Source organism: Haematobacter missouriensis (genome assembly GCF_000740775.1).
Lineage (GTDB): Bacteria > Pseudomonadota > Alphaproteobacteria > Rhodobacterales > Rhodobacteraceae > Haematobacter > Haematobacter missouriensis.
The window spans coordinates 1-56597 of record NZ_JFGS01000004.1; the positions used below are offsets into that span (position 1 = coordinate 1).

Sequence of the window (56597 nt, forward strand, 5' to 3'; positions counted from 1 at the left end):
GCCTGGCCGGATAACCTCGGAATCTGCACGCGATCACGTCGATCATCCTGCGGAAGCCATATGCGAGAACCGCTGACCACAGGCGCGGTTCTGTGAAAGCAGCATGGCAACGGGCGACTTTCATGGTCGCGCACCGGCTTATGGAACTGACCGCGACGGAGGCGACATATCAGCCGGCGCTTGGCGACGGTACCGTTCAGCGCAAGCTCGACAGGCCGCGCCTGGGGCAGGTTGGATGGAGGCTGTCGCTATCGATCCAGGGGGGTGCGGAAATCTTGCTGCCCGGCCCCTCCTCCCTCTCTCCCCGTACATACTGATTTACAGCCTGCCGATGTTCGGACTGTTCCTCAATGCGGGTGGCGTGATTCACGGATATCTCGCGACCAATATCCTGCCAGTGCGGAAGTTCCGCTCCCGGCGTCCGCCCTGTTGTTCGAGGGCGGCTAACAGTATTCCGGCGTCCGCTCCGGTGCCGCCTTGCCTGCGCGAACTGCCTTCCGCGGGTACCTATGTCGTCTCGGAGACTCCCGCAGAGTTGCCTTTGCCAGCGGCGGCCCTGTTGCTCGCCACACCGCTGGCTTTGCTCGCGGCCCGAAGCGGGCGGCGCTAACGGCGCCCTTCGCGAAGCCATGCCCCGACCGCAAGCAGCCCGGCGGCGAGCAGGAAAGCCCAAGGCGGCAGCAGGGCCGCAACCTGCACATCGGTGGTCACATAGGCCTGACGCGGCGTGATGGCGAGCCAGCCACGACCTGCGGCCAGACGCCCTTCCGAAACCTCGCGGATCGTGGGGATACCATCCTCGACCGGGAATATGCCGCCACGGGTCGCAGCGACCAGCGGCGCTAGTCTGTCGCCCGTGGCAATGGTTTGCTCAAACTCCTTGGGGGCGGAGGGGCCGAGCGCGACGACCGTCTCCAACTCCCCGTCGGTAAGCCGGTATAGCCCTATTGACGGTGCAATATAGGTGGCGGTGAACCTCCCCGGCTCCGTCTCCTCCAGCGGCACGACGGTGGTTGCGCCATCCGCGGCGGTGATCGTCACCTGACGCGGATCATCCTTGAGGGACCGCCGGGTGATGGTGATGGACTGACCATCAGCGGTGGCGATCAGTGCCTCCTCTTCCAGCTCCGGTTCCTTCATCGTCCAGTGGGCGAGGCGGCGGAGCAGTTCGAGCTGCGGCCCGCCGCCTTCGTAACCACGTCCCCAGAGCCACGCCTGATCAGAAGCCAGCAGCGCGACCCGTCCCTTCCCGACCCGGTCGAGAATGAGAAGCGGCTTATCCTCCGCGCCCGACATCACCACCTCTCCGCTACGAGGCAGAAGCTCCATCAGGCGGAACCAGCGGCCCCATCCCGGCTCCCCATCCTCTCCGGGAGGCGAGAACTTCTCCAATCCCTCCGTCACCGGATGCCGGTGGCCGACATCGGTGATCTCCGGACGGAACGGCTGCTGGATCACCCGCCCCGATGGCGTGGCAGGCAGCGCCGCTGCCAGAGGCGAGCGGTAAAGGCTGTCGGCAGAGGCGCTCTCCGGTCCGCCCGCGACCAGCACCGCGCCACCCTGCTCCACGTAATTTCGCACATTCTCCAGATAGGCGGCGGGCAGGATGCCGCGCAGCCGGTAGCGATCAAAGATGATGAGGTCGAACTCCTCGATCTTGTCGATGAAAAGCTCCCGCGTGGGAAAGGCGATGAGCGATAGTTCAGAAACCGGAACGCCGTCCTGCTTCTCTGGCGGGCGCAGGATGGTGAAGTGCACCAGATCGACCGACGCATCGGATTTCAGCAGGTTGCGCCACGTCCGCTCCCCCGCATGAGGCTCGCCGGAGACGAGCAGTACGCGGAGCCGGTCGCGGACCCCGTTGATCTGAACGACAGCGGAGTTGTTCCTGTCGGTCAGCTCACCCGGTGCGGCAGCAACGTCGAATTGCAAAACGTTCATACCGCCATGGGGCAGTCGCACGGGCAATTCCAGATCCTCGCCCACGGGAACCGTCACCACCGTCGGCTCGCCACCGTCGATGGCCAGCGTAAGCTGTGCCTGATCGCGGAGTTCCGGCGGAACCTCTCCCTGATCCTCAATGCGGAGTGTCAGGCGCACCTCTTCGCCCAAAATGGCGAAAGGTGGCGCATTCTTGATGATGAGCCTTCGGTCCCAGTCGTGGCTCTGGCCCGTCAGCAGCACGTGCAAGGGCGCGGGCAGATCGGGCGCGAGCTCCATGTCATGCACCTGACCATCCGTAACAAGGATCGCTCCTGCCACCCTGTCCCGCGGCTCGTTGGCGAGCGCATCGGAAAGCGCGGTCATCACGCGGGACCCGGTGTTGCCTTCTCCGTCGGGGACGTGAACGGTGCGAAGCTCCACATTCCGCAGACCTCCGAGCCGGTCGCTCAGGGCGCGGACGGCCTCCTCCACTTGGGCGGGCCGATCTGCAATACGGTTGCTGGAACTGTCGTCCACCACAAGCAGAACGATGTCGCTCAGCGGGTCGCGCGTCTCCCGCTGCAACGAAGGATTGGCAAGCGCGAGCATCAGCGCAACCCCCGCCAACGCCCTGAGCCACCAGCCAGGAGAGCCGCGCCAGAAGGACAGCCCCACCAACAGAACAAGCGCCACACCTAAGGCCCAGATCAGCGGCCAAGGTAGCAGCGGTGAAAGGAGTATGCTGTCTGTCATGAGATTGCTTCGCCGCTCGCCGCGGGCCCTTTACGGCAGGTCATTGACCCAGCCTGTCAAGCAACGCGGGCACGTGGACCTGATCGGATTTGTAGTTGCCGGTCAGCACATGCATGATGAGGTTGATGCCGAAACGCGCAGCGATCTCCCGTTGCCGCTCGCCCGAGGTGCCGCGTCCGATCGCCATGAGCGGCATGCCGTTGTCGCTCACCGCCCAGGCGGAGGCCCAGTCGTTGCCGCCGATGACTACTGGTGTCACCCCGTCGTTCAGGTTTCGGAACGGCATCCCCTCCACCTGTTCGGCATCCGGGGGCGCTGCTTCCCCCCAGATGTCGTGGCTGTTGAAACGACCGGGGAAGTCCTGAAGCAGGTAGAACGTCCGGGTCAGAACGTGGTCTGCCGGCAGCTTCTCCAGCGGTGGAATGTCGAGCGGCGCCGCGATGAGCGCGAGCCTCCGCCCCTCCGGCGTCTGCCCGCCCCCTGCGCTTGCCATATCGGCGTCGCGCGTGTCGAACAGGATCAGCCCGCCGGAGCGCAGATAGCGGTTCAGGTTGGCATATGCGTGATCCGAGGGGAGGCGTTCATCAGCGGTGATCGGCCAGTAGAGGAAAGGGAAGAACGCAAGTTCGTCCCGCTCAAGATCAACTCCGATCGGCTGTCCGGGCTCTACCGACGTGCGCTCGGACAGACGCTGCGACAGGCCCTGAAGCCCCGCCCGCGAAACGCGATCCACGGCGGCATCCCCCGTCTGGACATAGGCCAGAACCACTTCCGCCGTCGCCGCCATGGCAAAATCGTCGCCCGAGGCCGACTGTTCCTGCGCTCGCGCATCCGGCGCTGTCAGGAAGGCCGCGACGATCAGCACAGCCGCTGTGCCGAACCGCCGTCGCACCCCCCCGCCAAGGCGCCCGGCAAGCCAGAGCGACAACAGCAGATCGAGGAGCAGAAGCAGCAGCCCGATTGTCAGCACGCCCCCCTTCAGGTCGCGCTCCGTCTCGGCCACGAGCCCTTCGACACGCACGCCGGGCGGCCAGGTGGCCAGGGTCAATACCGCCTCCGGCCCGATCACATTCCGGGCGATGCGCCTGTCGTCGCCTGCGTAAAGCCCCGGAGGCGTAGCGGGCCCCGGTGGGGAACTCGCCAGCACCTCGCCCGCGATTCCGGGCAGGGCGCCCGCGCGATTGACCCGTCCGAAGGCGTCGATCACTTCCTCTGGCACCCATGTCGTTCCCGCCAGATCGTCAGCAGCGCCCCCCATGCCCATTCCCGCGCTGACCGACAGCCGTTCAAGCATCTGGACAAAAAGACCTGAGAGCGGAAGGCTCGACCATTCCGCATTCGCGGTGACGTGGAACAGAACGACCTGCCCCTGACCCACCGCCTTTCGTGTTACCAGCGGTGTGCCGTCCGAGAGCGAGGCGATCGTCCGCTCTGAAAGCTGCGGGTCCGGCTGGGCCATCACCTGCGCTGTAATGCTCACATCGGAGGGGATTGGCAGGCCGTAGAACGGGGAACCGGGCGCGAAGGCGCGAAGGGTCTTGGGCTCGCCCCAGCTCATCGCACCGCCTATGGAGCGGCCTCCCTCCCGCAGACGCACAGGCAGCAGCGGGTCCTCCGCAGTCCGGCTCACGTCGCTTGCTGCCAGTGCGGGTCCGGCGAAGCGGAGCAGCAGGCCCCCCTCCTCCATCCAGGCGACGAGACGGGCGCTCTCCTCCTCCGACACGCGGGCGATATCGGGCATGACTATGACGTCGGGAGAGGCGAGCAGCATGTCCTCCAACGGTCCCTCCATCAGATCGGCGGTGGGTTGCAGCGCTTCCCGGAGGAAATGGCTGGGTGAGAGGAGGGCCAGCCCCTCCCGGTCGCTCCGCGCCGCGACAATGGCGACCTTGCGGCGCTTCAGGGCATCGTCGGTAAGGCTCACCGCTGCGGCGGACCGCTGACCGGGCATCTCGAACCGGGTGATGCGGTTTCGCAGTTCGGGCGGCAGCGACAGCTCCGTTCCGGCCTCCGTCGCGGAGGCGGCGAAACCGGCGCTTCCTCGAACCAGTTCCCGTTCGATCCCCGCGGGATCGCGTCCGAAGGCCGCGATATCCACGGTTGTCGCCGGACCCCCGGGGGGACGAATCGCCTGAAGCGCGATCATTCCGTTACTATAGACAGGTGGTTTCAGGCCATAGATCAGGTGCGGCGTCTCATAGACAGTGACCGTTCCGCGGGATTGCAGGGCGGAAAGCAGCGGCTCGCGGCTTTCACGCGCCATACCGTCGGAGAGCCAGTAGCTCTCCATTCCCTCCCGGGGAAGCCGGTCGATGAAGGCGCGCACGGCCTCTGCATCCGGCTCCCATGGACGGGGTTGAACTGCAGGCAGGCGTGCGCGCCATGCCTCAGCCGCAAGGAAGTCGGGCGCGGCCCCCGCCTTCGGCAGATCCGCGAGCGCTACGACGGCAACCGGGCGACCAGCCCGAGCCGCCTCCGACAGCAGGCCGTCCATGCGCTCCACCCGACGCTGCCAGTCCCCCGCATCCGCCCAGGTGCCATCGGCGAGGATCAGCAACGGCCCGCTTTCAGGTCGCTGCGGCGTTGGGTTCAGCACAGGCCCCGCAAAGCCCAGGATGAGCAGCGCCACCGCCGCTGCGCGGAGCAGCAGCAGCCACCACGGTGTCTTGTCGGCAACCGTCTCCTCGTCCTTCAGGCCAAGAAGGAGCGCCACCCCCGGAAACCGGCGGCGGATGGGCGCGGGCGGCACGGCGCGGAGCAGGAGCCACAGAACAGGAAGCACGACCAGCGCCGCGAGAAGCAATGGCGCGGTGAACCCTACGGGGCCGATCATCCACATCAATGCCCCCTTTCCGTCGCGCCATAAAGCCACAGAAGCGCGCTCAGCGCGGTGTTCCCGGTGTGATGGGTGGAGAACTGCCAGCCCGCTGCCGTAGCGAGCGCGGAGAGCTTATCTTTCCGCTCCGCCAGACGGTCCAGATAGCGGCGGCGCAGATCCCCCGCCTTGCGGGTTTCAAAGCTCACCGCGCCAGTAACGCTCTCAAAGATCGTGCGCCCGTCGAAGGGGAAATCCTCCTCTACCGGGTCCAGCACCTGCAAAAGCGCGCCTCGCACGCCGCGGCCGGTCGCTTCGCCAATGGCGCGCTCCACACCTTCCAGGTCGCCTAGAAAGTCCGACAGGAACACCGCGCGGGAATGTGCGGCCAAGGCGCGTCCGTCGGGGTCGGCATGGTCGCCGCCGTCCTGCGTCCGGGTCAGCGCATCGGCCAGACGCAGAAGTTGCGCCTGGCCGGCGCGGGGCGGCGCATCGGTGCCCAGCAGGCCCACACGTTCATTGCCCCGGATCATCAGGACGGACAGGGCGAGCGCCAGAAGCTCTGCCCGGGCGCGTTTATCGGGCCGGTTCGGCGTCCCGCTGAATGCCATGGAACGGCCCGGGTCGATCCAGACCATGACGCTCTGCGCCGCCTGCCACTCCCGTTCTCGTACGAAATGGGTGTCCGAACGCGCGGAGCGCCGCCAGTCGATCGACCGCGCCTCATCGCCGCTCTGGAACGCGCGGTACTGCCAGAATTCCTCGCCCATGCCGGAACGCCGCCGCCCATGCGGACCAAGCAGAACCGTCGCCGCCAGCTGCTCTGCCGCGGCAAGCAGCGGCGGCAGCCCGCCGGCCAGATTTTCGGCGCTTTCGCGTAGATGGGCGGCCTCGCTCACGCCGCGGCCTCGATGCCCGCAACGCGCCCGACGGCAGTAGCGATGACATCGGAAAGCTGCACCCCCCGCGCCCGCGCCCCGAAGTTCAGCGCCATCCTATGGATGAGCACCGGCCGTGCCAGTGCCTGGACGTCCTCCACCGAAGGCGCCAGCCGCCCCTCCAGCAGCGCTCGCGCCCGGACGGTCAGCATCAGCGCCTGCGCCGCACGGGGACCTGGCCCCCAGCTTACATTTTCCCGCACCACGGCCAGCGCCTCGGGCTCGCCAGGGCGGCAGGACCGGACGAGATCGAGGATCAGTTCCACAACGGAATCCCCGACCGGCATCCGGCGGACGAGGCGCTGCGCGGCCATCAGTTCCTCCGCCCCAAAGACCTGATGCACCGCGCCATCCTCCACCCCGGTGGTGGCGATCAGGATGTCCTTCTCCGTCTTGCGGTCGGGGTATTCGACATCGACCTGCACGAGGAACCGGTCAAGCTGCGCCTCCGGCAGCGGATAAGTGCCCTCCTGCTCGATGGGGTTCTGGGTGGCGAGCACGTGGAACGGCGGGCCGAGCCGCCGGTGCTGTCCGGCGATCGTCACTTCCTGTTCCTGCATGGCCTGCAGCAGCGCGGACTGCGTGCGGGGGGATGCGCGGTTGATCTCGTCCGCCATCAGCAACTGGCAGAAGATCGGACCCTCGATGAAGCGGAACGCGCGCGAGCCATCACCGCCCGTTTCGAGCACTTCGGAGCCGAGAATATCGGCCGGCATGAGATCGGGGGTGAACTGGATGCGGCTGCCCTTCAGCCCCATCACCGTGGAGAGCGTATCCACGAGCCGCGTCTTCCCCAACCCCGGAAGCCCCACAAGCAGCGCATGTCCGCCGCAAAGCAGCGCGGCGAGCGTCAGCTCCACCACCCTTTCCTGCCCGATGAACCGCCGGTCGATGGAGGACCGTGCCTCCGCCAGCCTTCCAGCCAGCGCTTCTATGCCCGCCACAAGATCGGTTTCCTCGGTCATGGCGCTCCCCCTTTTGCCGGGTGATTGTAGGTTATACCAACATTAGAGCCAGATAACGTCACTGGCACAAATGGCAAAACCGTTACCGGAGGAACAGATGGCAGAACTTTCGGCGGATGGCCTCGCAAAGAGCGTTTCGGCGGCGCAGGGCGGCAAGAAGGGCCTGCCACCCGTCCATCTGTGGAACCCCCCGTTCTGCGGCGATCTGGACATGCGGATCGCACGGGACGGGACGTGGTTCTACCGCGGCACCCCTATCGGAAGACCTGAACTGGTGCGGCTCTTTTCCTCCATCCTCAAACTGGAGGATGGCAAATATTTCCTCGTCACGCCGGGGGAGAAGGTGGGCATCACCGTCGATGACGCCCCCTTCGTTGCTGTGGATTTCGAGCGCGATGGGGCAGGCAAGGACCAGAACCTCACCTTCACCACGCAGGTCGGGGACATCGCCGCCGCGGGAGAGGAGCATCCGATCCGCGTCGTGCGCGATCCGGCCAGCGGCGAGCCGTCCCCCTATGTCCATATCCGCCGCGGGCTGGAGGCTCTCATCGATCGTAAAAGCTTCTATCGCCTGGTGGAAATCGCCACCGTGGAAGAGTGGGAGGGTGAGGATTGGCTGGGCCTGTGGTCAGGCCACAGGTTCTTTCCGATCATTCCCGCGCGCGAGCTTTCCAGTGGCTGAGCCCTCGCCTCTGGCCCGGCCCGCGAGAAGCAAAGACCCCGCCGCGGGCAAAGGAGCAGCCGGGCTTACCCCTCCTTCTTCCCGCTCGAGGATAAATACTATGCGACCACAGCTGTGCTGCCGGTGGGCTGCGGGCGAGGAAACCGGCTATGGCCTCTGCGTTCTGGGAAGTCCGGCACACGCGATGAACGCCTTGGGAGATAGATGAACGCGCCCAGAGAATAGGGGACAACTGCTCCGCTTCATCGAATTCCGGCTAGAGCATCCGGCACTCATCGGCTTTCCGTAGCCTGACAGGCTGGTAAAAAAGGCTTTTCTAGCCAATTTTGGGGCGGAAATCGCTGGCAAATGTGAGGAAATCCAGCCGAAGTCTATATACCGCCGGGCGTTTCCGTACCGACTTTCCGATTTCCGGCACATAGTCATGGCATTTCGGGACTTTTCAGCAGCCTGCCAGGTCAATGATAGAGTTCCTCCACCGGAAACGCAGGCCAGGTATTCTGGTGTCGCGGGCGCAGCCCGTTCCGTTCAAGGATAAAGTAAACCACCAGACCAGACGAAGTTCTCCGGGAAGCTTGGTCCGTCTTTCTCAACCCTCATCTTTAGGGCTTCCCGGCCCGGCCGCCGTCCGGCATCTCTTCTCTCTTGAGGTCATGACCGGAGGTGAATTTGTAGCCAAGGGGGAACGCATATCGGGGCAGCCGCACGCGTCGCCACCCAAGATCCGCGATAGCGCTCCAGATCGACATTCCTATCCGATTGGCGTTCTTTCAATGGTCGAATGTTAACATGAGCTTCCGCATTGTCCCGGCGCTAGCGGTAACGCCGGATTGCCTTTTCGGCGGGAGTCGCTAAACCGGCCCAGTGTCCATGAAGGAGTCCGAGATGACCGCGACCCGCACCGAAACCGACAGCTTCGGCCCGCTGGAGGTTCCTGCCGACAAGTATTGGGGAGCGCAAACGCAGCGTTCGATCCAGAACTTTCCCATCGGCTGGGAAAAACAGCCCGTGCCGATCATCCGCGCGCTCGGCGTCATCAAGCAGGCGGCGGCGGAGGTCAACATGGCCACCGGCAACCTGTCGCCCGAGATCGGCAATGCGATGGTGGAAGCGGCGAAGGAAGTCGTGGCCGGCAAGTTCGACGACAACTTCCCGCTGGTCGTGTGGCAGACTGGCTCCGGCACCCAGTCGAACATGAACGCGAACGAGGTCATTTCCAACCGGGCCATCGAGATCCTGGGCGGCAAGATGGGGTCGAAGAAGCCCGTTCACCCGAACGACCATGTGAACATGGGCCAGTCTTCCAACGACACATTCCCGACAGCCATGCATGTCGCCATCGGCACGCAGGCGCGTGATGTGCTGCTTCCGGGCCTGAGGAAACTCCACGCCGCGCTGGAAGCCAAGGCGGAGGAGTTCAAGGACATCATCAAGATCGGCCGGACCCACACGCAGGATGCGACGCCACTGACGCTGGGCCAGGAATTTTCCGGCTATGCGCATCAGGTGGCCAAGGGGATCCAGCGGGTCGAAGCCTGCCTGCCAGACATCTATGAACTGGCGCAGGGGGGTACCGCCGTCGGCACCGGGCTCAACACGAAGAAGGGTTGGGACACCGCCATCGCCGGCAAGATCGCGGAGATCACCGCCCTTCCCTTCGTCACCGCCCCCAACAAGTTCGAGGCGCTGGCCGCACATGACGCGATGGTCATGTTCTCCGGCGCGCTGAAGACGGTGGCAGCCTCGCTCTTCAAGATCGCCAACGACATCCGCCTGCTCGGCTCCGGCCCGCGGTCGGGGTTGGGCGAACTGATCCTGCCGGAAAACGAACCCGGTTCCTCCATCATGCCGGGCAAGGTGAACCCGACGCAGGCAGAGGCGCTGACCATGGTCTGCGCGCATGTCATGGGCAATGATGCGGCGGTCGGTTTCGCCGGCTCGCAAGGACATTTCGAACTCAACGTCTACAACCCGATGATGAGCTACAACGTCCTGCAATCCATGCAGCTTCTGGGCGACGCGGCGGGATCCTTCACCGACAACATGGTCGTGGGAATCGAAGCCAACAAGCCGCGGATCGACAAGCTGATGAAGGAGTCGCTCATGCTGGTCACAGCGCTTGCGCCCACCATCGGCTATGACAACGCGACGAAAGTGGCCAAGACGGCGCACAAGAACGGCACCACGCTCAAGGAAGAGGCCATCGCCCTCGGCTTCGTGGATGAGAAGACCTTCGACGAGGTGGTGCGGCCCGAAAAGATGGTCGGCCCGGAAGACTGATGGCGAAGGTCGTCAATCTCCGCGGGGCACGGAAGGCGCGCGAGCGGGCCGCCCGCCGCGCGGAGGGAGACGCCAACGCCGCGAAATTCGGCCGGACCAAGGCCGAACGACAGGTGGAGGAGGCGCGCGCCGGAAAGGAGCGCGCCTTTCTCGATGGTCACCGTCTGCAACCGGAAATCCGCCGAGCAGAAGCCGGGGATGCGGATGCTCTGCTGCGAGTGATCCACCGGGCGTTGCGGGAGACAAATGCCGGGGATTACCCGCCCGCCGTCATCGAAAGGCTCGTCACAGCCTTCACCGGCCAGCGAATTGCGGCATTGATCGCCGGACCGTGTTGCCATGTGGCCCTGTCCGCGGGCCATCCGGTTGGACTCGCCGCGCTGGAGGGGGATCGGATTCGGAGCGTCTTTGTCGATCCTGCCCATCAGGGCCGTGGGAGCGGTGGCGCGTTGATGCGAACCCTGCTCTCCGCCGCTGAAGCGAAGGAGGTGCCGGTGCTGCGGCTCGATGCTTCTCTTTCGGCGGTGGACTTCTATGCCGTGCTCGGCTTTGTCGCGACGGGTGAACGGAACTTCGACGGAGAACGTACGGTGACAATGGAGTGGCGGCGGTGAATGGACGCCCCGTCAAGCACTCGCTTACTCTCAACGGCCACAGAACGAGCGTCTCGCTGGAGGATGCCTTCTGGCGCGCGTTTCGCCGTTACGCGGATGAAGATGGCCGCGCGATCAATGCGGTGGCGGCGGAAATAGACGCGGCCCGCGCGCCCGATGTCGGCCTCGCCTCCGCCATCCGGGTCTGGGTGCTGGAGCGGGCACTCACCCGTTAGCCGATTCGACCGAGCGCGGGAAATGTCTCCAGAAGCCACCAGGAAAAGGCGGAGAAGGCCCCGGATACCAGCGCCAGCCCGACGAGAATCAACAACAGGCCCATCGCCCGCTCGATCACCTTCATATGTTTCTTGAGCCGGTTCATGAGACCGATGGAGCGCTGGATGAATACGGCTGCGAGCAGGAACGGAATGCCCAGCCCCGCCGCATAGACCCCAAGCAGCACCGTCCCCCGGGTGACCGAGCTCTCCGAGGCGGCAAGTGACAGGATCGCCCCCAGTTGCGGGCCGATACAGGGCGTCCAGCCAAAGGCGAAGGCCAGCCCCAGCACATAGGCGCCGAGAGCCGATCCCCCCCTGTCGCCGGCGTCCAACCGCGCTTCGCGATCCAGGATCGGGATGCGAAACACGCCCAGAAAATGTAGCCCAAAAAGGATGACGATCGCCCCGGAGATCCGGGTGAACATCTCCTGATTGCGCAGGAAGAACGTGCCGAGCGCCGAGGCCGTGAAGCCCAGCAGAAGGAACACCGTGGACAAGCCCATGACGAAGAACAGCGCGGGCAGGATCGCGGCGCGACTGCGGCCGCCCTCGGTCATTTCGTGCATCCTGACCCCGCCCATATAGGCAAGATAGGGCGGCACGATGGGGAGAACGCAGGGCGAGAGGAAGGACAGCACACCCGCCACCAGCGCGACGAGCATCGCGGGCAAAAGGGCTGCGTCGAAGAGATCGATTCCGAACATGCCTTTTCCTATCCGCTTCCGACGCCACCGTCACCTGCGTCCAACGTCACCTTGCCGTGGCCTGCCCCATTCTTGCGGTGACCGGTCCGTGCTTGCGGTGTCCAGCCAGTCGAAGATAGGCAGGACACTGCCGAGAAAGGATTGAATATGTGGGATGAAGACCTCGATGCGCGAGACCTGCGTTGCCCCCTGCCAGTGCTGCGTGCGCAGAAGCGGCTGGCACATCTGACCCCTGGCAAGGTGCTTCGCCTGCGCGCGACAGATCCGATGTCTCGAATAGACATCCCACACTTCTGCACCGAGACCGGACACAGGTTGCTAGAAAGTCATGAAAGCGGGGAGGAGATAACGTTCCTCATACGGGCCCGCGAGTGACCAGAACTGAAAAAGGGCGCCGCAGGGGCGCCCTTTCTCGATAATTCCAGCGGCGATCAGGTGTTGACCGTCCACCAGCCCCGCCGTTTAGACGCGGGCTTTTCACCACCTTCTGCTTCCGCAAGCGCCGGTTCCGCCGTCACCTTCTCCTCTTCTGCGGGAGCGGGAGCGGTGGCTTCCGACACCGGAGCTGCGGGAGCAGGCTCCGCCGGCTCCAGATCCGCGGGAAGCGTCGCCTCGGACACCGGTGTCGCTTCTGGGGCGATTTCGGTAGTCACTGCCTCAGCGGGTGTTTCCACCTTCTTGCGGCGGGCCCGCGGTTTCTTCTTCGGCGGCTCAGCCTCCGCCGGAGCTTCCACGGATTCGGCAGGCGTCTCGGCAACCGGTTCCACCTTCTTCCGGCGAGTACGCGGCTTCTTCTTCGGCGGTTCGGCTTCGGCCTTCGGCTCCTCGGCGGGCGCAACCTCGGCAGTCACCTTCTCCGTCATGGCTTCGGCAGTAACAGCCGCAACCTCAACCACCGGCGCTTCGGCTTCGACCGGAACGACAACAGGTTCAGGCTCAACCACGCCAGGAGCTTCTTCCGCAGCCGGTTCTGCGGCCACGACTTCAGCCTCGGTTTCCGAGACCTCGTCCTCGCCCTCATCGGCATCGGCATCAGTGTCATGAGCCGTGGTGTTGCCCTCACCGTTCTGGCCATTCCGCCGCCGCCGGCGACGGCGCTTCTTCTTGCGCGCCGGCCCTTCGCCCTCTTCGCGGGGTTCCTCCGCAACCGGAGCGACCGGAGCGGCGGCGATGACCGCGGGAGCTTCCTCCACCTCGGCCACCTCTTGCTCGTACTCGGGCATCGCTTCCGTCGTATCGAGGGAGATCACCGCACTCGGTGATTCTGGGAGCGCGCGGGTCGCGGTCTTCAGCTTCTCGATGGAGAAATCGGGGCTGATCATGAACGGATCAGCCTCGATGCGCACGGACATGCCGTAGCGCGCTTCGATCTGCGCGATATGCTCCCGCTTCTGGTTGACGAGGAAGTTGACCACGCCCACAGGCGCCTTCAGCACCACCTCACGGCAGCGTTTGCGCGTCCCCTCTTCCTCGATCTGCCGCAGGATGGCGAGCGCGAGACTGTCGTCCGAGCGGACGAGTCCGGTGCCGTGGCAGTGCTGGCAGGGGGCCGTCGTCGCCTCGATCATGCCGGGGCGAAGCCGCTGGCGCGACATTTCCATCAGACCGAAGCCGGAGATGCGGCCGACCTGGATACGGGCACGGTCGGTCTTCAGCTTTTCCTTCAGCCGCTTCTCGACGGAGGCGTTGTTGCGACGCTCCTCCATGTCGATGAAGTCGATGACGATCAGCCCGGCAAGGTCGCGCAGACGAAGTTGGCGGGAGATCTCATCCGCCGCCTCAAGGTTGGTCTTGAGCGCGGTATCCTCGATCGAGCCTTCCTTGGTCGCCCGGCCGGAGTTCACGTCGATGGCGACGAGCGCTTCCGTGACGCCGATGACGATGTAACCGCCCGACTTGAGCTGCACCACCGGGTTGAACATTCCCGACAGATAGCTTTCCACCTGGTACCGTGCGAAGAGCGGCATGGTGTCATGGTAGTGGATGACCTTTCCCGCATCAGGCGGCATGATCATCTTCATGAAGTCGAGCGCGGTGCGATAGCCTGCATCCCCCTCGACCAGCACTTCCTCGATACCGGATTCATAAAGATCGCGGATCGCGCGCTTGATGAGGTTGCCCTCCTCATAGATCGGCGCGGGGGCGATGGACTTGAGCGTCAGATCGCGGATCTGCTCCCAGAGCCGCATCAGATATTCATAATCGCGCTTGATCTCGGACTTGGTGCGCTGTGCGCCCGCAGTACGAATGATGAGACCCGCGCCTTCCGGCACTTCCAGTTCGGAGGCGATCTCTTTCAGCTTCTTGCGGTCGGCGGCATTGGTGATCTTGCGGCTGATACCGCCGCCCCGCGCCGTGTTCGGCATGAGAACGCAGTAGCGGCCCGGCAGGGAAAGATAGGTGGTGAGCGCCGCACCCTTGTTGCCCCGCTCTTCCTTCACGACCTGGACCAGCATGATCTGCCGGACCTTGATCACTTCCTGAATTTTATAGCGGCGGGCCCGCTGCTTCGGGGGCGGCGGAAGTTCCTCGGAGACATCCTCTTCGGCGATGGATTCGATGTCGGCATCCGTCTCGGAGGCGGTATCCACGGCGGCATAGGCGCCCTCATCCTCGGAACGGTCGGGCGCGACGTAAAGGTCGGCCTCCATCGGCTCACCGAGATCGACGACATCCATACCTGTCGGTTCGGCATCCGACTCCGACTGGGCAACGGCGTCCCCGTCCCCTTCCGCGCGGGCCGCCTTGGAACGACGACGCCCGCGGCGGGCCTCATCGGCTTCCTGCTGCTCGGCCAGAGCACGCTCCTCGGCAATCAGCGCCTGACGGTCGGCCACCGGGATCTGGTAGTAATCCGGGTGGATTTCGGCGAAGGCCAGAAAGCCGTGCCGGTTGCCGCCGTAATCCACGAAGGCCGCCTGAAGCGAAGGCTCCACGCGCGTCACCTTGGCGAGATAGATGTTCCCCGCGAGCTGGCGCTTGTTTACGGTCTCAAAGTCAAACTCTTCGACCTTGTTCCCATCCACGACCACGACGCGGGTTTCTTCCGCGTGCGTGGCATCGATTAGCATCTTCTTTGTCATGATCTCTCGTTGCACCGAGGCAACCCGAAAGCCCGATCGGCATGCGAACGGGCGGGCGGACAGGTTCCGGGTGGTGACTGGCTGGGGCGAGGCGTGTCAGGGCAAGGGCCGCGGCAGACGGGGTCTGCACGCTCGGCTGTCCTTTCCTCATGACTCGGTCCATCGCATTTCAAATCCTGGACGCGGTTTGCCGCGCCCCCAATGTGTGCCCCGTGCTGAATGCGTGAGGCACTGCTCAGGCCTTTCGGCCAAATCCTCCGACGAACGGATACTCGGGACGCCCTGCCTTCGCATCGCTCGCGGCGAAATCCTTGCCCGGAGAGCGGAAACCGCGCACTCCAGATGACTACAACACTAACGGGGTATCCCGGCGATTGCCAACGCCAAAATTCATCCGCCCGAAGGTTATGCGCTACATAGTCATCGCGCGGCCCCGATGCCAGCATCCCGAAAGGGGTCGCCGGGCACGGATCCAGACGTGGATTGGGAAGGCTTATCCGATGCCGGGCGGCACCCGACCCGCCGTCGATCACTCCCCCAGACGAATGCTGGCGCGGGGTGAGCGCATGGCAGGCCGAATCATCGCGTCAGAGGTAATCGGTGCGCGACAGGGCGTATTTCGCCATCTTCTCATTCAGCGTACGGCGCGGGAGGCACAATTCGTCCATCACGGCCGCAATGGAACCCTTGTGTCGCCGCATGGTGTTGTCGATTAGCATCCGCTCGAACGCTTCGACATATTCCTTCAGCGGCTTGCCCTCGGTCGTCATCGCGGGAGAGGAGTTATCGTCGCTGTCTGCCATCAGCAGTGAGGCGATGGAGCCGGAGCCGCGCCGGTTCTGCAACACCGCACGCTCTGCGATATTGATAAGCTGCCGGACGTTTCCGGGCCAGGGCGCCTGCAGAAGCTGCGCCGCCTCCTGCGCCGTGACCTGCGGCGCATCGCAACCGTATTCCTCGGAAAACTGCTCGCCATAGCGCGTGAAGAGCGTCAGTATATCCTCCCCCCGCTGGCGGAGCGGCGGCAGAGTGATCTTCAGCGCTGCAAGCCGGTAGTAGAGATCGGAGCGCAGAACATCTTCCACCGTCCTGCCGGCCTCATGCTGATTGACAATGGCGATGATACGGGTCGCGGCGGGTGTGCCCTGATCGTTGATGAACTCCAGCAGGCGGGCTTGTGCTGCCGGGCTGAGCGCTTCCACATCCTCCAGAACCAGTGTGCCGCCACGAGCCTCCTCCACCGCAGGAAGGCTGGAGGCACCCTCCTCCATCGGTCCGAACAGGCGTTGGGAAAGCTGGTCCTCGCCCAGTGCGGCGCAGGACAGCGAGACAAACTTCTTTCCCGCGCGAGGCCCGACCGCATGGAGCGCGTGGGCCACCAGTGTCTTTCCGGTGCCGGTCTCTCCGTCGATCAGGACGTGGCCATCCGCCTGCCCAAGATCGAGAATATCCTCCCGCAGCCGGTCCATCACCGGGGAACCGCCGATGAGCTTCTTCATCATCGTCGTGCCGTCGGACAGCTCCCGCCGCAGGGTACGGTTGTCGAGCGCGAGGCGGCGTGTCTGCGTGGCCTTCTTTGCCAGTTCGGTCATGCGGTCGGGGTTGAACGGCTTCTCAAGGAAGTCGTAGGCGCCGACATGCATCGCCTCCACCGCCATCGGCACGTCGCCATGACCAGTGATCATGATGACGGGAAGGCCGGAATCCATGCTCATCAGACGCTTCAGAAACGCCATGCCATCCATGCCGGGCATGCGGATGTCGGACACCACCACGCCGGGCCAATCCGGCCCTATGACCTTGAGGGCCTCCTCTGCGGAGGCGTAAGTTTCCGTATCGAAGCCCGAAAGTGCCAGCCATTGGCTGATCGACTGACGCATGTCCTGTTCGTCATCGACGATGGCGATCTTCATCGTGCGGGCCATGGGTCTCCTATTCCGCTGCTGCAGCTTGCTGATCGAGGAGCGGGATCTGCACCTCGAATACGGCGCCGCCGCCGGACGCATTATGCGCCGTCAGACGACCGCCGAGATCCGTTACGATACCCGAGGAGATGGCGAGGCCGAGCCCTGTCCCGTCTCCCGGTTTCTTCGTCGTATAGAAAGGTTCAAAAAGATTGTCCAAGTTCTCGATCCCATGGCCGTTGTCACGCACGGTCAAGGTCGCCGTCTCACCGGCGGAAAGGAGGATATCTATCTGCGGCTGGCTGGAGTCCTTTGTCGCGTCCAGCGCGTTCCGAAGCAGGTTGATGATGACCTGTTCCAGTCTGATCCGGTCAGCCATCACAATGACAGGCTGCCGCGGCAGGCCGCGCGTGATCTTGACGGCACGGGTCTTGAGCTGCGGCTCCATCATGGAAAGCGCCGTGGAAACGGACGAACGAAAGTCAATGGGTTCAAAGGCTTCTCCGCCTTTTCTCGCAAAGCTCTTGAGCTGCCGGGTGATCGCGCCCATCCGTTCGATGAGGTCGTCGATCCGCTGGAAGGAAGACAGAGCCTCATCCGGCCGCTTGCGTTGCAGCAGGAGCTTCGCGCCCGCGAGATAGGTTTTCATGGCGGCGAGAGGCTGGTTCAGCTCATGGCTGACAGCGGCGGACATTTCCCCAAGGGCCGCCAGTTTCGAGGATTGCGCCAGCGTCTGTTCCGCCACCGCGAGATCCTTTTGCACCTTCTCCCGCTCCGCGATCTCCCTTTGGAGGCGGGCGTTCAGAATACGCAGCTCTGCCGATTCCTTCTTCAGACTGGCCGATTGTGACCATGCCCTGCGTGAAAACATATAGAAGATCAGGGCCAGCAGAATGGCAAAACCCATGATCTCCAGCGCGAGGATGGTGTTCACCCCCTCCCGCACACTGTCGTAACGGGTGTAGGAGACGAGCTTCCAGCCCCGGAACGGAATGCGCGTCTCATTGCGCATCACTGCCTCGCCCAGGAGATAGGCATCCGGGGGCGCCTGCGCCCAGTCGGTCGTCGCCTGCAGCGCGCGCTGTATGGCGGAGGGCGCGGAGCGGACGGCCAGCGCCTCCTCCATCGTCAGTCCCCGCCAGCGTGGCTCGGTGGAGAGGATGATCTTGCCCTCGCTGTCGATCACCGAAACAGCGTCGGAGAAGCCGCCCCAGGACCGCTCATACTTGCTCAGGTCGACACTCACGGAGACGACCCCGATGGGACGGCTGTCGGACAGAACGGCACGCGAGAAATTGAACTGATAGCCCTGCGTCTCCGTTTGGGCGACGGTGAACACGGTTTCCTTGGCTTTCTGCGCCTCAGCAAAGGCGGGATCGTCGAAATGATTGGTGCCGAGCAGGTTCCGGTTCGTCGCCGCCACCACACGCCCGTCATTGTCCATCAGCGTCAGCGCGGCAGAGCCGATTTCCGTCTGGAAAGACATCAGCCGCTGCGTCGTCACCGAGAAGTCACCCGACTGCAGCGCGCCGATCAACGCCGGATCGCGTGCCAGCAGGAGTGGCACCACGGAATTGCGCTGCAACTCGCTGGCCACGTTGCCCGCATAGAGAACGAGCCGTAGCTCCGCCCGGTTGCGGGTGGTATCTGTCAGACGATCGGTCAGCAGGTGATTGGTGAGCCAGACGACGGCGACCGCGCCGGCGATAAACAGCGCGATGACGGTCCGCAACACCCAAGGCATGCGACCCGCACGTTCTGCAAGGCTTATTTCATCTATTGCCGTCATTGCGGCACTCTAGCCACAGGCGCGGGCAGGCTCAACTCACGCCTGCGGCAGATAGGCGCTCCGCCGCCAATGGATGTCAGGCTGCCGCCATCAGGCCGGCGAGAGACCGGAACAGCGCCTGCCCGTCGGTTCCGCCCTGGATCGCTTCGACGGCGCGCTCGGGATGCGGCATCATGCCAAGGACGCGCCGGTTCGCCGAAAGAACACCCGCAATGTCACCGGTCGAGCCGTTGGGGTTGTCGGCGTAGCGGAAGGCGATGCGGTCCTCTGCCTCCAGCCGGTCCAGAAGCGTCGCATCGGCGATATAGTTTCCGTCGTGATGAGCGATCGGAATGGACACCCGAGCGCCCTTTTCCCAGCCGGAGGTGAAGGCGCTGTCGGTCGTGGCGACGGTCAGATCAACGGGTTTGCACAGGAATTTCAGCCCCGCATTGCGCATCAGCGCACCCGGCAGCAGGCCCGTTTCCGTGAGCACCTGGAAGCCGTTGCAGATCCCCAGAACGTAGCCGCCCCGCTCCGCGAAGTCCCGGACAGCCGAAACGATGGGCGAGCGTGCGGCAATGGCCCCGCAGCGCAGGTAATCGCCGAAGGAAAAGCCGCCGGGCACTCCCACCACGTCAATCCCGGGCGGAAGTGCGGTCTCCTTGTGCCAGACCATCGCGGGTTCGATCCCGTCCACCTTTCGAAACGCTTCGGCAAGATCGCGATCACAGTTCGATCCGGGAAAAACGATGACGGCGGCCTTCATGGCGGGCTCCTCGAAGGATGTCGATGCGGGATGGCCGATGCTGTAGCGCCAAACGCCTCCTCAAGCAACGGGGGTCGAGAAAGAGCGCGCCTTGTTCACTTAATGTTCACTTCTTAGTGATTTTCTCTGATCACCAGACAGGAGTTTTTCATGAACGTGGTTTCCCTTGCCGTATTTTTGCCGATTGCATTGCTCATAAGCGGATGCGCTACCGTCACGCGTGGGAAAAGCGATGTGCTCGAGATCATCACGTTGCCGCCCGGCGCCACAGTCAAGACATCCAACGGCTATGGCTGTGCAAGCACGCCCTGCGCGATCAAGATGCCGCGCCGATCGGAATTCGCTGTCTCGCTCACCAGGGAAAAATGTGAACCGACTGAAGTCAACGTCACGCACAAGACATCGGGAAGCGGCGGGGCCGCCCTCGCGGGCAACATCCTTGCAGGTGGCATCATCGGGCTTGGTATCGACGCTGCCACAGGGGCATCGCAGGAACTCGTGCCAAATCCGATCAACGTGACAATGGCCTGCCGCGGGTGATCAACCCAGCTCGACGGTATATTTCTCGATAACCGTATTCGCGAGAAGCTTTTCGCACATTTCACGGACCGCTTTTTCAGCGGCGTCGCGGTCCGTTTCCGCCAGGTCGAGTTCGATCACCTTACCCTGACGGACGCCTTCCACGCCGCCGAACCCGAGCGTTGCGAGCGCGTGGCGCACGGCTTCGCCCTGCGGATCGAGCACACCGTCTTTCAACATCACGTGGACGCGGGCTTTCATGGGATCGCTCTCCTGGACAGTCGCCGGCCCCCCGGCATTCGCCGCTCTCCTAGGCGGTTCAACGCGGAAAAGGAAGCCCGCTTACGCCGAAATCACCTCAGTTAATCAGGGTCGGCTTCGTCGCATGGGTCACGTTGGACGGAAGGACGCCGAGACGCCGCGCGATCTCCGTATAAGCTTCTGAGAGGTTGGAAGCCTCGCGCCGGAACGGATCCTTGTCCAGCCGCTCGACGGGAGATTTCATGTCCCAAAGTCGGCAGCTGTCGGGGCTGATCTCATCGGCCACCACAAGCCGCTGATAGTCGCCATCCCAGATGCGTCCGATCTCGATCTTGAAATCGGCCAGCCGGATGCCGACGCCCATCATCACGCCAGACATGAAGTCGTTCACCCTGAGCGCGAGCGCCACCATATCATCCAGATCCTGCTGCGCGGCCCAGCCGAAGGCGATGATATGCTCTTCGGAGACCAGCGGGTCGCCGAGGGCATCGTCCTTGAAGTAGAACTCCACGATGGGACGCGGAAGTGCGGTTCCCTCGGGTATGCCCAACCGCTGGGAGATCTCCCCCGCAGCGAAGTTCCGCACGACAACCTCCAGCGGGATCATCTCCACCGCACGGATCAGTTGCTCACGCATATTGATCCGGCGAATGAAATGCGTGGGAACGCCAATCGCATTGAGGCCGTTCATGAAGAACTCGGAAAGGCGGTTGTTCAGCACGCCCTTTCCTTCCACCACAGTGGATTTCTGCGCGTTCGGCGCCTTCGCGTCGTCCTTGAAGTACTGGATCAGGGTACCCGGCTCAGGCCCTTCGTAGAGGATCTTTGCCTTGCCTTCGTAAATCTTGTTGCGCCGTGCCATGAATTCTCCGTCGGCCGGCGGCGGTCGCACCCGTCGCCCTTGGCTGCGTCATAGGATAATAAGGCCCTTCCCGCAAGCCGGTCGCGGACTTGCGACCGTGGCCGTGACAGACATATGTGTATTGTGGACGCTATAGCCAAGATGCGAGGAGGTTGCAGTCATGACCATGTTTGCCGACCGTGAGCGCGCGTTTGAAGCCAAGTTTGCGCATGACGCCGAACTCAACTTCCGCGCGGAGGCGCGACGCAACAAGCTGCTGGGCCTGTGGGCTGCGGATGTCCTTGCCAAGACGGGCCCGGAGGCCACTGCCTTCGCCGCCGAAATTGTTCGTACGGATCTTCTGAGCGGCGGCCAGGCCGACGTGGTCGCGTATCTGGTTGAACAACTCTCAGGCAGCGCGGCGGAGGCGGATATACGCAACAAGCTAGACGAATGCGGTGCCCAGGCCCGGCGGGAGATTTTTGATGATCTGCAATAGGTAGGGGCTCTTCCGCTTTTGCGGGCGGCCCCTCCTTTTCTCAGCCCGCCGGATTGTTGGGGGCAAACTGGGCGAGCCAGGTCTCCGTCAGGGGCTTGCCGTCGAGCGCCATGTAACCGCGCATCTCCACGATGTCGGTCCCGGCCACGGTCAGGTCGAATATCGCGCGCCAGACATTCCCCCCGGGCACCGGCTCCACCAGTGTGCGGGTGATCTCTCCCCGGCTGGTGGTGACCTCGATGGTCGGGAACACACCATATGGGATCTGGGTAAGCACGGGCGGATTATCGAATTCGATGGCGATCTTGTACACACCCTGCGGACGCGGCTTGCCGGGCTGGCCGCCGCGTCCATAGCGGGTGGAGATTACCTGCGCCACGTTTGTCGCCGGGAAAGGCTCCTGATCCACCCAGTGAAGGCGGTATGAAAGATCGTAGCGGCTCCCCTTTACCGCCGCTTCCTCCGGCACCCAGAAGGCTCCGATATTGTCATGGATCTCGTCGTCCGTGGGGATCTCGAGAAGCTGTACGCTTCCCCTGCCAAGCGGCTTCAAGGGTTCCACCCAAAGGCTCGGACGGCGGTCGTAGAACACACCATCGCGGTAATGATCGAAGTTCCTGTCCCGCTGCAGTAGCCCGAAACCCTTCGGACTCTCATCGCCGAAGGCGGATATGCGCGTCTCCGTAGGGTTGCGAAGCGGCCGCCAGATACGCTCGCCCGCACCCGTCCAGAGGGCAAGACCGTCGGAATCATGCACCTCCGGTCGCCAATCCTCCATCCGTGCGCGCCCGTATTCCGCGTACCAGAACATGGAGGTGAGCGGCATGAGGCCCAGACGCTTCACGTCCTCCCGCAGGAAAAGCGTGCACTCGATGTCCATCAGCACGCCCTTGGAGCGATCCTGCCCGCGGGTCATGGTAAAGCGGTAGGCGCCGGTCACACTCGGCCCGTCGAGCAGGGCGCAGACCGTGACGGGTTGCTCGGGATCGGGCGATTCCGCGATATAGAAATCGGTGAAATCGGGAAATTCTTCCGGCGCATCCGGGACTGCTGGGTTGATGGCCACGCCGCGCGCGGACAACCCGTATTGCCCGAGCGCACCTATCGCGCGGAAATAGGAGGCGCCCAAGAAGGCCACCCAATCCTGCGTCCGCCAGTCTTCCGCCCCCCACCACTCCTGAAGCCGGAAACCCGCGAAACCCGAGTCTTCCGGCAGGCGGCGCGCCGGGCTATCGTCCGGCATGGCGAAGTAGGAGGGTGAATACATCACCTCACGCGCCGTACTGTCCTGAACGAGGTGCATCCGCACCGACTTCTGGAAGTACTGGCCGAGATGGAAGAAGACGACCGGATACGCTCCACCCGAACCTTCGTGCGCATAGGGCGAGAGGTCCGTGTTGAACTTGATCTTGCCCCAGGCCTCGTAGTCGATTTCCTGTGTAACTTCCGGCGCGGGCCGATACGGCGCGCGATAGGCGGACTTTGCCGCCGCTTCAGCCCGCTGAATCAGCGTTTCGAAGGTGAACGGTTGCGCCGTCCCGAGGTGAAGGCTGTTTTCCTGCGCGCGTGCACCGCGCCATGACATACCGAGCAGGGGCGGCATCAGCGCAGTGGCCGCAGCGGCGCCAAGGAGGCTGCGTCGGGTAAGGCGGATGGACATCGTCGGTGTTCCTGCTGGCTGGCAACATGCGACGGCGGCGTCAGAGAGCCGTCGGCGCGGAGGAACCTCGCGCGCAGCGGATCGAATACCATCTCCCGGGTGCCGCCATCAATGCCGAAGCGGCGGGTCCGTGCGGGTTCCCGCGTATCTGTGATGCGGAAAACGCGGGTTTTCGCAGATTCCGAGGCCTCCGCCCCTTAATATTCAGAACAGCGAAAGCTGGTCGCCCGGGCGCGGCGGGACGCGGAACAGGTCGGTGCGCAGGGCCCGTCCCTCTCGCGCAAGGCCGAGACGCGTCACGGCGACGCGGAACCGGGCAGACATCAGGTCGGCCCATGGTCCCTCCCCCCGCATCCGCTTGCCGAAGGCCGGATCGTAGTCGCGCCCGCCGTGCAGTTCCCGCACCCGCCCCATGATCCGGGCGGCACGGTCGGGAAAACTCTGCTCTGCCCATTCGCGGAACAGGTCGGACACTTCCCGTGGCAGGCGAAGCGGGATCATGCTGGCCATGGTCGCACCGGCGTCACGTCCGGCCTCCAGTATCGCTTCCATTTCATGGTCGGTGAGCGCGGGGATCATCGGAGAGGCCATGACGCGCACCGGGATGCCGGCCTCCGCCAGCCTGCGGATCGCAGCCAGCCGCCGGGCCGGCGCGGGCGCGCGCGGCTCCATCCTGCGCGCGATGTCGGGGTCCAGTGTAGTCACGGATACCCCGACCGCAGCGAGGCCGGAAGCGGCCATCGGAGCAAGAATGTCGATATCCCGTTCGATCAACGCCCCTTTGGTGACGATAGCCACCGGGTGGTTGAACTCGCGGAGCACTTCGAGCACCCGCCGCATCACCTGCTCCTTGGCCTCCACCGGCTGATAGGGGTCGGTGTTGGTGCCGATGGCGATGACAGCGCAGGCATATCGCGGCGAAGACAGCTCCCGCGCCAGCACCTCATGTATACCCGGGCGCACGATGAGCTTCGTCTCGAAGTCCAATCCGGGTGAGAGGTTCAGATAGGCATGGGTGGGGCGGGCAAAGCAGTAGATGCAGCCATGCTCACACCCTCGATAGGGGTTGATGGAGCGATCGAAGCCGACGTCGGGGGACTTGTTGCGGGTGATAGCGCTTCGCGGACGTTCGATCCGCAATTCGGTGCGGAGCAGGCGCTCCTCCTCCGGGATGTCCCATCCATCATGGAACACCTCCTTCCGTTCCGCCTCGAACCTGCCACTGGCATTGCTGCCGGCCCCGCGTGCACGGAGCCGCAGATGAGGAGGGAGTGGAGAATCGTCGAGCTTCGCCATGCGTGCATTATCAGAACATTTAGCGAACATTGCAACCGGATTCAGGCGGTCTTTCGCCGGTTGAAGGGGGAATGCCGGCCTCTTTCCGCCGACCTGCTGTACTTGTGGGTTTGCCCTGAGAGGGTCGCTCCCGTAAGCAGGAGAAAGTCCCGAAAGGAGTTCCCATGGCGCGCATCCTCTTCGTTCTGACCTCGCGGCGCGAAACCGGCGGAAACCGGACACCGACGGGCTTCCATTGGGAGGAGTTTGTCACTCCCTATTGGGCATTCCGGGATGCGGGGCACGAGGTCGTCGTGGGTTCGGTGCTTGGCGGAGAAGCGACCGGTCTACCAGGGTCTGAGGTCGATGGCCCGCATGGACGTATCTCCCGCTCCGTCCGCCGCTTTCAGGAGCGTGGGCAGGAGATGGAACTGCTTCAAGGTACGCTGCCCGTCGTTGCTGCCAAGGCTGAGGATTTCGACGCTCTGTTCTTTCCGGGCGGTGTCGGTCCGCTGTGGGACTTGCACGAAACGCCGGAGGTCGGCGCGCTTGTTTCCGCCGTTCTTGCCAAAGGCGGTGTTGTCGCGACAGTCTCTACCGGAGCGGCGGCGCTTCTGACGGCACTGGACGCGGAAGGGGAGCCGATAGTCCGGCGGCGGCGGATCAGCACCGCACCGGATGCAGAGCTTTCCGCCGTGGGCCCCGCGCCATATTCCATCGAAGCGGCCTTGGTGGAGCGGGGTGCGAGGATCGGTCGCAACGAATATATGTTCCGGCCCCACGCGCTCCGTGACGGTGGCCTGGTTACCGGGCAGAATCCGGCCTCCGCGGCACCGGTCGCCCGCCTTGTGCTGAGCGCGCTGGCCGACATGCAAGGCGCGCAGCCGACACTGGAACTCGTGCCGCCCGCGCTTTTCCGGCGCCCGGGATAACGGTCAGGAGGCGCGGGCTGCCTCCGCATCCGCCACGTCGCGAATGCGCCGAACCATTGCGCGGAGACCATTTGACCGCTGTGATGACAGATGCTCGTCAAGGCCCAGCCGCTTCAGTTCACCCGGTGCATCCACCTTGCGCACCTCTGCCACCGTCAACCCGGAATAGAGCGCGTGGAGAATGGCGATCAGTCCCCTGACGATCATCGCATCGCTGTCGCCTTCAAAGGAAAACACGGCATCCGCGCCCTTGCCATCCATGACCGGGCGGATCCAGACCTGACTGGCGCAGCCATCCACCTTGGTCGCAGGTACGCGAAAGGCATCGTCGAGCGGCGGCATCGCCTTGCCGAGTTCGATCACATGGCGGTAGCGGTCCTCCCAATCGTCGAGGAAGTCGAACGTGTCGGCGATGTCTTCAAAAGCTGGCGTGGCCACGGCAGGTCTCCTTTGGCATTGGACCTAAGCGTCCAGTCGCCCCTCGTCCAGCCCCAGCCTTAGAAGTAGCTTTGCAGAGGGCGCGGCACTCGCTGCTCCGTCGCGCGGGGGCGACGCTCCATCCCGGTTCGCGGGCGTGCCGGGACACACGGGGTATCGCGAGCGGCCCTGGACCGGCGGCACTGGGGTCGAGCCGGAATTGGCTTTCCAACGGCCGCCCTTTCGGCTACCGAAGAAGCCAAGAACGAGGGACGTCCGATGAAGATACCGCTGCTCGCCGCCCTGACGCTGGTCATCGCGCTTGGTGGCTGCGCCTCGCGCTGGAATCCGATGAATTGGGCGGGGTCGAGATCGTCCCCGGACACGCTGGAGCCGGAGGAAGGCTATGCTGCGGCGACTGTGGACACCCGGCCGCTGGTCGCGCAGGTAACGGGGCTTACGATCGATCAGGCCCCGGGCGGCGTGATCGTCCGTGCAACCGGGCTACCGCCGACCCAGGGTTACTGGAACGTCGCGCTGCTTTCGCAGGGCACGGCCGAAAACGGCACGATGACCTACCGGTTCGTAGCCGTCCCGCCAGGCACACCCGTTCCCGCAGGCTCGACCGCCGCGCGTGAGGTAATGGCGGCGCGATTCATCAACGCTTATCAGCTTGAGGGCATCCGACATATCGTCGTCGTCGGAGCAACCAACCAGCGGAGTGTGAGCGCCCGCTGACCGGAACGCAGGAGGAGGGGCGCGACTTCGCGCCGCCGCCCGTCGCAGGCTGCTGAAAAAGCACTTCACAGTTCCCTTTGGGTGGAGAACTATCCCATCTTGTTGAGGAGCGCCCCGGAAACCGCGGGTTTTGGCGCGTGACCGGACAGATGTTCTGGCTTTCTACGCAAGCCCGGCGTGACCGGCTTTCAGCAGCCTGCGAGGTCAGTCCCAGCGCGCCAGAATGTCCGCCACCGCCAACGGCTCCGTCTGGCTCGTCTCGCGCACCACCCCGGGCGTGCGCGACAAGCGCGGGGCCGGTGCCGGCTGCACAACGCCATCCCACGTCCCGAAGGCGCCACGCGCCACGTTGTGCGGATGGCTGGCCGCTTCATCGATCGACAGGACGGGGGCGAAGCAGACATCCGTCCCCTCCATCTCCGCACACCATGCGTCACGGCTCCGCGTCGCAAAGACGGCGGCGAAGGTCTCCCTGAGGCTCGGCCAGTTCGCAGGATCGGAGCGGTCCGGCAGGTCAGCGGTATTCAGGCCGAGCCGCGCCAGCAGTTCGGCATAGAACTTCGGCTCCAGCGACCCGACCGAAACGAAACGGCCATCGGCACAGCGATAGCAGCCGTATTCGGGCGCGCCCCCGTCCAGAAGATTCGCGCCACGCCGGTCCTGCCAGCGGCCACCTGCGCGCATGCCGTAGATCATCGACATGAGATGCGCCGTGCCATCGGTGATCGCGGCGTCCACCACCTGCCCCCTGCCGGAGCGGGCAGCCTCCAGCAGCGCAGCAGCCATGCCGAAGGCGAGATAGAGCGCACCGCCCCCGAAATCCCCGATCAGGTTCAGGGGAACCGCAGGCATCTCCTCTGGCCCGATTGCATGCAGAGCGCCAGAGAGGGAGATGTAGTTGATGTCATGTCCCGCCGCGGGGGCGAGCGGTCCCGTCTGTCCCCAGCCCGTCATCCGCCCATAGACCAGTTTCGGGTTCTCCGGGAAATCGCTCGGGCCTAGGCCCAGCCGTTCCATGACACCGGGCCGCATGCCTTCTATCAACGCGTCGGCGCGGGAGACGAGGCCACGGGCTGTCGTTCTGTCCTCCGCATTCTTCAGGTCCAGCCGGATAAAGCCCCTGCCCCGGTTCAGGATGTCGTAGTCCAGGCCAAGCAGGCTTTCACTGCCGGGTCTCTCGATGCGGATGACCTCCGCGCCCATGTCGGCCATGAGCATGGCGGTGAAGGGTGTCGGTCCCAGCCCCGCGAACTCGACAACCCTGATCCCCGCGAGCGGGCCATTCCCTTCCGTCATCCTCTCCCCCCTTTTTTGACCCCGGCGTATCCAGCGTCAGCCGGAGGCGCGTTCCTCCAGCGCCAGCCATTCCTCCTCCGCCTGTGACAGCGCCTCCTGCCGCTCCGTCAGGGCGGAACTGGCCTTTGCGAATTTGGCAGGCTCCCGTGTGAACAGGTCGGGATCCGAAAGAAAATCGGTGAGCTTCGTGATCTCCGCCTCCAGCCGTGCGATGATGGCGGGCAGCGCCTCCAGCCGGTGCTTCTCGGTAAAGCTGAGACCGGTGCGATCCGGCGCGCTTTCCTGCCGGGGCGCGCCGTCTTTCTTCGGCTCCGCCCTGCGGGGCTGGCCCTTTGGCTCATCGGTGGCAGTTGGCGCGCCACCCGCCTTCTGGGCACGGTAGTCGCTCCAGCCGCCCGCATAGACGGTGGCGCGTCCATCCCCCTCCATCGCGACGGTCGTGGTCGCGACACGATCTATGAAGTCACGGTCGTGACTGACCAGCAGCACCGTGCCATCATATTCGCCAAGGAGGTCCTGCAACAGGTCCAACGTTTCAACATCAAGATCGTTGGTCGGCTCGTCGAGCACCAGCACATTCGACTCGCGCGCCATGATCCGCGCCAGCAGGAGCCGCGCGCGCTCCCCCCCGGATAGCGCGCTCACCGGCGCGCGCGCCTGCCGTTCGTCGAACAGGAAGTCTTTGAGATAGGCCACCACATGTTTCGGCCGCCCCCGGACCATCACCTGATCCGACTGGCCGGAAACGCGCATCTCCGGGTCGCCGGTAAGGCTTTCCCACAGCGTCTGCGCCGGGTTCAACTGCGCGCGCGCCTGATCGAAGATCGCGATCTCAAGGTTCGTGCCGAGCCGTACCGTGCCGGTATCGGGAGGGATCTGCCCCGTCAGCATGCCGATGAGTGTGGTCTTTCCCGCGCCGTTCGGCCCGACGAAGGCCACCCTGTCGCCCCTGAGGACGCGGAGCGAGAAATCGCGCAGGATCGTCCGCTCCCCAAAAGCCTTGGAGATATGGCTGGCCTCCACGACGAGACGCCCTGACTGATTTCCGGCCTCCAGCGCGAGGTCCGCCGTACCCTGACGGCGGATCATGGAGGACCGCTCCTCCCGCAGCGCGGCGAGCGCACGGACACGGCCCTGGTTGCGCTTGCGGCGGGCGGAGATGCCTTCCACCGCCCATTTCGCCTCCGACTTGATCTTGCGGTCGAGCTTGTGTCGGGCCGCGTCCTCCTCTGTCCAGATGCGATCGCGCCAGTCCTCGAACCCGTCGAAGCCCTGATCCAGCCTGCGGACCTGCCCCCGGTCGATCCACAGCATTCCGCGGGCCAAACGGCGCAGGAACGCCCGGTCGTGGGAAATCAGCACAAAGGCCGAGCGCGTGGTCGAAAGCGTCTCCTCCAGCCAGCCGATCGCGGAGATGTCGAGGTGGTTGGTCGGCTCATCAAGCAGCATCAGCTCCGGCTCTCCCGCCAGAAGCTTTGCCAGCGCCGCGCGCCGCTTCTCTCCACCCGACGCCGTGGCAACCGGCGCTTCGGCGCGGAAGCCCAGCCCTTCGGCGGCCATCGCGACACGGTATTCCTCACCCGGGGGCAGGCCATCCGCCGCGAAGTCGCCCAGCGTGGCAAAGCCCGACAGGTCAGGCTCCTGCTCCATGTAGCCAACATGCGTCCCGGGCGAGAGCACCTTTTCGCCCGCATCGGGCTCCACCAGCCCCGCCATGACCTTCATGAGCGTCGATTTGCCGGAGCCGTTGCGACCGACGAGCGCCAGCCGGTCACCGGGCTGCACCACAAGGTCGAGACCTGCGAAAACGGGGTTTCCACCCCAGGTGAGAGAGATGCCAGAAAGCTGGAGAAGGGGAGCGCGTGCCATGGCGTTGGCCTAGTGCCGCGCCGGTCGGAGGTCAACAGGCGCTTGTGCTTGATGGGCCTGCCTTGCGTTCCGCCGCCGGAGTGACATGACGGTCGCGTCAAGCGCGTGGTGGTGGCACCAGCCCTTTGCCGCAGTCCCGCTTCGGAGCGGGCAGACCGGTCGCTCGACGGTCCGTGGCCCCTGCGCCCGCCGGTGTTACTGCTTGGCGTGCGCCAGACTGGAACCCTGCATCGGCAGGGTTCCTTGGCAAGCTGCTCAAAAGGTCAGGTGTCTGACATCCAGGCTGTGGAAGTGGGTAAATCAGCCATGAACTGTTCGAAATGCGTGGCTCTCCGGCTGGATTTGGCCAGATTGCGACGGATTTCACTCCAACGCGGACCTTAAAGCCTTTTCCAGCCGCCTGTCAGGCTTCGCGGATGATCTTGGCGAAACCGTCGAAGATATTCGCGTTCGCGGCCAGAACGGTGCCCTTTTCGATCGGGTCGTCGTCCTTGCGGACGGCCTCTGCGAAGCCACCCGCCTCGCGCACCAGCAGCAGACCCGCCGCCATGTCCCAGGGGTTCAGTCCGCGTTCCCAATAGCCGTCGTAGCGCCCCGCCGCGACATAGGCGAGATCGAGGGCCGCCGCCCCCCAGCGCCGCACACCGGCGCAGACCGGCATGAGCCGTCCGAGATCCTTCAGCGTTGCCGGCAGCGTGCTGCGCCCGCCGAAGGGAACACCGGTCGCGAAGATGCACTCGATCATCGTGCGGCGGTCGGAGACGCGGAGACGCTGCTCGTTCATCCACGCGCCTGCGCCCTTCTCCGCCCAGTAAAGCTCGTCCTTCGCCGCGTCGAACACCACGGCGGAGACGATCTCCCCCTTGTGCTCAAGCGCGATGGAAACGGCCCAGTGCGGAAGCCCGTGCAGGAAGTTCGTGGTACCGTCAAGCGGATCGACGATCCACCGCCGGGTCGGATCCGCGCCCGCGATGGCGCCCGTCTCCTCGCCCAGCCAGCCGTAGGTCGGGCGTCCGGCGAGAAGATCTTCCTTGATGATCTGCTCGGCGGCGATATCGGCCTTGGAGACGAAATCCCCTGCCCCCTTGGAGGAGACCTGAAGGTTTTCGACCTCCCGGAAGTCTTTCACAAGGCTCCGGCCCGCGCGCCGCGCGGCCTTGATCATCAGGTTGAGATTGGCGCTGCCCCGCATGCTAGGCTCCTTTCGATCAGCCCGCGCATATAGCGGCTGCCGAAGGATAAGGAAAGCGCCTCCTTCTGCTGATGCCGCGTGGCCGACCGTCAGCGTGCTTTGCCTTACGCGTGAAAGCCGGCCTGCCCGTTTCTTAGCAAGCCGGACGTGATGCTTCCCGGAGTTGGATGGGGAGAGGAGCGCGGGCCGTCACCGCCCCTCGATGATCTGCGCGATTCGCGCGCTGTCTTGCCCGGGTGTGAGCCAGCGCCCACGTTCCAGTATCTCCAGCGTATATTCCCGGTAGGTCAGTCCGCAGGCTTCCGCCAGCTTCATCCGCCGCCGCACCACCTCGACCGGGGCTTTCCACGCAGCTTTCACCTCCGTCTGCCACCGCAACACCATGCCAAGGCCCTGCAAGGGAGGGCCGCCATTGTGGCCGATGCCGAAGGGCGGCCGCTCCTCCCGGACGGGCGGTGCGAAAGCGGCCTGCCAGGCCGCGCTGTGCCGGATCTTCGGCGCAGGCGTGAGGAAGGGAACTGTGTCTGCCATGCGGCACTGTTGCCGCCATCTGGTCCCGCCCGCAAGCGCGATCCGCGCGCGGCCCTTTCCTTTGAGCGGCGGCAGCGCTACCTTCCGGCCATGACGACGATCCTCGATAAGATCCGGGCCTACAAGCTCGAAGAAGTGGCCGCCCGCAAGGCCGCGCGGCCGCTTTCCGATGTGGAGGCCGACGCGCGCGCTGCCTCCGCGCCCCGCAACTTCGCCGAGCGGCTGATCGAGGCGTCGAACGGCGGCTACGGCTTGATCGCCGAGATCAAGAAGGCCAGCCCCTCAAAGGGACTCATCCGTGCCGATTTCGATCCGCCGGCTCTCGCCCGCGCCTATGCCGAGGGCGGGGCGACCTGCCTTTCGGTGCTGACGGACGGCCCGTCCTTCCAAGGGGAGGACAGCTATCTGACCGCATCGCGCGAAGCGGTGGATCTTCCGGCGCTCCGCAAGGATTTCCTGTTCGACCCCTATCAGGTGACGGAGGCGCGCGCCCTTGGCGCCGATGCGATCCTTATCATCATGGCTGCGGTGGACGACAGCCTTGCCGCGGAGCTGGAGGGCGCCGCGAAGGACTGGGGCATGGATGTGCTCATCGAAGTGCATGACGAGGCGGAGCTGGAGCGCGCGCAGCACCTCACCTCACCGCTCATCGGGATCAACAACCGAGACCTTCATACATTCGAGACCAGCCTCGACGTGACCCGTCGCCTCTCGCGCCTTGTCCCGCCGGAGCGCACGATCGTTGCGGAAAGCGGCATGTCCACGCCCGCCGATCTCGCCGATCTGGCGCAATATGGAGCGCGCTGCTTCCTCATCGGGGAAAGCCTCATGCGGCAGGAGGATGTCGCCTCCGCCACGCGCACTCTCCTGGCCAACCCCATGGTCGGAGCGATGGGGTGAGCGAGCCCTCCTGCGCCGGTTCTGCTGTCCCCAGCTCGCCCGAGAATGGCCTGCAGGGGACGGCTGACGGGGAAGCAGACCATTCGGTCGGCGAGCCTCCCGCCGCCGCCATGGCCGGTGCACCCGGCTCCCCGGATGGCGAGGGCATCAGCCAGCCCCTCACGCATTTCGATGCGGAAGGCCGCGCCCATATGGTGGACGTCACCGAAAAGGACGTGACCACCCGCACCGCGACGGCGGCGGGCAGCGTCAGGATGACGGAAGCCACGCTGTCCCGTATCCTCACCGGTGCCGCGGAAAAGGGAGACGTCATCGGCGTGGCACGTCTGGCGGGCATCATGGCTGCCAAGCGCACCGCTGATCTGATCCCTCTCTGCCACCCGCTGCCGCTCTCCCGGGTTGCTGTGGATCTCGTGCCCGATCACGCGCTCCCGGGCCTCAGGGTCGAGGCGACGGTACGGACCACCGGCCGGACAGGTGTGGAGATGGAGGCCCTGACCGCGGTCACCGTCGCCGCGCTGACCGTTTACGACATGCTCAAGGCGGTCGAGCGGGGTATGGTCATCTCCGATATTCGTCTGCTGATGAAGGATGGAGGGCGCTCCGGTCTTTACATCTCCGGTGATGCGCCGTGATCCCCCATGAGGAGGCGCAGGCCCGGGTTCTGGCCCTCGTCTCTCCGTTGACCGTGGAGACGGTGCCGCTCCGGGAGGCCGCCGGCCGGGTGCTTGCGGAACCTGTTCTGGCAGGGCGCGATCAACCCCCCTTCGATGCTTCCGTGATGGACGGCTATGCGATTACCGCCGCCGATCATCGTACCGGGGCGAAGCTCCGTGTGATCGGTGAAGCCGGTGCCGGACATGCCCATCCAGGTCGATTGTCACCGGGAGAGGCGCTCCGCATATTTACCGGCGCGCCGGTGCCAGAGGGCGCGGCTGCTGTCGTCCCGCAGGAAGACACGAGCCGCGACGACACGCTTGTCACGCTTGACCATGTCGATCCCGAAAGCAGTTACATCCGCCCGCGCGGGGGTGACTTCGCGGTCGGAGCGACACTGCCCGCACCACGCCGCCTTTCTCCCGCCGATCTGGCGCTGATCGCTGCGATGAATCTTCCCGATGTCCGCGTCCGTCGCCGCCCGGTCGTTGCCATCGTCGCCACCGGCGATGAGCTCGTCATGCCCGGCGAAACGCCGCGTCCCGACCAGATCGTCTCCGCCAACTCCTTCGCCCTCGCCGCGATGATCGAGGCGGAGGGTGGCATCGCCCGCATCCTTCCCCTCGCCCGCGATGAATTCGATGCCCTGAGAACGGTGCTGGACCTGACGGCGGGCGCCGACCTGATCGTCACGATCGGAGGTGCCTCGGTCGGAGATCATGACCTGATGTCGCAACGGGGTAAAGACCTCGGGCTGGAACTGGAGTTCCACCGTATTGCCCTGCGCCCTGGCAAACCACTGATGGCCGGGCGAAGGGGAAACGTGCCGCTTCTGGGGCTGCCGGGCAACCCGGCCTCCGCCATGGTCTGCGCGGTACTGTTTCTGCTCCCCATGCTGCGCGCGATGCAGGGCCACTCGGACCCCCTTCCACGCCCTCGCACCGCCCGCCTCTCCCGGGATGTCGCCGGGAACGGCAACCGCGCGCATTTCATGCGAGCCCGTCTGGAGGAGACCGGAGCGCTGCCCCTGCTGCATCCTGCAGAAAGTCAGGACAGCTCGCTCATCGCGGTGCTTTCGGATTCGAATGCACTCCTCTTCCGCCCCATCGGCGACCCACCGAGAAAAGCCGGGGAAACAGTGGCTTGGTTTCCTTTTTAAGTTTGACACAAAGCACGAACACCGTTAGAACTTAAGCGGAACATACTGGCGGGAGAATTTCCGTGCTGACGCGCAAGCAATTGGAACTTCTGGATTTTATAAATAAAAGAATGCAGCGTGACGGCATTCCTCCCTCTTTTGATGAAATGAAGGAGGCGCTGGATCTTCGCTCCAAATCCGGCATCCATCGCCTTATAACTGCGCTGGAGGAGCGCGGGTTCATTCGCCGCCTCGCCCATCGCGCGCGGGCCATTGAGATTCTAAAACTGCCGGAAGCAATGGAGAAAGCAAGCTTCGCGCCCCGCGTCATTGACGGGGATCGCCCCTCCCAACCAAAGGGTGCACGCCCTGTTACGCCGATCCACGCGACGGAGTTACCGGTAATGGGACGGATTGCCGCCGGTACGCCGATCGAAGCCATCAGTGAGATATCACATCATGTCGCGGTCCCCGGACAGATGCTTTCCGGTCGCGGAAATCACTATGCCTTGGAAGTACGCGGTGATTCCATGATTGAGGCCGGGATCAATGACGGTGATATCGTGGTAATTCGCGAACAGCTCACGGCAGATAATGGTGACATCATCGTGGCTCTGGTCGAGGGTCAGGAGGCAACGCTCAAACGCTTCCGGCGGCGCGGGTCGATGATAGCGCTTGAAGCGGCCAATCCGACTTATGAGACCCGCCTTCTCCGGGATGATCAGGTAAAGGTGCAGGGTCGGCTTGTCGGGCTGATTCGAAGCTATTGACAGGCTAGATCATCGGGGGCTTTTTTAACCGCTTTCCGATGCAGATTTTGCAGATTTTCATCGGCTTTCCTAGATGTGACAGCTTTCAGCGGGTGTCTCAATGGAGCATCAGCGGACCTTGGTGATTGAGGCGGACCCTACGTTAACCGGGGTTAGACTTGCGGAGCTTCGTCGCCGCCGCTCGTAGGTATGCTGCGGAACTTAATGAGTGTGATCGGGTCTTGCACTGATCGGGCTACGGGGATTCGCGATGGTAGTCTGGCGCTAAACCCCCATCTGTTCGTGAGCTTCAGCATGAGGGTTGGATCCACTTGTGTTCCTACTCCGTCTGGGAAACAGCCTGAAAGGCATCGATGAGGTTACTTGGCTGGACGAAGTCCAAATGTGACGGCATCAGCCTGGCTTTTAGGAAACGAATTCGGAGATTTGCTTAACACGGATCGTCTTGGACAGCCGATCTGGTGGACCGAGGACCACTTGCCGAACTCCTCCGGCAGGTCGCGCCAAGGCGCGCTGGTTCTTGCGATCCAGAGAATGCCATCCAGAACTCGGCGATGATCCGCAGGTCTACGCCCGTTCGGGTGCCGGACGGCACGAATAAAGCCTTCGAAGAAGGCCCACTCATCGTCAGATACCAGATTGCGAGCCAACATCATCTTCCACCTAGAGAGGACCTTGAATTACAGGACGCGGGCCAGCGGAATCTTTTTGTCAACACAACTTATGGTAGATATCTTTCGACGAACTTCGCCCCCTCCAGTCCAGATGCAAAAGATGGCTCCCCTGCCCGGCTGATCTTGGGCCTGCGACGGATCGCGATCGTTTTCACGCCTGCTCCTGCTTGCAAAGGATCGCGATGGCCCGCTGTTGGGTGAACTTCGATACGTTCATGTCCGGTCCTCATTCTAGACCGGACTACAACATCAGATGGACAAGTTATTAGCAGTTATAGCAGATGAGATAAGTCCATCGCAGTTATCTTGGAAAGGATGAACGATGAAAAATATGGTTTTGATCATGGTATTACTTGCCGGATGTGGACAGGCTTCATCCAATCATCGGGAATCCAACACGCCCGAGCAGCGCGCCCAGGAATTCGCAGGCATGTCCTTGACCAGCCTCTGCAACCTCTATGGCAATCCGCGCACTCAGCCAGAGACGAAAGCAAGTGTGCTAACAGAAGTCCAACGACGCGGCTTCAATGGTTGTCCATCGGCCCGCTGAGTGGAAAAAGGCCGCTTAAAAGCGGCCCTTTTCCTCAATCCTCGACCATGTCGCCATCGTTCTCCGCAATGGCGAAATCGAGACCATGGGCAGCACGGATACGATCCTCGATGGTAGAGGCAACCTCGGGATGGTCTTTCAGGAACTGCTTGGCGTTCTCACGTCCCTGACCGATGCGCTCATCGCCGTAGGAGAACCACGAGCCCGACTTATCCACTACCCCGGCCTTAACGCCGAGGTCGAGGAGTTCGCCGGTCTTCGAGATACCCTCGCCGTACATGATGTCGAATTCGACTTGCTTGAAGGGCGGCGCGACCTTGTTCTTGACCACCTTCACCCGCGTGGTGTTGCCAACCACCTCATCCCGATCCTTGATGGAGCCAGTCCGACGGATGTCGAGGCGAACGGAGGCATAGAATTTCAGTGCCTGCCCGCCAGAAGTGGTTTCAGGAGAACCGAACATCACACCGATCTTCATGCGGATCTGGTTGATGAAGATCACCATGCAGTTCGACCGGCCGATCGAAGCGGTGAGCTTCCGCATCGCCTGACTCATCAGACGCGCTTGAGCGCCGACCTGGCTGTCACCCATGTCCCCCTCGATCTCCGCCTTGGGAGTGAGGGCGGCCACCGAGTCGACCACCACCAGATTGACCGCGCCCGAGCGAACCAGAGTATCAACGATTTCCAGCGCCTGCTCACCCGTATCCGGCTGCGAGATCAGCAGTTCATCCAGATTGACGCCCAGCTTGCGTGCATAGGAGGGATCGAGCGCGTGTTCCGCGTCGACAAAGGCGCAAACGCCACCCTTCTTCTGTTCCTCCGCCACCACGTGTAGCGTGAGCGTCGTTTTACCCGAGCTTTCCGGGCCGTAGATCTCCACGATCCGCCCTCTCGGCAGACCGCCGATGCCAAGGGCGATGTCGAGGCCGAGCGACCCCGTTGAAGTGGCTTCGATCTCCGCGACGGGGCTGTCCACCCCGAGCTTCATGATAGAGCCCTTGCCGAATTGCCGCTCGATCTGGGCGAGCGCCGAGTCGAGGGCCTTTTGCTTGTCGCTCACGCGCTTGTCCGTCATGTCGAGGAGGTTCGCCATTGCCATGTGATGCGCCCTTCTTGTCACAGCCTGCCGCGACCGGCAACCTTCGCCGGAAGTTCTTTTATTGTTCTCATTATCTATGCGATCAAAACGAGAACAAATCAATCGAATTCTTCAAGAATCGACGATCTCACGGCAAGGTTAACAGAAGGTTTATGACCGACGCGCTTCAACGAAGGCTTTGGCGATGAGGGCGAGCAGAGCGATCAACGTCAGAACAGTGGCGGCAGCAAAGGCGCCGACGGCGTTGTAGTCGTTGTAGAGCAGTTCGATCTGTAGGGGCAGCGTGTTCGTCTGGCCGCGGATATTGCCCGAAACAACAGAAACCGCGCCGAACTCTCCTACCGCCCGCGCCGTGCAGAGCACGGCACCGTAGAGCAGCGCCCAGCGGATGTTCGGCAGTGTTATCCGCCGGAACACCTGCCAACCGGATGCGCCGAGTGTGACGGCTGCCTGCTCCTGCTCGCTTCCCTGCGCCTGCATGAGCGGCAGCACCTCCCGCGCGACGAAGGGAGCGGTAACGAACAGGGTAACCATGACGATGCCGGGCAAGGCAAAGAGGATCTGGATGTCATGTGCGGCTAGCCAGGGCCCCAGCAGCCCCTGCCGCCCGTAGAGAAGCAGGTAGCAGATACCGGCGATGATCGGCGAAATGGAGAACGGGATCTCCACCAGCGCCATGACGAACTTCCGCCCCGGGAAACGGAAACGCGCCACCAGCCACGCAGCAGCAAGCCCGAATCCCACGTTCAGCGGCACTACGATGAGCGCGGTGAGCGTCGTGAGCCAGATGGCGTGCAGCGTGTTGGGATGCAGGATGTTCGCCTGCCAGACCGCCCATCCCTGCCCGAAGGCGCGCCAGAAGATATAGACGAGCGGCACGACGACCAGCACCAGCGTCATCGCCACGGCCAGCCCGATCAGCAGCCGGGGAACCAGCACGCTCCGGCGAGGCGCAAGCGCGCCAGTGGCGGTGGCTGCGGTCATGCGGCCTCCTTGTGGCGCATCGCCCAGGATTGCAGCAGGTTGGACAGCACGAGCAGGACGAAGGCAAAGAGCAGCAGCGTCAGCGCGATGGCGGCGGCGCCGGAATAGTCGTATTCCTCCAGCCGGATGACGGCGAGCAACGAGGCGATCTCCGTCTCGAACGGCAGGTTGCCCGCGATGAACACCACAGCGCCGAACTCCCCGAGCGAGCGCGCGAAGGAGAGCGTCACCCCAGCCAGAAAGGCGGGCAGAATCGCGGGAAAGATCACCCGGCGGAAGATCGTGAAGGGCCGCGCGCCCAGCGTCGTCGCGGCCTCCTCCAGTGCGTGATCCAGATCCTCCAGCACAGGTTGAACCGTGCGGACCACGAAGGGGATGGAGGTGAAGGCCATCGCGATTGCCACGCCCCAGATCGTATAGACAACGGGAAAGCCCGCTGCCTCCAGCCACATGCCGAACCAGCCGTTCCCGGCGAAAAGTGCCGTCAGCGTGATGCCCGCGACCGCCGTCGGAAGAGCGAAGGGCACATCCATGAGCGCGTCGAGCAACCGCTTGCCGGGAAAGTCGTAGCGCGTCAGAACCCATGCCATCAGCAGGCCATAGACCGCGTTGACCACCGTCGCCATCGCCGCCGCCGTCAGCGTGAGTTGAAATGCGGCAAGCGTGCGCGGTCCGGTGACGATCTGCCAGTAGCGGGCCAAGCCGATATCCGCCCCCTTCATCACCAGTGCCGCGACAGGCACCAGCACGATCACCGTGAGATAGATCATCGTCACGCCGATGGAGAGGCCGAAGCCGGGAAGTACCCGTTTCGGCCGCACCGGCGCGGTGGAGGGGACGGAGAGGCTCATTGGTTGACGAACACGCTGTCGAGAATGCCGCCCTCGGCGAAATGCTCGGCCTGCGCCTTTTCCCAGCCGCCGAAAACGTCGTCCACCGTTACCAGCTTTACCTCCGGGAAGTTCTCGGCGAACTCTTCCGCGGCGGCTTCGTCATGCACGCGGTAGAAATGCTCGGCGAGGATTTTCTGCCCCTCCGGCGAATAGAGGAAGTCCAGGTAGTCCGCCGCCAGCTTCTCCGTACCGTTCTTCTTGGCGACCTCATCCACCACGCTCACCGGAAAATCCGCCATGACAGAGAGGGAGGGCGTCACGCGCTCGAACCCCTTGTCGCCGTATTCCCGCGCGATGCCGCCGGTTTCTGCTTCGAAGGTGATGAGAACGTCTCCGATCTCGCGCTCGGCGAAAGTCGTCGTGGCGGCGCGGCCGCCCGTGTCGAACACCGGGACGTTCGAGAAGAGCTTCTTCACGAAAGCCTGGGCCTTCGCCTGATCACCGCCGTTCTGATCCAGCGCAAAGGCATAGGCACCGAGATAGGTATAGCGCGCGTTGCCGGAGGTCTTGGGGTTCGGGAAAACCACCTTGACGTCGTCGCGGACAAGGTCCGACCAGTCACGGATGTTCTTCGGGTTCCCCTGTCTCACGAGGAAGGCCGGCAGCGAGTAATAGGGCGAGGCATTGTTCGGAAGCCGCTCGCGCCAGTCCTTCGAGATCAGGCCGCCTTCGGCCAGCACGTCGATATCGGTGACCTGGTTGAAAGTGACCACGTCCGCGGGCAGCCCCTCAAGGATAGCGCGCGCCTGACGGGAGGATCCGCCATGCGACTGGTCGATCGTCACGTCGCGACCGGTTTCGGCTTTCCACTTCTCGGCGAAGGCCGGATTGATGGCGGCGAAAAGTTCACGTGCGATGTCGTAGGATACGTTGAGCAGCTTGTCCTGTGCCAGAACGGGCGCGGCGAAGCCCAGCCCTGCGGCAAGGACGGCTCCGAAAAGGGCGTGTTTCACGAACGGTTCTCCTTGAGTATGGCGGTAGGGGCGACGAGCGGCGCGGCCTGCGGAGCGCGCTTTCCGTCGGCGAAGACACGGCCCGCTTCGGGGCGCATCCTGATCGGGGTACCGGTGCGGATATCCGCGACCCCGCTCGACCGGCGCGGAGCCTCGATATCGAAGGACAGCCCGCCCGGACCGGTCACGGACAGCCGGAGCGTGGCGCCGGTGCTGATGATGGCCGAGACCGTGAACGGGGATGTCTGATCCACCGCCGGGATGATCTCACCGGGGCGCAGGAACAGCCGCGCAGCCCCGTCTGGATAGGCCACCCGCGGCAGATGCGATGCATCCACGCCCGCAGCCTCCACCCGCCCAGCCCTGAGCGTGACCGGCAGTTCGACCGTCGCGCCGAGGAAGCGGGCCACGAAGGGCGTCGCGGGATGGTCGTAGATTTCGTCGGGCGTGCCGATCTGCTCAATCCGCCCCTCCCCCATCACCACGACCCGGTCTGCCAGTTCAAAGGCTTCCTCCTGATCGTGGGTGACAAAGACAGTGGTCGTGCCGCGCGCCTCATGCACCTCGCGCAGCCAGCGGCGCAGATCGCGGCGCACGGCGGCATCCAGCGCGCCGAAGGGTTCGTCAAGCAACAGAACCTCCGGGCCGATGGCCATTGCGCGCCCGAGCGCCACACGCTGCCGCTGCCCGCCGGAAAGAGCGGCCGGATAACGGTCGGCAAGATGTGCGATCTGCAGGAAGTTCAGCAGATCCGTCACCGTCGCCGCGATCTCCGCCTTTGCCGGGCGACGGGAGCGGGGGCGGACGGTCAGGCCAAACGCGATGTTGTCGCGCACGGTCATGTGCGGGAAAAGCGCGTAGTGCTGGAATACGAACCCGGTGTTTCGGGTCCGCGCGTCCAGCGCCAGCCAATCCGTCCCGTCATGGGAAATCGCCCCGGCATCCGGCCAGTCCAGCCCCGCGATGATTCTGAGCAAGGTCGTCTTGCCGGAGCCGGATGGACCCAGCAGCGCGACCAGCTCACCCGAGCCGATTTCCAGCCCAATTCCCCGAAGCACTTCCGTGGTCCCGAAGCGTTTGGTGAGCCTTTCGATGATCAGAGCCATTACCATTGTCCTCGGGTTCCGGGTCAACGGAAGCTAGAGGCGGCGAAAACCGTGAACAAGGAAACAGGATGGGCGATTTTTGTGTTATTGTAAGCATAGTATCTTATTTACTGGCTTACATATAGAATATTTATCTATTCGCCTCACCCATCATAGACAGATCACAGGAAGAAAATCCGATGCCGGGCTGTCCGTCGGAATATCCGACGCCCTGCAGCCTCGACCGCAGAACGCTCGCCTGGATTCGGCAAGGGGGGAGAAACACTCGCCATCATCGGCAAGTACGCAACCTCAGGTGTAGCACCCCCGCCTCTTACCCAAAAAACGATCTGCTTTCCCTTGGGTTACCGTTGACCGCTTGCATGCGTTATCTAGCCTCATCACAAGGGCGTGCCGCGCGCTGCGCCCAAAAGGGGGGAAAATGAAACGACTGCTGCTCTCGACAGCCCTTTTCGGGTTGTCCGCCACTCTCGCACAAGCTGCTGCCATCGAGCGCACCTTCACCTCATCCTCGATCCTGTTCGAAGAGGGTCGCTATGTGGAGTTGAGCCTCGGTACGGTTAATCTCGACTCGAGCGGGCGGTTGAACGGCCTGCCGGTGTCGACCGGCGGCGGCGTGATGGGGAATTTCAACACATACATCCTCGGGCTGAAATATCCCGTCACGCCGGATCTGGACGTGGCGCTCGTGCTGGATCAGCCGGTAGGCGCCGATGTAAGCTATCCATCCGACACGCACTATCCCCTCGCGGGGACCCGGGCCAAGGTGCGCTCCAACGGCGCGACCCTCATGGCGCGCTACAAGTTCAATGAGAATTTCAGCATCTATGGCGGCCTGCGCGTGCTGCGAACGTCCGGGCACGTGAATCTGAACACGCCGCAATTCACTTATGGAATGCAGACGGATTCGGAGACCGACCTGGGCTGGCTGGCCGGGGTGGCCTACGAGATCCCGGAATACGCGGTTCGCGTCGCGTTGACCTATAGCTCCCCCATCGATCATGATTTCGGGGCGCGGGATACGTTCGTGGGCGACACGCGCTTCACCACCACCATCCCGAAGTCGGTTCAGCTCGAGTTTCAGACCGGAATCGCGCCCGATTGGCTGGCCTTCGGCTCCATCCGCTGGGTGGAATGGTCCAAATTCGATATCAATCCGCCGGCCTACAACATGCTGACTGGCGGGCCGATGGTGGGTTATGAGGACGATACCACCACCGTCGTGGTGGGCATTGGCCACAAATTCAACGAAACCTGGTCCGGGGCCGTTCTGTTCGGTTATGAAACCGCGATGGACGGCTATTCCTCCAACCTCGGGCCGCCGAACGGGCGTCGCAGCATCGGTCTGGCCGGAACCTATACCCATGGCCCGATGAAGGTGACGGCTGGCCTCTCCTATCTCGACATGCGGGACAGCGAGACGAACATCGGTGGAGCCTATACCGCAACCTTCAACCAGAAAGGTTTGCTGGCCGCCATGAAAGTGGGCTACGCCTTCTGATCGCCAATTGCCCCGTTCCCGCGCGAACGGGGCTACCCATGCCGGATCGAAGCGGTTATCCCTCCGGCAAAACCGGAGGGATCATGATCTACGCCACTGCCCCCGACTGGCTCGACGCGCCTGCGAAACGGGTGCTGCTGTTTGGCATGTCGGGGCTTGGCAAGACCCATGTTTCCAACATCCTGCGCGACAGCGGGCGCTGGTTCCACTACTCCGTCGATTATCGCATCGGCACGCGCTACATGGGCGAATTCATCGTCGATAACTTCAAGCGCGAAGCGATGCGGAACCCGTTCCTGCGCGACCTTCTGATGAGCGACTCGATCTTCATCGGCTCCAACATCACCTTCGACAATCTCGCACCGCTTTCCACCTATCTCGGCAAACCCGGCAACCCGGAAAAGGGCGGCCTGCCCTTTGCCGAATACATGAAGCGGCAGGAGCAGCACCGGGAGGCAGAGATCGCCTCGCTGCTCGATACCGGGCGTTTCATCGACCGGTCAGAGGATATCTACGGCTATCCGCACTTCGTCTGCGACTCCGGCGGCTCCATCTGCGAGGTCGTCGATCCCGACGACCCGGAGGACACGGTGCTGACGGCACTTGCCTCCCGTGCCCTGCTCATCTGGATCAGGGGGTCGGAGGCGCATACCGCCGAACTCGTCCGGCGTTTCGACCGCGCGCCAAAGCCGATGTATTATCAGCCGTCCTTCCTGCATGATGCCTGGGCGACCTATCTGACTGATACCGGTCTTGGAGAGACGGACGTCGATCCCGACGCTTTCGTCCGCTGGACCTATGCCCGGGCCCTCGCCCACCGCCAGCCGCGCTATGCTGCCATGGCCCGGAACTGGGGTATCAGCCTTGATGCGGAGGATGTGGCGCGGGTGAGATCGTCCGATGACTTTGCGGCCCTTGTCGCGAGAGAGCTTGAGGACAAACGCGCGAGAGCATAACTCGCCGCTCTGGAAGGAGCCGCATCATGCCGATCAAACTGCCCGAGAACCTGCCCGCCTACGATGTCCTGTCGCGAGAGGGCGTCATGGTGATGTCGGACGATCGAGCTGCCCGGCAGGACATCCGCCCCTTGCGTATCGGGCTGCTGAACCTGATGCCGAAGAAGATCCAGACGGAGAACCAGTTCGCCCGCCTGATCGGCGCCACCCCGCTGCAGATCGACCTGCAACTCATCCGCATGTCGGAACATCAGACGAAAAATACCGCCGCCGAGCACATGGAGGAATTCTACCGCCCGTTCCAGGACGTGAAGGCCTCGGGCGAGAAGTTTGACGGCCTGCTCGTCACCGGCGCGCCCATCGAGCATCTGGCCTTCGAAGACGTAACCTACTGGGATGAACTGCGCGAGGTTTTCGACTGGACGCAGGGCAATGTCCACTCCACCTTTGGCGTATGCTGGGGCGGAATGGCGATGATCAACCACTTTCACGGCGTTCAGAAACACATCCTGCCGTCGAAGTCCTTCGGATGTTTCCGTCATACAAACATGTCGCCCTCATCTCCCTATCTCCGCGGATTCTCCGACGACTTCGTCATTCCGGTCAGCCGCTGGACAGAGATGCGGCAGGCGGAGATCGATGCACATGACGGGCTGGTCACGCTGCTCGGTTCCAACGAGGTCGGTCCCTGTCTGGTAGAGGATCCGGCTCACCGCGCGCTCTATATCTTCAATCACTTCGAGTATGATACTCATACTCTGAAGGAAGAATACGACCGGGATGTGGTTCAGGGAAAAACGATCAACGTGCCGCTCAACTATTACCCCGATGACGATCCCGCCCGCCCGCCGGTGAACCGCTGGCGGAGCCACGCCCATCTGCTCTACGGCAACTGGATCAACGAAATCTACCAGTCCACGCCCTATGACATGAGCGAGATTGGCGAGCGGTAGCCTCCTCATCGCCCTCGTGGCAGGCGGGAGCTTCACGCTCCTCACCCGCCATCGGGCGAAGCGGAACACCCTTCGGGCGGAGGCGGAGTATCCTGCCGTCGGCGCCCCGCTCATCCTGGACGGCATACGGGTGGAGGCGGTCACCCGCGGGCATGGCCCGGACCTGGTGCTCATTCACGGGGCGAGCGGCAATCACCGCGATTTTTCCGCGTTGTTGCCACGCCTTGTCGACGCTTTCCGCGTCACACTCTTTGACCGCCCCTCGCTCGGCTGGACAGACGAGATCGACCGGGAAACAGATCCCGCGGCGCAGGCAGAGTTCCTGAGCGCGGCGGCGGACAAGCTGGGGATTCGCAATCCGATCCTGGTCGGTCATTCCTATGGGGGCGCGGTGGCGCTTGCTTGGGCGATGCAGCGTCCAGGAAGGGTCAGGGCCGTGGTTGCGATCAGCGCAGCGACTCACCCTTATCCCCGGCCCGTCGCGCTGACCACGCGGCTGCTGGCCACAGCCTTTGCCGGCCGGCTTTCCGCACCCTTCTTCACCGCATGGTCCACGCCACGCATGATGCGCGCCGCCTTTGGCCCCGCGTTCGCCCCCCAGGTTGCGCCCGGCGATTATGCGCAGACGGCGGGGCTGGCGCTCACACTTCGCCCCGCGAGCTTCACTGCAAATGCCCGGCAGGTGGCGGCCCTCAGCCGGGCGCTCCGCCGGTTGCGGCAGGGGTATCCCGGACTGACCCTGCCGGTGGAGGTGCTTCATGGCGATGCGGATGCCATCGTACCCGTTCGCCGCAACGGCGAGGCGCTCGCGATCGATGTGCCCTCAGCGGTGCTGAGCGTGATTCCAAATGGCGGGCACATGCTCCATCACACACACCCCGATGCGGTGATCGCCGCAATACAGAGGGCGCGACTTCGCTCTGGGGATGTTCCACGCCCATTGCCGTCGGAACGATGATCTGGATAGTGGACATGTTCGGGCCAGCGACATAGCGGGGGAACGCCATGACTGACAAAAGCAAGCTGCCATTCGATGGCGCTATTTCAGCGTTCTATGAAAAGGACGCGCCGAAGGAGATCAGAGAGGCGATCAGAAAGGCAGGCAAGAAAGATGTTCTTGCCAATGATTATCCTTATCGCACCGAGTTGTCCAAAGACGACTACAATGCGCAAATGGAGCCGCTTCAGATAGAACTGGCAAAACTTGTGTCTCACGTGCGCCGCAAGGGATCGCGGCTCTTGATCCTGTTTGAAGGGCGCGATGCCTCCGGCAAGGGTGGGACCATCGCCTCGGTGACGGAGAACATGAACCCCCGCGTCGCGCATACGGTCGCGCTTTCCAAGCCCTCCGACCGGGAGCAGACGCAATGGTATTTCCAGCGCTACGTGGAGCACCTACCCGCCGCGGGCGAAATCGTCCTCTTTGACCGGAGCTGGTACAACCGGGGCGTGGTAGAGAAGGTCTTCGGCTTCTGCACCGACGCGGAACGCGCCCGTTTCTTCCGCCAGCTTCCCGCTTTCGAGCAGATGATCGTCAGTGAGGGCATAACCTTCATAAAGGTCTGGCTGAGCGTTGGACGGGCCGAGCAGCTCCGCCGGTTTCTCCAGCGGGAACAGGATCCGCTGAAGCAGTGGAAGCTTTCCGACATCGACGTCGAGGGGCTGAAACGCTGGGATGATTACAGCGCCGCCATCCGTGAGACGCTGATCTCCAGCCATACCGATTTCGCGCCTTGGACCATCGTGCGCTCGGACGACAAGCGGCGGGAGCGGATCGCGGTGGTTCAGTCCATCCTGCTCAGCCTCGACTACGACGAACGCGACAAGAAGGTCATCGGCCAGCCCGATCCGAAGATCTGCGGCGGGCTCGACATGTGGGATGCTTAAACGCGGCTATCATCACGGCAACCTCCGTCAGGCGCTGGTCGATGCGACGCTGAAGCTGATAGAGGAGAAGGGACCGCAGGGCTTCACCCTGTCGGAAGCCGCGAAGGCTGCCGGTGTGACGCCTGCGGCCGTCTATCGGCATTTTGCGGGGCGCGACGACCTGATCGCCGAATGCGCGCGGCAGGGGTACGAAATCTTCGCCGACCTGATGGAATTCGCCTTTGACAGCGGGCCGACGGCTCTTGCGGCCTTCGAGGCGACGGGGCGCGCCTACATCGCCTTTGCCCGCAAGTTTCCCGGCCATTACATCGCCATGTTCGAAAGCGGGATTTCCCCCAACATCTCGCCCGGCCTTGCCGATGCGGCGGCGCGCGCGCGGGGCGTGCTGGAGCGGGCGGCGGTGCGGCTCTCGGAAAACATCCCCCCCGAAAAACGCCCACCCGCCTCCATGTTCAGCGCGCATATCTGGGCGATGAGCCACGGCGTGGTAGAGCTTTACGGTCGGGGTGCACCGGGTGCCCGATCCCCCTTCCCGCCTGAAGAGCTTTTGGAGGCAGGGATCGGCATCTATCTTCGCGGACTCGGCCTGCTGCCGCCCGATAACTGAGATGAGAGTATGAACGACTGCTACAGCCTACTCGACAGCCTGCCCACCGCCGAAGACTTCTGTCGTCTGCGCGAGGTTTCCGGTCTCTCACCGAAGTCGCTTGCCGCCGCGCGGATCGGCCTGCCGAATTCCGTCCTTGGGGTCTGCGTGACAACGGGCGGGCGCACCGTCGGCATGGGCCGGGTGATCGGTGACGGGGCAACCGTATTCCAGATCGTCGATATAGCGGTGGAGCCGGGTCATCAGGGCCAGGGGCTCGGCAAGGCCATCATGGCGCGGATCATGACGCGCCTGAAAGAACTGGCCCCCGGCGCCTATGTCAGCCTCATCGCCGATGGCGAGGCGCGTCACCTCTATGCGCAATACGGCTTTGCGCCTGTGGCGCCCGCGTCCATCGGCATGGCGACCTTGTTACCCTGATCTCAGACGAAGAGCACGGCGGATCGTGGATCCCACGCGACCCGCGTCCGCACGCCGCGATCCAGCACGGGACGGGAAATCAGGTTCTTCATCGACAGGCGAACCGGCTCCTCCAACCCGTCCAGACGCACGTCGTAATAGGTCATGTCGCCGTAGTAGACGACCTCGTCCACCACGCCTTCGGAAACCTGCTGGGCCGGATTGATCGCCTCATCGCCATAGATCAGCGACATGGATTCCGGCCGGATGCCGATGCTGGCCGCACCGACCCGCACGCCGCCCGGCGCCTGTGCATCCTCCAGCGTGAACCGGCCAAGCCCCGGTGACTGTACCTCCGCCCGGCCCGCGCTATCGGACAGCACCTCCGCGGGCAGGAAGTTCATCATGCCGATGAAATCCGCCACGGCGCGGGTCTTCGGTCGCCGGTAGAGCACTTCGGGGTCGTCCATCTGCGCGATCTGCCCCTCGAACATCACGGCGATGCGGTCGGACATGACCAGCGCCTCCTCCTGATCGTGGGTGACGAGGATGAAAGTGATCCCCACTTGCCGCTGGAGCTTGATGAGTTCAACTTGCATCTGCTCCCGCATTTTCTTGTCGAGAGCGGAGAGCGGCTCGTCCAGGAGCAGAACCTTGGGCTTCAGGATCAGCGCGCGCGCCAGAGCCACCCGTTGCCGCTGCCCGCCCGAGAGCGCATGCGCCGCCCGTTTGCCGTAGCCGGAAAGCCCCACCATCTCCAACGCCTCGCCCACGCGACGAGACTTCTCCTCCTTTGTGCCAGGGTCGCGACGAAGGCCGAAGCCCACGTTCTCCTCCACTGAAAGATGGGGAAAAATCGCGTAGGACTGGAAGACCATGTTGGTGGGGCGCCGGTTGGCGGAGACGCCGGCCATGTCCTTGCCGTCGATCAGGACGGTGCCGGAGGACAAGTCCTCGAACCCCGCAATGGTGCGGAGCAGGGTCGTCTTGCCGCAACCGGAAGGGCCGAGCAGCGAGAAGAACTCCCCCTGCCGGATATCGGCAGTGATGCCACGGAGGGCGTGGTAATCACCGTAGTATTTCTGGACGTCCCGCAGCTCGATGATCGGGCGGCCCGAAGGCTGGACACGCTGGCCCGGACGGGGGGGACGGGAGGTGGGAGCGGGCGAGAGCGTCACAGGAAGCCTCCGGTATCGACCCCGCCACGCCGGCGGACACCGCGCCGGCGGAACATCTCGGCGAGGGTCAGGAGAACGACGGACAGGATGACGAGAATTGTCCCCAGCGCCATGACCACCGGCACCTTCGCCGGAAAGCGGAACTGGGAGAAGATATAGACCGGCAGCGTCGGCTGCGATCCGGTGAGGAAGTAAGCGATGATGAATTCGTCAAGCGAGATGGTGAATGCGATCAGCAGCGACGACACGATCCCCGGCGCCACCAGCGGAAGCGTGACGAGGCGGAAGGTGGACATCCGCGTCTCGCCCAGATCAATGGAGGCCTCCTCCAGCGAACGGTCGAGCGAGGAGAAGGCCGAAGACAGGATCGCCACAGCATAGGGTGTGCAGATCAGCACATGTCCGAAGATCACCGTCCAGAAGGCCAGCGGGATGCCCATGGCCAGCAGGACGACCAGAAGCGATACCGCCACGATCACCTCGGGCAGCACCAGCGGCAGCATGATCAGCCCGCTCATCGCTGTTTTGCCCGGGAAATCGTAGCGTGTGATCGCCCGAGCCGCGAAGATGCCGAGCATGGTGGAGAACACCGCCGAGGAAATCGCGATGATGAGGCTGTTCTTGACGGCCTGATGCAGCGCGGGAATGGTCCACAGCTCATCAAACCATTTCGTCGTGAAGCCGTTCAGCGGGAAGGCGATGATCGTGCCGTCGTTGAAGGCGAACAGCGGCAGCAGGATGATCGGCGCGTACAGGAACAGCAGGTAGAGATAGGCGTAGATACGCAGGCCGCCCGCTTTCATTTCGTCCCCTTCAGGAAGCGGCGGTTGAGGAACAGGAACACCAGCGACACCGCCGCGACGATCAGCATGGCGGAGACGGCCAGCGCCGATCCCAGCGGATAGTTGTCGAGCCGCATGTATTGAAGCTGGATGACGTTGGCGATCATCTGCCCCTGCGGGCCGCCGACGAGGTTCGGCGTCACGTAATCCCCGATGGTGGGAATGAACACGATCATCACCGCAGCGATCACTCCCGTCATGGAAAGTGGCAGCGTCACCCGGAGGAAGGACATCACCTTACCCTCCCCCAGATCCTGCGATGCCTCCAGCAGCGAACGGTCGATTTTCTCGAGCGCCACGAAGATCGGCAGGATCGCGAAGGGCGCATAGGCATGGGCCAGCGTAATGACGACCGAGTTCACATTGTAGAGCAGGAAGGTGAGCGGCTCATCTATCAGGCGGAGTTTCATCAGCCCGGTGTTCAGCACCCCATTGTACCCAAGGATCACCTTCCACAGGAAGACCCGGATCAGATAGCTCGTCCAGAAGGGGATCGTGATGAGGAAAAGCCACAGCGCTTTTTTTGAGCCAGTGACGTGGAACGACACGTAATAGGCCACCGGATAGGCCAGCACCACCGTCACCAGCGTCACCATCGCCGCAACACCGAGGGAGCGGAGCATCACCTGGCGGTAGAGCGGCTCCGTCCAGGCGGCGACATAGTTCTCCATCGTGAAGGTCTTGATGATCTCCAGATAACCATCCGTCCAGAAGCTGTAGAGCACGATCAGCCCGACCGGCACCGCCAGAAGCAGCACCGAGTAGATGAACGGCGGCGCAATCAGCGCATATCCGCTCCTCACTTCGGGTTCGCTTAAGCGGTTCCCCCTGTTGGCCATCCCATTGTCCCTACGCCGTTTCCGGTCCTTCCGGCGATTTAGGCAGAAACAGCCGCCAGAGAAAAGCCCGCTCCCACGCGGCATTGCGCCCCGGTGGCGTTTTCTTCATCCACCGCCCAATTCTCGGGCACACGAGGGCGTTCCACCGGTCGGTGTCGTGGACATGCCGCCGGAGTGTCGCGAAGCGTCGGGCCGGCAATGGGCGTCACCCCATGCGCCCAGCATCTTCGATGCCGTCGTTGCGTGCGGTGCGTGCCGACACTCCTTGTGCTGACCTGTCGCGGGATTTCGCCGCGCGGTCGCTGGGTGATGGACGCCCCGCATGCCAGCACCTCGCGGCGTGGGAGGCTTTGCCCATCCGTGGGCCCGAGCCTGCGCGCACGTCCGCGGGGGGTGTGGCCCCCGCCCTTGAGCGGCGGTAGAGGCTCCCGCCTGCCTCACTGGGCCAAGGTCCTGTCTCAGTCACGGGGGCAATCCCGCCGCGGCGTCGTCAGGCCTGCCGCAGATGCAGGGTCTTGACCTCCTGGAACGCTTCGATGCCAAGCCTGCCGCCCTCCCGCCCGAGGCCCGATTGCTTCCAGCCGCCGAAGGGTGAACCCCAGCCCATGCCTGTGCCGTTCACGTGGATCGCACCCGCGTCGAGCGCGCGGCCGATCCGTCCGGCCCGCTCCATATCGCCGGTCTGGATGTAGGCCGCGAGGCCATATGGCGAATCGTTGGCGATGCGGATGGCCTCCGCCTCCCCCTCCACAGGGAGGATGGAGAGGACGGGGCCGAAAATCTCCTCCCGGGCGATCCGCATATCGGGGGTCACATCGGCAAAGACCGTGGGCCTGACCCAGTAGCCCGCATTGAAACCGGGCGCGAGGCCCGGCCCGCCCGCCACGACCCGCGCGCCCTCCGCCACACCGGCGGCTATAAGGTCCTGCACCCGATCGAACTGCGTGGCGTTGACCAGCGGGCCGATGTGATCGCCCGCTTCCGAAGGCAGGCCGAGCGCGGTGTTCGCCGCCGCATCGGCCGCGATCTCCACCACCCGGTCATAGACCCCCCGCTCCACCAGCATCCGTGTCGGAGCATCGCAGGACTGGCCGGAGTTCAGGAAACATTCCGCCACGCTGTCACGCACGCGCTGCTCAAGGTCCGATCCGCAATCGGCAAAGACGAGGTTCGCCGACTTGCCGCCGAGTTCCAGCGTGATGCGCCGGATGTCTTCCGCCGCGGCATGGGCGACGGCCCGCCCCGCCCGTGTGGAGCCGGTGAAGGAGACGTGGCTCACCAGCGGGTCCGTGGAAAGCGCGACGCCCGCCCCCGGCCCGTTCCCCTGCACCATGTTCACCACTCCCGCAGGCACCCCTGCGGCGTCGAGGATCTCCATGTAGACGATGGCGGAAAGCGGCGTGTATTCCGATGGCTTCAGCACGCAGGTGCCGCCCGTCGCGATCACCGGAAGCACCTTCAGGGAGATCTGGTTGATCGGCCAGTTCCACGGCGTGATGAGCCCCGAAATCCCCACCGGGGCGCGGATCAGCAGGTCGCCGTTGGTGAGCCGTTCCTCCTCCTCCATTCCCTCCAGCGCCTCTATGAAGCCCGCGGCATGGCCGACGCCTGCGCCCGCCTGCGCTCTTCTGGCCATGTCGATCGGCGCGCCCATTTCGAGGGAAATCGCGCGCGCGAGGTCGCCGATACGCTCCTGCGTCAGATCATGAATCCGCCGCAGCAATGCCAGCCGCTCCGCCTTGGAGGTTCTGGAGAAACCGGTGAAAGCCTGTCGCGCTGCATCGAGTGCACGCGCCATATCCTGCGCACCGGCAAGGATGATGCTTCCCCGCACCGCAGCGTCATGGGGGGTCTCGAAGGGAAACGCCTCCGTGGAGAGGGGTGCGATCCATTGGCCATCGACGTAATGGGTAACGAGTTTTTCGGAATCGATCATATCGCGCATGGGGCACCTCCGCCCGACACCATCGCTTGCGGGGCTGAGCTGCGTCAAGCTTTGCCGCACTCATGCCGCACCTCCCCTTGACTACCGCCGAACCGCCGCCAGTCTCTTCGCGGTCAGGAGAGCCGTCTTCGTATGAAATATCGCCCAGAGATCGACGGCCTGCGTGCCATCGCCGTTTCCACAGTCATTCTGTTCCACGCGCGGGCACCCTTCTTCGGCGGTGGTTATATCGGCGTCGACATCTTCTTCGTCATCTCCGGCTTTCTCATCACCGGCATCCTCCTTCGAGACATCGAAGCGCATCGCTACAGCCTGACGGAGTTCTATGTGCGCCGGGCGCGGCGCATACTTCCCGCGCTTTTCGTGATGCTCGCGGCCTGCATTCCCGTCGCCTGGGGCTGGATGCTTCCGGCGGACTTCTCTGATTTCGGGCGGAGTATCGCGGCAGCGGCGCTGTTCCTTTCCAATGTTCATTTCTCGCAACGCGCGGATTATTTCAGCACGACGGCAGAGTTGCAGCCCCTGCTTCACACGTGGAGCCTTGCCATAGAAGAGCAGTTCTACCTGTTCTTCCCGCCACTCCTTGTCCTTCTGATCCACCGAGGCGGGCGGCGGATCGCGCTCATCGCACTGGGCGTGATCGCGCTTGCCTCCCTTGCCCTGGCGGAGGTGGGATGGCGCATCCGGCCTGAGGACAACTTCTTCTTCACGCCGTCGCGGGTATGGGAGCTTCTCGCCGGTTCGCTTGCAGCCCTCGGTATACGTCTTCGTCCGCAGGCGCCGCGTGGCGGTCTCGCGGCGCTGGGGTTGGCGATGATCCTCGTATCGCTCCTCCTACTGCCTGGAATGCCCTCGCCGTCGTTCGCGACGCTGCTGCCGGTTCTGGGGGCGGTAATGGTGCTGGTGTGGGGCGGTCAGGGTACGCGGGTGGGATGGGTCCTGTCGCTCCGGCCGGTCGTGTGGCTCGGCCTTATAAGCTACAGCACTTACCTGTGGCACCAGCCGCTGATGGCCTTCGCGCGACTTCGGCTGGCGGAGGAGCCCCGCGCCGGCGTGATGGCGCTCCTCGTCATTTCCTCAGTCCTGCTCGGCTGGCTGAGCTGGCGATGGGTGGAGCAGCCGTTTCGCGGCGCCGCCCCTCTGCTCGCCGGGCGTCGCCTGGCACTTGTCACGGCGGCCCTGGGGATCGTTCTTTTCTCCGCGGCCGGGATCGGTATCCGCAAGGCGCATGGATTTCCCGAACGTATGCCATGGGCCGCGGAGTTTCTGGCAGGGCGGGAGAGATATCGCGGCCATTGTCTAACCGCCGATGACGATCCGCTGCCCGTCCACCCGGTCCGCAACTGTGCCGCTGGCGAATCCGACCCGCAGGTCGCGATCATGGGCGACAGCCACGCCACCAGCCTCGCCCCGCCGTTGCAGGCGATGCTGACAGGGATGGGCATCAGCAGCTATCTTTCGGGATATGCCGGTTGCCCGCCCGTGCCGGGCCTCGTCCGATTGGACAAGCTGCCCTCGCACAGTTGCGACGCGTATAACCGCGCCTATCTGGACTGGCTGGAACGGTCGGGTGTCAGGACGCTCGTCCTCGCCGCGCGATGGCCGGTCTATGCGAGCGGGCTCAGGGCGAAAAATGGCGAGGGCGGCAATGAACCCGGGCCGCCAATACCGATGGAGGTGGCCGCGCTTCCTCCCGGCGACCCTTTTGATGGGAAGCGGGAGGCCCGCGTCATTAACGCCTACGCGGCACAGGTGGCCGCGCTGGCGGAGCGGTTCAATGTCGTTCTGGTCTACCCCTACCCGGAGGCAGGATGGAACGTGCCGCTCCGCGTCGCACGGGAAATGATCTTCGACCCGGAGGCACAGCCTGCGATCTCTACCAGCAGGATATTCTTCCATCGCCGCGCCGATGCCGTCATCACGGCCTTTGATGCGATTGACAGCCCGCGCATCGCCCGTGTGCGCCCGGACAGGCTGTTGTGCGACACATTCATTCCAAACCGCTGCGCAAATGCCTTTGGCGGAAAGATGTTCTACTTCGACGACAATCACCCCTCGCCCGAAGGCGCGGCTCTGGTGGCACCGGAAATCGTGGCCGCCATCCGCTCCCTCGATCGGGAGCAGGCCAGCCGCTGAGGGTGGGCGAGGCAGTCTCCCGCGACAACCACAAACAAAAAGGCCCGCCGGAGGGGCGGGCCTTTCTGAATATCGACGCAGGATCAGCGTTTGGAGAACTGGAAGCTCCGGCGGGCTTTCGCCTTGCCGTATTTCTTCCGTTCGACGACGCGGCTGTCACGGGTCAGGAAGCCCGCGGCTTTCAGCGCCGAACGCAGCGCGGGATCGTAGAGTTGCAGCGCCTTCGAGATGCCGTGCTTGACCGCACCGGCCTGACCGGAAAGGCCGCCGCCGGCAACGGTGGCCATCACGTCGAACTGACCTTCGACATTGGCGACCTGGAACGGCTGGCGCAGAATCATCTGGAGCACCGGGCGCGCGAAGTACGCGGTGTAGTCGATGAACTCACCCTTGTTGTTGCGGATGAGGAACTTGCCGGAACCCGGCTTGATCCAGACGCGGGCGACCGCATCCTTCCGCTTGCCGGTGGCGTAGGACCGGCCAAGTTCGTCACGCACGGGCTCACGCGGGGCTTCGTCAGCCACGGCGGCGGCGGACCCGGAGACAACCGATTTCAGGTCATCGAGGGTTTTGATGTCTTCGGCCATTTACTTACGCGCTCCGGGTGTTCTTCGGGTTCAGCGTCTTGACGTCCAGCACTTCAGGCTGCTGGGCTTCATGCGGATGTTCGGCGCCCGCATAGATACGCAGGTTGGTCATCTGCTGGCGCGAGAGCTTGCCGCCCGGCAGCATGCGCTGCACGGCTTTCTCGACCACGCGGGTCGGGAACTTGCCCTCGAGGATCTGACGCGCGGTGCGGTCCTTGATCCCACCCGGATAGCCGGTGTGCCAGTAGTATTTCTTGTCATCCCGCTTGGTGCCGGTGAGCTGCACCTTGTCGGCGTTGATGATGATCACGTTGTCGCCCATGTCCATGTGCGGCGTGAAGGTCGGTTTGTGCTTGCCGCGGAGGCGGTTGGCGACGATCGTGGCGAGGCGGCCCAGAACGACGCCTTCGGCGTCGATCAGGATCCACTTCTTCTCGATGTCCGCAGGCGTCGCGGTGAAGGTCTTCATGGTCCAGATCCCGTTCGTTTGCAGAGAGCCCGGCCGGGACCGGACTCCGAGAATTCGGATTGCGGTGTTCTATAGAAGTTCGCCGCACAGTCAAGCACGGGATGCAAGTAATTCCTTATAGATTTCAATTACTTGAAAAATAGGTATCATAATACCCCATAATTCAGGTCATTTCGGCGGGATCGAATAGGTTAGTGCTGCCCGTGCCACCGGCTCTCCCTGCCCGTCGGAGAAGACGAGCACATCCCCTACCGCCAGAACCCGGCCGAGCTTCAGTATCCGCGTCCGCGCGATCAGGTCCGCACCTGAGGCGGGCTTGCGCAGGAAGTCGATGGAACAGTTCGTCGTAACCGTGAGCGCCTTCGGACCGATCCGGGCAAGAATGGCGAGATAGACTGACACATCCGCCAGCGCGAACATCGCGGGGCCGGAGACGGTGCCTCCCGGTCGCAGATGCCTGTCCCCCACCAGCAGGCGGGTGACCAGTTCCTCCTCCGCCAGCGCGTCGACGGCAAAATCCGCCGCCACCTGCGGGAACTGTGCGCGCATGAAGGCATCAAGTTCGGTCATCGTCATTGTCAGCGCCACGGCTTCCTCCCCCGTTTTTCGCGCGCTACAGTTCCGGCAATGGGGAGGAATGACAATGGATGATATACTCTTGAGGTCGGATGACGTCGGGATCGCCACGCTGACCTTGAACAGTCGGGCCAATCTGAACGCGCTGTCGGATGCGATGCTGGCCGCGCTTTCCGATGCGTTCCGCGCGATTTCGCAGGACGAGAGCATCCGCGTCGTCGTGCTGCGGGGTACCGGCAAGGCATTCTGCGCAGGACATGACTTGAAGGAAATGCAGGCGAAACGCGCAGCGCCCGATGGGGGGGCCGCGGCCTTCGCCGACCTGTTCGACCGTTGCGCAGGGGTGATGACCGCCATCCCCCGCCTGCCCCAGCCTGTGATCGCCGAGGTGCATGGCATCGCCACGGCGGCGGGCTGTCAGCTCGTCGCCTCCTGCGACATGGCGGTGGCGGCGGAGGACACGCGCTTTGGCGTGAACGGGGTGAACATCGGGCTGTTCTGTTCAACGCC

Annotated in this window: 54 protein-coding genes and 1 pseudogene (1 of these 55 running past the window's edge); 24 read left to right on the forward strand and 31 right to left on the reverse strand. The window is 63.8% G+C overall.

What is annotated here, in order from left to right; all coding sequences use genetic code 11:
- The first annotated feature begins 122 nt into the window (after window positions 1-122).
- The gene (locus tag CG51_RS05685; RefSeq protein WP_035743016.1) at window positions 123-317 is read left to right on the forward strand and encodes a hypothetical protein; all 195 of its coding nucleotides are present in this window, start codon (window positions 123-125) and stop codon (window positions 315-317) included.
- 289 nt (window positions 318-606) lie between these two features.
- On the opposite strand, the gene CG51_RS05690 is transcribed toward CG51_RS05685, so the two are convergent.
- The 4 genes from CG51_RS05690 to CG51_RS05705 are packed head-to-tail and all read right to left on the reverse strand — an operon-like array spanning window position 607 to window position 7394.
- The gene (locus tag CG51_RS05690; RefSeq protein WP_035743018.1) at window positions 607-2676 is read right to left on the reverse strand and encodes a membrane protein; all 2070 of its coding nucleotides are present in this window, start codon (window positions 2674-2676) and stop codon (window positions 607-609) included.
- 40 nt (window positions 2677-2716) lie between these two features.
- On the reverse strand, window positions 2717-5515 hold the full coding sequence (locus CG51_RS05695; protein WP_035743020.1) for a DUF4159 domain-containing protein: 2799 nt from the start codon (window positions 5513-5515) through the stop codon (window positions 2717-2719).
- Window positions 5515-6390, reverse strand: coding sequence for a DUF58 domain-containing protein (locus tag CG51_RS05700; RefSeq protein WP_035743021.1), 876 nt, complete (start codon window positions 6388-6390; stop codon window positions 5515-5517). The genes CG51_RS05695 and CG51_RS05700 overlap by 1 nt, the downstream gene beginning before the upstream one ends.
- Window positions 6387-7394, reverse strand: a complete 1008-nt coding sequence (locus CG51_RS05705) for an AAA family ATPase (RefSeq protein ID WP_035743022.1) — start codon at window positions 7392-7394, stop codon at window positions 6387-6389. The genes CG51_RS05700 and CG51_RS05705 overlap by 4 nt, the downstream gene beginning before the upstream one ends.
- A gap of 97 nt (window positions 7395-7491) precedes the next feature.
- Between CG51_RS05705 and CG51_RS05710 the strand changes: the two genes are divergently transcribed.
- From CG51_RS05710 to CG51_RS05725, 4 genes are all read left to right on the forward strand, one after another.
- On the forward strand, window positions 7492-8076 hold the full coding sequence (locus CG51_RS05710) for a DUF1285 domain-containing protein (protein ID WP_035743024.1): 585 nt from the start codon (window positions 7492-7494) through the stop codon (window positions 8074-8076).
- 885 nt (window positions 8077-8961) lie between these two features.
- A complete protein-coding gene (gene fumC / locus CG51_RS05715) occupies window positions 8962-10356 on the forward strand; it encodes a class II fumarate hydratase (RefSeq protein ID WP_035743027.1) in 1395 nt (464 codons plus the stop codon).
- Window positions 10356-10970: a GNAT family N-acetyltransferase gene (locus CG51_RS20690; RefSeq protein WP_084695063.1), complete on the forward strand. Its 615-nt coding sequence runs from the start codon at window positions 10356-10358 to the stop codon at window positions 10968-10970. Before fumC ends, CG51_RS20690 begins: the two co-directional genes overlap by 1 nt.
- Window positions 10967-11185, forward strand: coding sequence for a ribbon-helix-helix domain-containing protein (locus CG51_RS05725; RefSeq protein ID WP_035743268.1), 219 nt, complete (start codon window positions 10967-10969; stop codon window positions 11183-11185). Before CG51_RS20690 ends, CG51_RS05725 begins: the two co-directional genes overlap by 4 nt.
- On the opposite strand, the gene CG51_RS05730 is transcribed toward CG51_RS05725, so the two are convergent.
- Entirely contained in the window at window positions 11182-11931 is a 750-nt protein-coding gene (locus CG51_RS05730; RefSeq protein WP_035743029.1) for a cytochrome c biogenesis CcdA family protein, read from the reverse strand. The genes CG51_RS05725 and CG51_RS05730 overlap by 4 nt on opposite strands.
- Before the next feature lie 147 nt (window positions 11932-12078).
- On the opposite strand from CG51_RS05730, the gene CG51_RS05735 reads away from it, so the two are divergent.
- Entirely contained in the window at window positions 12079-12306 is a 228-nt protein-coding gene (locus CG51_RS05735) for a sulfurtransferase TusA family protein (RefSeq protein WP_035743031.1), read from the forward strand.
- A 56-nt stretch (window positions 12307-12362) separates the two neighbouring features.
- On the opposite strand, the gene CG51_RS05740 is transcribed toward CG51_RS05735, so the two are convergent.
- From CG51_RS05740 to purQ, 4 genes are all read right to left on the reverse strand, one after another.
- Window positions 12363-15014 (reverse strand): Rne/Rng family ribonuclease, encoded by a 2652-nt coding sequence (locus tag CG51_RS05740; RefSeq protein WP_035743033.1) that lies wholly within the window; start codon window positions 15012-15014, stop codon window positions 12363-12365.
- A gap of 587 nt (window positions 15015-15601) precedes the next feature.
- Window positions 15602-16939 (reverse strand): sigma-54-dependent transcriptional regulator, encoded by a 1338-nt coding sequence (locus CG51_RS05745; protein WP_035743035.1) that lies wholly within the window; start codon window positions 16937-16939, stop codon window positions 15602-15604.
- Window positions 16940-16946: 7 nt separating this feature from the next.
- Window positions 16947-18707 carry a sensor histidine kinase gene (locus tag CG51_RS05750; RefSeq protein ID WP_084695064.1) on the reverse strand — a complete coding sequence of 587 codons (1761 nt, stop codon included), beginning with the start codon at window positions 18705-18707 and terminating at the stop codon, window positions 16947-16949.
- A 76-nt stretch (window positions 18708-18783) separates the two neighbouring features.
- Window positions 18784-19455, reverse strand: coding sequence for a phosphoribosylformylglycinamidine synthase subunit PurQ (purQ, locus tag CG51_RS05755; protein WP_035743037.1), 672 nt, complete (start codon window positions 19453-19455; stop codon window positions 18784-18786).
- 150 nt (window positions 19456-19605) lie between these two features.
- Between purQ and CG51_RS05760 the strand changes: the two genes are divergently transcribed.
- A complete protein-coding gene (locus CG51_RS05760; RefSeq protein ID WP_035743039.1) occupies window positions 19606-19995 on the forward strand; it encodes a hypothetical protein in 390 nt (129 codons plus the stop codon).
- Here CG51_RS05760 and purS read toward each other — a convergent pair whose 3' ends face one another.
- On the reverse strand, window positions 19996-20235 hold the full coding sequence (gene purS, locus CG51_RS05765; RefSeq protein ID WP_035743040.1) for a phosphoribosylformylglycinamidine synthase subunit PurS: 240 nt from the start codon (window positions 20233-20235) through the stop codon (window positions 19996-19998).
- 97 nt (window positions 20236-20332) lie between these two features.
- Window positions 20333-21097, reverse strand: a complete 765-nt coding sequence (gene purC / locus CG51_RS05770) for a phosphoribosylaminoimidazolesuccinocarboxamide synthase (RefSeq protein ID WP_035743042.1) — start codon at window positions 21095-21097, stop codon at window positions 20333-20335.
- A gap of 160 nt (window positions 21098-21257) precedes the next feature.
- Here purC and CG51_RS05775 point away from each other — a divergent pair, with 160 nt between their 5' ends.
- Complete coding sequence (locus CG51_RS05775; protein ID WP_035743043.1) at window positions 21258-21575, forward strand: DUF1476 domain-containing protein; 318 nt, start codon at window positions 21258-21260, stop codon at window positions 21573-21575.
- Window positions 21576-21615: 40 nt separating this feature from the next.
- Here CG51_RS05775 and CG51_RS05780 read toward each other — a convergent pair whose 3' ends face one another.
- Both CG51_RS05780 and CG51_RS05785 read right to left on the reverse strand, forming a co-directional pair.
- A complete protein-coding gene (locus tag CG51_RS05780) occupies window positions 21616-23235 on the reverse strand; it encodes an OpgD/OpgG family glucan biosynthesis protein (protein WP_035743045.1) in 1620 nt (539 codons plus the stop codon).
- A gap of 204 nt (window positions 23236-23439) precedes the next feature.
- Window positions 23440-24531, reverse strand: a complete 1092-nt coding sequence (locus CG51_RS05785) for a PA0069 family radical SAM protein (protein ID WP_035743053.1) — start codon at window positions 24529-24531, stop codon at window positions 23440-23442.
- A gap of 164 nt (window positions 24532-24695) precedes the next feature.
- Here CG51_RS05785 and CG51_RS05790 point away from each other — a divergent pair, with 164 nt between their 5' ends.
- Entirely contained in the window at window positions 24696-25442 is a 747-nt protein-coding gene (locus CG51_RS05790; RefSeq protein WP_051930106.1) for a type 1 glutamine amidotransferase domain-containing protein, read from the forward strand.
- Window positions 25443-25445: 3 nt separating this feature from the next.
- Here the strand turns inward: CG51_RS05790 and CG51_RS05795 are convergent, their stop codons facing one another.
- On the reverse strand, window positions 25446-25880 hold the full coding sequence (locus CG51_RS05795; protein WP_035743056.1) for a SufE family protein: 435 nt from the start codon (window positions 25878-25880) through the stop codon (window positions 25446-25448).
- 258 nt (window positions 25881-26138) lie between these two features.
- Between CG51_RS05795 and CG51_RS05800 the strand changes: the two genes are divergently transcribed.
- Entirely contained in the window at window positions 26139-26597 is a 459-nt protein-coding gene (locus tag CG51_RS05800) for a hypothetical protein (RefSeq protein ID WP_035743059.1), read from the forward strand.
- Window positions 26598-26801: 204 nt separating this feature from the next.
- Here CG51_RS05800 and CG51_RS05805 read toward each other — a convergent pair whose 3' ends face one another.
- The 4 genes from CG51_RS05805 to CG51_RS20525 form a co-directional block, all read right to left on the reverse strand.
- Entirely contained in the window at window positions 26802-27893 is a 1092-nt protein-coding gene (locus tag CG51_RS05805; RefSeq protein ID WP_035743063.1) for a CaiB/BaiF CoA transferase family protein, read from the reverse strand.
- A gap of 36 nt (window positions 27894-27929) precedes the next feature.
- Window positions 27930-29762, reverse strand: coding sequence for an ABC-F family ATP-binding cassette domain-containing protein (locus CG51_RS05810; RefSeq protein ID WP_035743065.1), 1833 nt, complete (start codon window positions 29760-29762; stop codon window positions 27930-27932).
- Between the two features lie 403 nt (window positions 29763-30165).
- On the reverse strand, window positions 30166-30954 hold the full coding sequence (locus CG51_RS05815; RefSeq protein WP_035743068.1) for an inositol monophosphatase family protein: 789 nt from the start codon (window positions 30952-30954) through the stop codon (window positions 30166-30168).
- 189 nt (window positions 30955-31143) lie between these two features.
- Window positions 31144-31485: a hypothetical protein gene (locus CG51_RS20525; RefSeq protein WP_198947618.1), complete on the reverse strand. Its 342-nt coding sequence runs from the start codon at window positions 31483-31485 to the stop codon at window positions 31144-31146.
- Window positions 31486-31575: 90 nt separating this feature from the next.
- Between CG51_RS20525 and trpC the strand changes: the two genes are divergently transcribed.
- The 4 genes from trpC to lexA all read left to right on the forward strand — a co-directional run bounded on the left by trpC (window position 31576) and on the right by lexA (window position 34950).
- Complete coding sequence (gene trpC / locus CG51_RS05825) at window positions 31576-32385, forward strand: indole-3-glycerol phosphate synthase TrpC (RefSeq protein ID WP_035743272.1); 810 nt, start codon at window positions 31576-31578, stop codon at window positions 32383-32385.
- A 110-nt stretch (window positions 32386-32495) separates the two neighbouring features.
- The gene (gene moaC / locus CG51_RS05830) at window positions 32496-33020 is read left to right on the forward strand and encodes a cyclic pyranopterin monophosphate synthase MoaC (RefSeq protein WP_051930150.1); all 525 of its coding nucleotides are present in this window, start codon (window positions 32496-32498) and stop codon (window positions 33018-33020) included.
- On the forward strand, window positions 33017-34201 hold the full coding sequence (locus CG51_RS05835; RefSeq protein WP_035743071.1) for a molybdopterin molybdotransferase MoeA: 1185 nt from the start codon (window positions 33017-33019) through the stop codon (window positions 34199-34201). The genes moaC and CG51_RS05835 overlap by 4 nt, the downstream gene beginning before the upstream one ends.
- A 62-nt stretch (window positions 34202-34263) precedes the next feature.
- Window positions 34264-34950 (forward strand): transcriptional repressor LexA, encoded by a 687-nt coding sequence (gene lexA, locus CG51_RS05840; RefSeq protein ID WP_035743074.1) that lies wholly within the window; start codon window positions 34264-34266, stop codon window positions 34948-34950.
- A gap of 458 nt (window positions 34951-35408) precedes the next feature.
- Here lexA and CG51_RS19445 read toward each other — a convergent pair.
- Window positions 35409-35606, reverse strand: a pseudogene (locus CG51_RS19445) (transposase); the annotation flags it as partial.
- Window positions 35607-35946: 340 nt separating this feature from the next.
- Here CG51_RS19445 and CG51_RS19950 point away from each other — a divergent pair.
- A complete protein-coding gene (locus CG51_RS19950) occupies window positions 35947-36174 on the forward strand; it encodes a hypothetical protein (protein WP_143412827.1) in 228 nt (75 codons plus the stop codon).
- A 34-nt stretch (window positions 36175-36208) separates the two neighbouring features.
- Here CG51_RS19950 and recA read toward each other — a convergent pair whose 3' ends face one another.
- From recA to CG51_RS05865, 5 genes are all read right to left on the reverse strand, one after another.
- A complete protein-coding gene (gene recA, locus CG51_RS05845) occupies window positions 36209-37276 on the reverse strand; it encodes a recombinase RecA (RefSeq protein WP_035743077.1) in 1068 nt (355 codons plus the stop codon).
- Window positions 37277-37426: 150 nt separating this feature from the next.
- Window positions 37427-38260 (reverse strand): sulfate ABC transporter permease subunit CysW, encoded by an 834-nt coding sequence (cysW, locus tag CG51_RS05850; RefSeq protein WP_035743080.1) that lies wholly within the window; start codon window positions 38258-38260, stop codon window positions 37427-37429.
- Window positions 38257-39111 carry a sulfate ABC transporter permease subunit CysT gene (gene cysT, locus CG51_RS05855; RefSeq protein WP_035743083.1) on the reverse strand — a complete coding sequence of 285 codons (855 nt, stop codon included), beginning with the start codon at window positions 39109-39111 and terminating at the stop codon, window positions 38257-38259. The genes cysW and cysT overlap by 4 nt, the downstream gene beginning before the upstream one ends.
- Window positions 39108-40106 carry a sulfate ABC transporter substrate-binding protein gene (locus tag CG51_RS05860; protein ID WP_035743086.1) on the reverse strand — a complete coding sequence of 333 codons (999 nt, stop codon included), beginning with the start codon at window positions 40104-40106 and terminating at the stop codon, window positions 39108-39110. The genes cysT and CG51_RS05860 overlap by 4 nt, the downstream gene beginning before the upstream one ends.
- Window positions 40103-41212, reverse strand: a complete 1110-nt coding sequence (locus tag CG51_RS05865) for a sulfate/molybdate ABC transporter ATP-binding protein (protein ID WP_035743088.1) — start codon at window positions 41210-41212, stop codon at window positions 40103-40105. Before CG51_RS05865 ends, CG51_RS05860 begins: the two co-directional genes overlap by 4 nt.
- 421 nt (window positions 41213-41633) lie before the next feature.
- Between CG51_RS05865 and CG51_RS05870 the strand changes: the two genes are divergently transcribed.
- From CG51_RS05870 to CG51_RS05900, 7 genes are all read left to right on the forward strand, one after another.
- Window positions 41634-42713, forward strand: a complete 1080-nt coding sequence (locus CG51_RS05870; protein WP_035743090.1) for an OmpP1/FadL family transporter — start codon at window positions 41634-41636, stop codon at window positions 42711-42713.
- Window positions 42714-42796: 83 nt separating this feature from the next.
- Window positions 42797-43669, forward strand: a complete 873-nt coding sequence (locus CG51_RS05875; protein WP_035743092.1) for a hypothetical protein — start codon at window positions 42797-42799, stop codon at window positions 43667-43669.
- Between the two features lie 26 nt (window positions 43670-43695).
- Entirely contained in the window at window positions 43696-44622 is a 927-nt protein-coding gene (gene metA / locus CG51_RS05880) for a homoserine O-acetyltransferase MetA (protein ID WP_035743094.1), read from the forward strand.
- Window positions 44609-45580 carry an alpha/beta fold hydrolase gene (locus CG51_RS05885; RefSeq protein ID WP_035743096.1) on the forward strand — a complete coding sequence of 324 codons (972 nt, stop codon included), beginning with the start codon at window positions 44609-44611 and terminating at the stop codon, window positions 45578-45580. The genes metA and CG51_RS05885 overlap by 14 nt, the downstream gene beginning before the upstream one ends.
- A 47-nt stretch (window positions 45581-45627) precedes the next feature.
- Window positions 45628-46509, forward strand: coding sequence for a polyphosphate kinase 2 (gene ppk2 / locus CG51_RS05890; RefSeq protein ID WP_035743098.1), 882 nt, complete (start codon window positions 45628-45630; stop codon window positions 46507-46509).
- Window positions 46502-47116: a TetR/AcrR family transcriptional regulator gene (locus CG51_RS05895; RefSeq protein WP_035743100.1), complete on the forward strand. Its 615-nt coding sequence runs from the start codon at window positions 46502-46504 to the stop codon at window positions 47114-47116. The genes ppk2 and CG51_RS05895 overlap by 8 nt, the downstream gene beginning before the upstream one ends.
- A gap of 9 nt (window positions 47117-47125) precedes the next feature.
- Window positions 47126-47536 (forward strand): GNAT family N-acetyltransferase, encoded by a 411-nt coding sequence (locus CG51_RS05900; RefSeq protein WP_035743102.1) that lies wholly within the window; start codon window positions 47126-47128, stop codon window positions 47534-47536.
- 2 nt (window positions 47537-47538) lie between these two features.
- Here the strand turns inward: CG51_RS05900 and CG51_RS05905 are convergent, their stop codons facing one another.
- The 4 genes from CG51_RS05905 to CG51_RS05920 form a co-directional block, all read right to left on the reverse strand.
- Window positions 47539-48621, reverse strand: a complete 1083-nt coding sequence (locus tag CG51_RS05905) for an ABC transporter ATP-binding protein (RefSeq protein WP_035743275.1) — start codon at window positions 48619-48621, stop codon at window positions 47539-47541.
- A 68-nt stretch (window positions 48622-48689) separates the two neighbouring features.
- On the reverse strand, window positions 48690-49496 hold the full coding sequence (locus CG51_RS05910) for an ABC transporter permease (RefSeq protein ID WP_035743104.1): 807 nt from the start codon (window positions 49494-49496) through the stop codon (window positions 48690-48692).
- Window positions 49493-50374 (reverse strand): ABC transporter permease, encoded by an 882-nt coding sequence (locus CG51_RS05915; RefSeq protein WP_035743106.1) that lies wholly within the window; start codon window positions 50372-50374, stop codon window positions 49493-49495. The genes CG51_RS05910 and CG51_RS05915 overlap by 4 nt, the downstream gene beginning before the upstream one ends.
- Window positions 50375-50864: 490 nt before the next feature.
- The gene (locus CG51_RS05920) at window positions 50865-52319 is read right to left on the reverse strand and encodes an aldehyde dehydrogenase family protein (protein WP_233141155.1); all 1455 of its coding nucleotides are present in this window, start codon (window positions 52317-52319) and stop codon (window positions 50865-50867) included.
- Between the two features lie 132 nt (window positions 52320-52451).
- Here CG51_RS05920 and CG51_RS05925 point away from each other — a divergent pair, with 132 nt between their 5' ends.
- Window positions 52452-54455 carry an acyltransferase family protein gene (locus CG51_RS05925; protein WP_051930108.1) on the forward strand — a complete coding sequence of 668 codons (2004 nt, stop codon included), beginning with the start codon at window positions 52452-52454 and terminating at the stop codon, window positions 54453-54455.
- Window positions 54456-54538: 83 nt separating this feature from the next.
- Here the strand turns inward: CG51_RS05925 and rpsI are convergent, their stop codons facing one another.
- From rpsI to CG51_RS05940, 3 genes are all read right to left on the reverse strand, one after another.
- Entirely contained in the window at window positions 54539-55042 is a 504-nt protein-coding gene (rpsI, locus tag CG51_RS05930) for a 30S ribosomal protein S9 (RefSeq protein WP_035743108.1), read from the reverse strand.
- A gap of 4 nt (window positions 55043-55046) precedes the next feature.
- Complete coding sequence (gene rplM, locus CG51_RS05935; RefSeq protein ID WP_035705529.1) at window positions 55047-55511, reverse strand: 50S ribosomal protein L13; 465 nt, start codon at window positions 55509-55511, stop codon at window positions 55047-55049.
- A 168-nt stretch (window positions 55512-55679) separates the two neighbouring features.
- Window positions 55680-56099, reverse strand: coding sequence for a PaaI family thioesterase (locus CG51_RS05940; RefSeq protein ID WP_035743110.1), 420 nt, complete (start codon window positions 56097-56099; stop codon window positions 55680-55682).
- A 55-nt stretch (window positions 56100-56154) separates the two neighbouring features.
- On the opposite strand from CG51_RS05940, the gene CG51_RS05945 reads away from it, so the two are divergent.
- Window positions 56155-56597: the 5' portion of an enoyl-CoA hydratase gene (locus CG51_RS05945; protein ID WP_035743112.1), read on the forward strand. It continues 346 nt past the right edge of the window; only the first 443 of its 789 coding nucleotides appear in the window; it begins with the start codon at window positions 56155-56157; its stop codon lies beyond the right edge, outside the window.

Bases quoted from the DNA above. Each gene is read 5' to 3' on its own strand.
- CG51_RS05920 (WP_233141155.1), bottom strand. From the start codon at position 52,319: ATGCGCGATATGATCGATTCCGAAAAACTCGTTACCCATTACGTCGAT.
- CG51_RS05900 (WP_035743102.1), top strand. From the start codon at position 47,126: ATGAACGACTGCTACAGCCTACTCGACAGCCTGCCCACCGCCGAAGAC.
- CG51_RS05910 (WP_035743104.1), bottom strand. From the start codon at position 49,496: ATGAAAGCGGGCGGCCTGCGTATCTACGCCTATCTCTACCTGCTGTTC.
- CG51_RS05740 (WP_035743033.1), bottom strand. From the start codon at position 15,014: ATGACAAAGAAGATGCTAATCGATGCCACGCACGCGGAAGAAACCCGC.
- recA (WP_035743077.1), bottom strand. From the start codon at position 37,276: ATGGCAATGGCGAACCTCCTCGACATGACGGACAAGCGCGTGAGCGAC.
- cysT (WP_035743083.1), bottom strand. From the start codon at position 39,111: ATGAGCCTCTCCGTCCCCTCCACCGCGCCGGTGCGGCCGAAACGGGTA.
- CG51_RS05895 (WP_035743100.1), top strand. From the start codon at position 46,502: ATGCTTAAACGCGGCTATCATCACGGCAACCTCCGTCAGGCGCTGGTC.
- CG51_RS05875 (WP_035743092.1), top strand. From the start codon at position 42,797: ATGATCTACGCCACTGCCCCCGACTGGCTCGACGCGCCTGCGAAACGG.
- CG51_RS05685 (WP_035743016.1), top strand. From the start codon at position 123: ATGGTCGCGCACCGGCTTATGGAACTGACCGCGACGGAGGCGACATAT.
- CG51_RS05865 (WP_035743088.1), bottom strand. From the start codon at position 41,212: ATGGCTCTGATCATCGAAAGGCTCACCAAACGCTTCGGGACCACGGAA.
- CG51_RS05785 (WP_035743053.1), bottom strand. From the start codon at position 24,531: ATGGCGAAGCTCGACGATTCTCCACTCCCTCCTCATCTGCGGCTCCGT.
- CG51_RS05750 (WP_084695064.1), bottom strand. From the start codon at position 18,707: ATGACGGCAATAGATGAAATAAGCCTTGCAGAACGTGCGGGTCGCATG.
- CG51_RS05690 (WP_035743018.1), bottom strand. From the start codon at position 2,676: ATGACAGACAGCATACTCCTTTCACCGCTGCTACCTTGGCCGCTGATC.
- purQ (WP_035743037.1), bottom strand. From the start codon at position 19,455: ATGAAGGCCGCCGTCATCGTTTTTCCCGGATCGAACTGTGATCGCGAT.
- metA (WP_035743094.1), top strand. From the start codon at position 43,696: ATGCCGATCAAACTGCCCGAGAACCTGCCCGCCTACGATGTCCTGTCG.
- CG51_RS05805 (WP_035743063.1), bottom strand. From the start codon at position 27,893: ATGACGGAAGGGAATGGCCCGCTCGCGGGGATCAGGGTTGTCGAGTTC.
- purS (WP_035743040.1), bottom strand. From the start codon at position 20,235: ATGAAAGCCCGCGTCCACGTGATGTTGAAAGACGGTGTGCTCGATCCG.
- CG51_RS05780 (WP_035743045.1), bottom strand. From the start codon at position 23,235: ATGTCCATCCGCCTTACCCGACGCAGCCTCCTTGGCGCCGCTGCGGCC.
- CG51_RS05810 (WP_035743065.1), bottom strand. From the start codon at position 29,762: ATGGCACGCGCTCCCCTTCTCCAGCTTTCTGGCATCTCTCTCACCTGG.
- CG51_RS20525 (WP_198947618.1), bottom strand. From the start codon at position 31,485: ATGGCAGACACAGTTCCCTTCCTCACGCCTGCGCCGAAGATCCGGCAC.
- rpsI (WP_035743108.1), bottom strand. From the start codon at position 55,042: ATGGCCGAAGACATCAAAACCCTCGATGACCTGAAATCGGTTGTCTCC.
- rplM (WP_035705529.1), bottom strand. From the start codon at position 55,511: ATGAAGACCTTCACCGCGACGCCTGCGGACATCGAGAAGAAGTGGATC.
- CG51_RS05695 (WP_035743020.1), bottom strand. From the start codon at position 5,515: ATGTGGATGATCGGCCCCGTAGGGTTCACCGCGCCATTGCTTCTCGCG.
- CG51_RS05730 (WP_035743029.1), bottom strand. From the start codon at position 11,931: ATGTTCGGAATCGATCTCTTCGACGCAGCCCTTTTGCCCGCGATGCTC.
- CG51_RS05775 (WP_035743043.1), top strand. From the start codon at position 21,258: ATGACCATGTTTGCCGACCGTGAGCGCGCGTTTGAAGCCAAGTTTGCG.
- CG51_RS05705 (WP_035743022.1), bottom strand. From the start codon at position 7,394: ATGACCGAGGAAACCGATCTTGTGGCGGGCATAGAAGCGCTGGCTGGA.
- CG51_RS05745 (WP_035743035.1), bottom strand. From the start codon at position 16,939: ATGGCCCGCACGATGAAGATCGCCATCGTCGATGACGAACAGGACATG.
- cysW (WP_035743080.1), bottom strand. From the start codon at position 38,260: ATGACCGCAGCCACCGCCACTGGCGCGCTTGCGCCTCGCCGGAGCGTG.
- purC (WP_035743042.1), bottom strand. From the start codon at position 21,097: ATGGCACGGCGCAACAAGATTTACGAAGGCAAGGCAAAGATCCTCTAC.
- CG51_RS05790 (WP_051930106.1), top strand. From the start codon at position 24,696: ATGGCGCGCATCCTCTTCGTTCTGACCTCGCGGCGCGAAACCGGCGGA.
- fumC (WP_035743027.1), top strand. From the start codon at position 8,962: ATGACCGCGACCCGCACCGAAACCGACAGCTTCGGCCCGCTGGAGGTT.
- CG51_RS05815 (WP_035743068.1), bottom strand. From the start codon at position 30,954: ATGCGGGGCAGCGCCAATCTCAACCTGATGATCAAGGCCGCGCGGCGC.
- trpC (WP_035743272.1), top strand. From the start codon at position 31,576: ATGACGACGATCCTCGATAAGATCCGGGCCTACAAGCTCGAAGAAGTG.
- ppk2 (WP_035743098.1), top strand. From the start codon at position 45,628: ATGACTGACAAAAGCAAGCTGCCATTCGATGGCGCTATTTCAGCGTTC.
- CG51_RS05760 (WP_035743039.1), top strand. From the start codon at position 19,606: ATGAACGTGGTTTCCCTTGCCGTATTTTTGCCGATTGCATTGCTCATA.
- CG51_RS05870 (WP_035743090.1), top strand. From the start codon at position 41,634: ATGAAACGACTGCTGCTCTCGACAGCCCTTTTCGGGTTGTCCGCCACT.
- CG51_RS05735 (WP_035743031.1), top strand. From the start codon at position 12,079: ATGTGGGATGAAGACCTCGATGCGCGAGACCTGCGTTGCCCCCTGCCA.
- moaC (WP_051930150.1), top strand. From the start codon at position 32,496: ATGGCCGGTGCACCCGGCTCCCCGGATGGCGAGGGCATCAGCCAGCCC.
- CG51_RS05800 (WP_035743059.1), top strand. From the start codon at position 26,139: ATGAAGATACCGCTGCTCGCCGCCCTGACGCTGGTCATCGCGCTTGGT.
- CG51_RS05925 (WP_051930108.1), top strand. From the start codon at position 52,452: ATGAAATATCGCCCAGAGATCGACGGCCTGCGTGCCATCGCCGTTTCC.
- CG51_RS20690 (WP_084695063.1), top strand. From the start codon at position 10,356: ATGGCGAAGGTCGTCAATCTCCGCGGGGCACGGAAGGCGCGCGAGCGG.
- CG51_RS05710 (WP_035743024.1), top strand. From the start codon at position 7,492: ATGGCAGAACTTTCGGCGGATGGCCTCGCAAAGAGCGTTTCGGCGGCG.
- CG51_RS19950 (WP_143412827.1), top strand. From the start codon at position 35,947: ATGAAAAATATGGTTTTGATCATGGTATTACTTGCCGGATGTGGACAG.
- CG51_RS05915 (WP_035743106.1), bottom strand. From the start codon at position 50,374: ATGGCCAACAGGGGGAACCGCTTAAGCGAACCCGAAGTGAGGAGCGGA.